Genomic DNA, 44,724 nt, shown 5'->3' with positions numbered 1-44,724 from the left:
GAATGGGTGTCCAGTTTGCCGTGAAATCGGTGTCCAGTTTGGTGTGGAATACGCACCAATGGCCTGTTTGTCGACCTCACGCAACATTGGGAGGCCAAATAATGGGCATTCACATGATCCATCCGCGGTTGCTGCAGCAGAAAGTTCGTGTTGCAGTGATTGGCGCCGGCGGGACTGGTTCGCAAGTATTGAACGGTCTGGTACGTCTACACCTGGCATTGCTCGCCTTTGGTCACCCTGGAGGTTTGGACGTCACACTTTGGGATGATGATCAAGTCAGTGAGGCCAATGTCGGGCGGCAGTCGTTTTTTCCCGGCGATGTGGGTGCCTATAAAGCGCCCACTCTCATCAACCGCATCAATCTCGGTTTCAACCTTGATTGGAGCAGTCAAGTCGAGAGGTTAACGACCGATGAGCAGTTGCATTGCGAAATTGTGGTTGGTTGCGTGGACAATCGCAAGGCACGAAGTGCGATCCTGAGTTCTGCGCAGCGCGGCCGGGTAATTTACTGGCTCGATTGCGGCAACCGGCTCGATGATTCGCAGGTTATCCTTGGTGAAGTAGATCCAAACAGGGCAAGACAGAGCAATCTGACTCGCCTGCCGCATGCCGCGGATCTGTTTCCCAATCTGATCAATGCTTCACTTGATGCAGAGGACGGCGTGCCTAGCTGTAGCTTGGCTGACGCATTAGAGAAACAGTCGCTGTTCATTAACAGCACCACTGCCCTTCATGCGTGCAACATCCTTTCGCAGTTGTTCCGTCATGGGCAAATCGCTAACCATGGTAGTTTTGTCAACTTGAAGACTGGGCGCACTGCCCCTCTGATGGTCGATGAGGAAGCCTGGAAGCGCTTTGGTTATGGCGTCAGCAAGAGCCGAAAGAAAAAGAAGGAGAAGTAAGAAGCACAAGAAGGGCCGCGGATTGCGTGGCCCTTTTTCGTTCCTGCATACGCTGTGCCATATTGCCATCACCCGGGATTTCACCTATCATTTAGTCGTTCTATCCCCTTTCAATCATTGAAAGGCGGCTTCTAGCTGGAGTTAGCCAGCATTATCTTTTGCAGCTCTGCCTGCTCAACCTTCGGGAAACCAATCCCGAAGGGGTCATGGTTTCTCGAATTTCAAAATGGAGAACCCATGAAGAAAATCAACGAAACCAGACGTTGCGCGATCCAGCTTCCCGCAGGAATTTCTTATGAACCTGTATTTGTCGCCATCGTGCAGGACGACGACGCCGAAGTGACAGTGCTCGGTGTTGAAATGCAATGGCGGCTTTTCGGAACAATCTGTGATCGGGCGGCATTCTGCGAAGGTGGCGACCTCACCGTTCTGCACAAGGTCACATCACCCGAAGCCTACATTAAGGGATGGCGCGCGGCTTTCATGGAAGCGATTCCTGTGGTTCGCCTTCCTGATGGGCTGACACTCGATGCGACGATCGTCACCGATTATCAATGCCTTCCGTCCTATTATGAGAAGGAATTCGGCCGGCTGTTGGAGGAGCATGTCTCAACGCTCAAAGACGGTCATATTCGCTTCAGTTTCGACCTGTCAGATCCGGTAGAGGCTAAGCGATATTGGGACAACCTGAAGTTCCACAACGTCAAAGACACGCCGTCTGTCACGGCGGCGTGGACTACTCTGGCAGTTCAGCAGCTCGACATGGCCTTCGGCAATCTGTTTGCAGAGGAGGCCGGAGCATGAGTCACTTTATCGAGTTTGCGTTCGCTGCGTTTCGAATTCCTGCCGCAGATGCCGGGACAAGCGAGGATCAGTTCCTTGCCCTGTCATTGGGAGGGGATAACAACGTGATCACCAAGAGTGGCGGGGTTGCCCGGAATTGGAATGCCGTCGCTCTCGGCTCCCACCAGGACGTGATACGGCGTGTGTGCCATCTATCCTCGAATCTTGAATCAGGCGGTCAACGGGTGTCCGGGTCCAAGCTTTCCGCGGAAGGCTATATCGGTAAGTTCCGGCGCTTGCTTGAAACTGCCCCTCCGATCCAGGATCGCATCTGGAATACGAATGGGGGACCGTTCTCGATTGCTTTCAAATTCGCAGCAACAGCGGAGCGAATGAAGGAAATCGAGGCAGCGAGTCCGACACTGGTTGCACGGCTTCGCGCCGGTGGTCATTCGAAAACGGTGAAGCGCTGGTACATGAATGAGCCGCAGGAACAATGGGATTTTCCTCTCGATGATGACTCGATGAAGAAATTCTTTGCGGTACTGCCGGCCTTTCGGCCGTTCTTTGAAGCTTGGAGTCTCGTTGAAGTATCAGGACCAGGCTGCAAATAGTCTGGCCCAAATATAAATGCCCCCTACGTCTGACGTAGGGGGCATTTTTTTTGGGCGGTATGACTTGCGGTTACCCACGCCAGACGCGTAGCCGGCCCGAATCGAGATGCACGAAGCCTTTTTGTGCATAGTACCCTACCCCGCCGCCTGATAAGTACACACCGAGCCTGGCCATATACTCGGTAGATATGCCGGCCATCCAGAGATCGGTCGCTTTACCATACGTGTGCATGGAATTGCGCGCGGCTCCCTCCGTGACTGCATTGGTGTGGACGTTGCGGTACCCGCTGTTGATGATGAGTGGTTTGGTGACCCCATAGGCCTCAAACCAGCCGTAGACGCCGCGCATGATGTCCAGCAGGATGATATCCATCTGAACGGCCTGTCCCGCCTGGACATCGCGCAGCAGTTTGCAAAGGCGAATATAGCCTTCGGGGATAATGCGCCCATCGTCCCAATAAGTCTCCCGAACCTGTTCGCCTGTGCTTTTCCGGTACAGCCACAGTTCACGGGGGCGATTCCAGAAGTCGTTGGCGATACCAGCTTGGGGCAGTAAGGCCATGGCCGGCAGGCAAGCCGCGGCGCGTAGTAATGCGCGTCGGCGTGGCAGCTGTAGGCCAAGCGGCGATAGTAGGGTTGGATGATCCATGCGGTATTGTTACCGACACACCCTCCCCTTCCGATGACGAAAAACCCCTGATTCCGAGTTAATTACGGTGGTTTCTGCCAATCGGATCAGTCCAAGGCGTCCGGCGCCTGGAACACAGCGTATTTTGGAATTTCGTCGAGCCGATTGTAAGTGTTCTGGTATCCCGGCCAGACGCCTGTTTCCCGGCATTTTTTGAGCGTGCGCAGGGCATATCGGAATTTGCGCATGCCATTCTCAAAAAATTGAGATCCAGGGCCGGTCTCTTGCAGCTGTACGCCATGTGGCTCATCCGTTTCCACTGGAATGAAGCAGAAGGGTAAATCGTGGCCAGTGAAGGCTTTGACACCGCAAAAATACATGGCTGCTTGGAAATCGTAATCCAGTTTCAGTGCCTGGGTCTTGAGGAAACCGTCGAGCCTCGCATCACCTACTGTCTTCAGGTCGAATGATATGAGTGGATTGACCAGGCAGTCGACACGAATTTTGCACATGATCCCGGTTTCTTGATCACGCCAGTAAATTGTCTTCTCGGACTCTCCCTTAGCGATCAGCTCGCCCAACAAAACGCCCGGATGATTCGGTATCACGTAATTGTTGACCGCATCGCACATACCACGAACAGTTTTCATTTCCGCCGGCGTGAAAATGATCTTGCCATGATGTTGACTCGCAAATTCCTTCCATTTCGCGCCGCTCCGAGTACCCCCATCCCAGACCGCAGTACTTGAATCGAACAGGTGTGGCTCCAGAACGGCCGTATGCAAAGCGGTCCCGATATTTTGAGATCCTGTCGAGGCCTTGCGTAGCGCGTTCATCGCCGCATGAAAGTGAGCAGGCGACTGCAGCAGATTTTTCAGCTGTGAACACGACACGCCGGTTCTATCTGAGTGATAGACGGCGTTTGGCACTTCAATGCTGTAGCTCTCGCTGTCGACTCCATTAACCTTCAGGGCCGGGAAGTCCGTGATTGACGGCTGGTACAGCGCGGCAAGCTGTTCACCGAGGCTGGGAGCTGGCATTTCAATGGCTGCGGTCATATTGGTTTCGTGTGTTTAGTTGAAATCACGATACCGAACAAAGCCATATATTCAAGTCCCCTGCCGCATTGTTCTGGTCAAATTTAGTCAGAAATGAGCAAAAATTGCCCGTTTCTCCGACTTGAATCGAGAAAATTGGCCTGTACGATGGCATTCATTGTGCAGAGGGCCTAGCCATGCATGCAAGAAGTCATCTTATCAATTCAGCATTGCGCTGCCGGTGACGACTCTTTTGTGTGGAGAAACCATGTTCGACTTAGATACGCGTATTCGTACGAATCATGAAAATATTGCAGGTGTCCTGCAAGGAACTGTCACGCCTGGGCAATGCCACGAAATTGCTTCGCTTTCCCCAACTGAGCGGGATAGGGTTATCAATAAATTGATGGGCGAGGCTACGACCGGAAGGTTCGTCGTGCGGGGGTTGGATCAACAGGCCAAATTGTTTTTCATACCGGTGGTGTTCACCCCAAACGACCGTGAAACGAGCCTGATCGCAAATTTTCATGGAGCCAAACAAGTTGCAGACGCGTTAGCAAGATCTGGCCTCGGTCAGCATCAACAGAGTGTACGGCTAATACCGAAGATCTTTGAACATGAGGAAGTGGCTCACTGGTCGACTGGTGATCTGCAAACCATGGTTCACATGATCATGACACTAGATGAAGACAAGATTCGTCGCTTCCCAAAGCGCGGCAGCGCAGCAGATGCCCATGAGTCGACGCCGATTCTGTCGTATCTGGTCGGCGCTGTTTTCTGTCGATCGCCAACTCGCCCCGTCTTGGATGTGACGGATTGGTCGTACGTCAGTGCTGTCGCTGCCAACCTTCTTGCGTTGCAAGATGGCGGAAGCGAATTACAACGATTGCCTACAGTTTTGCGGCCGATGGAGTACAAGGAAGCGCTCATCGAAGGCACTATTTCCTCCGTCCAGTCCACCCGCGGGTTTCTGCAGAGCGAAAGCGTCGATGAGGAAGGAGAACGCGGTGAATGCGATGGTGGCATGCAGATCGGACCGACGAATTTCATATTTGCCCCTTCCGGTTCGCCTTGTATCTATCTTGACGGAGTAAAAACGACTGCCGTGTTCCAAATGGACACACACCGGCTTGGAACGGAAGGGGTGCAGCGGGTCATGGAACGCTTACACGATGTCGCTTCGTGTAGGACTAACAAAAATGCTTGCCACTGATTTTAGGGACTTGTTTTTCAAATGTTGCATGGTCCAATGAATCGTCAACATTTTTAAACAGGAGTCGTCCATGCTGCACAACATCGCTTATGTCACACCGGTCCTCGGCGCAATTCGTCTTGGTCATATGGAAGAACGTAATGGCAAGCGTCTGCCGCAAAAGGACGATTTCTTTTCTATCACTGGATTGCACAAGGAGGTCGGCCAGTGGGTTCCCGATCCGCTGCAGAAGGCAACGCTGGAACAGCAGTCTGAAACTGCCGATCAGAAATTGCGTGCCATCCCAGTACGTGTCCTTTACGCCGATCCTGAACTGAATAGCTCCGAACGTTATGAGGCATACGATATTGAAAAGAAGCGCCTTGTTTGTGCAGGGGATGGGAAGAATGCCAAGCGTATCGAAGACAACGGAACGATTTCGGAAATACCCTGCCCAGGTGATGCATATTGCGAGTTTGGTCGTCACAACCGTTGCGGTATTTTCGGGCGTGCCTTATTCCAGATCGCAGGCCAGACCGATCAGATGGGCGCTTACATATTGCGAACAGCGAGCTACAACGCTGTCAATACATTGAGATCCAAACTTGTCGGATTGAATGCGCTGTTTGGGGATCGTCTGCCGTTTGTACCGTTGAAATTGGTGATGCGAACAAAGTCTAGTCCTCTGTCGATGAATACGCCGTTCTACTATCCCGATCTGGAACTGGATGGCGATATCGTTGAGTTGGCGAAGCAAGCGGAGGTGCAACGCCAAAAAATGGTCGATGCGGGCCTCGATCGCAGTGCATTTGAATCGAAAATGAAAACTCTTCGAAATAATGGCCCATTTGAAGATCCTTCTGAAATCTTCGAGGATCGCGAAGAGTTTTTGGGCGCCACCGAAATCGTCATAAAGGGTGAAGGATCTGAGCTGAGTACAACAAGTCAGGATGGTTCAACTAGCAACGGTGCAAAGACAGTTAGAACAACACCATTCCCCCGTAAAACTAAGCTACAACAAGCATTAGCTTTGCATGATATCTCCGCGATCTATGCGGTACCCGGCCAGCCTGGCGCTGCTGAAATTTCCTCTTTGAGCCATGGAACACACCCGAACTGAAGTTGAGTCTCATGCCATCGATGCCATCATTGGCTCTACGATGGAACTCGACCTTGGCGTCAGGAGTTGGAGCAATGTCGCCACAACGATTTCCGCGTCGGCCCTTCTCTACGATGATTCGTGGAGAAGGGCCTATGTGATGAAGACCCATTTCGTGGCAGAAGCAATCAAGGTACGCCGCATCGGAAAACGTGGGTTAGCCACGATGATTGCCGGCTTTGCTTTCATGATTATTTGTCTCGGCATGAGCTATTCGGGCGTACTGAATAGGTTTGAAGGTTTTGCCCCTACCCTCGCCAAGCAACAAGGGTTAGCGACTGCAGCGCCGATAGTGACGCCACGCAAATCATCAGACAACATCGTTGAACCAAAAGCGGCGGCTCCAATGCCCTCGCCTGCATCGATGAGTATCGTAAATACGGTGCCTGTTCAGAGCAAGCAACTGTCGGCGGGATCAGCGCCCACGGCGGTGGCTGTAATGGCTCAGCAGGCCAAGGCGCCCTCCCCTGTCCCAGTACGGGAGGAATCCAAAGCGCCGGCTTCAGCGCCCTCCCCAGCGAAGCCATTTATAGGCAAAAGGCCGGAGGATTTCTTGCCACCTGCACCATTGCCTTTGTGGGCCGGAAAATCGCCTTTGCCGAATCAGGAGGCGCAACCGGAAAAGGAAGAGAAGGCAATGCTTGCAGTGGATGAAACGAAGGCGCAGGAGATTGGAGAAGCGCGACAACCTCGGCAAATTGAACCTAAGACGGATGCAAAATCAACTGCGCATGAGTCTCAAAAGACAAAGTCGACTTTAGTAACTGATCCAACAAGGGAGATGTCCGTGAATCAGGCGGATTCGAAAGCCAAGCTAACACTCCCAGCCTACACGGTATTGGCAGTAACTGCCGATGGAGTGGTTATTACTGATCCGGCCACACGTTTACCCAGAGAGATCAAGGTCGGCAAATCGCTGCCAAACGGTGAAGTCGTCAAAAAGGTGAGTTCCAAGACATCACAGGTGACGACTGATAGACGAATTTTGAAGGTTTCCGAATAGGTTTTCCACAAGTTTTGCCAACTTGAAAAAAATGGCATCCCGTTATTACACTAAGGATAAAAAAATGCAAACTTCTCCAAGCAATAGCAATGTCGCGCAGCTCCCAACTCCGGATAGTGCTGCAAAGCAGCCGATGGTCAGTGAGTCGATCAGCAAGACTCAGGCCTTCGCATTGCAACAAAGCGCAGCTGCTATGCGTCCTGCGGCGCAGCCGACCGCTCAGTTGTTTGTGACGAAAGAAGTCGAGATCGGTACAACAGAAAAGCTCATTGTCAATCTGGAACGTGAACAAATCACATCGGTCATTTCGAAGTCGTCCGAACTTACGGGCGACATCAAAACAGCGGAAGGCTACCGGATTGACGGTGTGTTGAACGGTAGCCTGTTCAGTGAAGCGACGGTCATTGTTAGCGAGGGCGCGATGATTGTCGGCTCTGTCACAGCCAAGCGGGTCATCGTGCTTGGCCGAATTCAAGGTGGTATTTTGTGTCACGGGCAGCTGATCCTGGCTAAATCGGCTGAAGTCGATGGCGAGATTCAATATGCCGAAGTCATCACCTATCAAGGTTGCATTATCGAAGGCCGGATGCAGAAGATTCGCTGAACATTGTGCTGTGGCTTAGAGTGCCACAGCACAACTCTATGGGAGTTATTTGAATAAGATGAGTAATTATATAGATAGCATCATAACGGTTGTCCTGGTCGCCATTTGTATTCAAGTCTTATTTGGCGATCTGATCAAGGCGGCTACGACTTATCTTCAAGAGCGTGCGAAGCAACTGCAAAAAGCAAAATGAATCCAACACTGGCCGGCATAGCGCCCAATCCATCTCTTGTTGTAGATTTCGACGCCGAACGTATCACTACGATACTCGGCGCTAAGTCCTTTCAGCAGGGTGACATAAAGACCGGTGAAGGAGTGCTTGTTCTGGGAGAGGTGGACGGGGATGTCCAAACAGATGTTGGCTCTTCTATGGTGGGTGCCGGTGGAATCGTCCGTGGAGTTGTCTCTGGAAATCGGGTAATCATCGCCGGCACTGTCATGGGAGACGTGTTCGCCATGGACACCCTCATCTTGACGGAAACTGCCGTGATTAATGGGAATGTCCACTACAAGAATATCGCGATGAAATCAGAGGCGACGATAAACGGCCGACTTATCAAAATAAGAGACTGACTTTCACCGGTGAAAGTTGACCACTTCCACTCTCACTCTCTTTTGACACGGCTTCTCAATAAGTATCTTCATAAAGACAAATAGCAACTTCGTATCACACCTTTCACCGGTGAAAGTTCTGCTCTGGCAATTCTAATTTCGTAATACTTGATTTCGTACATTCAGCCCTGATTACGGCGAGGGCCTCTCTGTTGGAATGGAAGGGCGACCATGAATCTCAACTTTCACCGGGGAAAGTTCCTCCGTCCGAATATTGGTTTGAATAATTAATACCATTTTTTGACGCGGCTTCTCAATAAGTGTCTTCATAAAGACAAATAGCAACTTCGTATCACACCTTTCACCGGTGAAAATTCTGCTCAGCCAATTCTAATTTCGCATACTTGATTTCGTACATTCGGCCCTGATTGCAGCGGCCTCTCTGTTGGCATGGAAGGGTGACAATGAATCTCAACTTTCGCCGGGGAAAGTTTCTCTCTCCGAATATTGGTTTGAATAACTAATACCTATCTTGGGTTATACCAAGCTCGATAGAGGCATTCTGTTTAATTGATTGTTGCGTAAATCTTTCGTGAGGGAAAGATTGTGATCCTAAAGCGGTCCTGCATTCCTGTCGTGACTATCAATTCCTGCTTGCGGCGGCATTACTGTGCGGGCTGTTTTGAGTGGTGAAATTCTCGGCTAGGCGTTCCGTTAATCCTGAATGTTCCTAGCTTGTTTGTATGCAACGTTGAATGCCGACATTACTCTCCGAGATCGTGCGACTTTCCCCGGTGAAAGTATCGAACCAGAATTATCTTCAATTGTTGTGGTATTTAAGTCAATTGCTGATGATTAAACGTGTTGTTGTTGCTTCTGGGATGTTAATGTAGTAAAACATTTATATATTATTGTCCAAAGGAAAAATATAATGCGAGCAAAGATAATTGCCGTAACAAATCAAAAAGGCGGCTGTGGAAAGACAAACATTGCCGTCAATCTTGCTGGCACGATGGTGCGTCGCGGTCACAAGGTGAAACTGATTGATGCGGACCCACAAGGTACTGCGACAATTTGGGTAAATAATGCGGACCCTGATTCGCCAATCCAAATTGAAGTGAACGGGCTGGGAAGGGTCGCTGGGAGTGTCACTAAGGAGATTAAAAAGTATGTGGATGATTACGATGTGATCATCGTCGATTGCCCTCCTGCAGCTGATTCGCCGGTTCCACAGTCGATGATGCTCGTTTCGGATCTGGCCCTTATTCCGATCATCCCAAATCCAGGAGACTTGTGGGCGGCTCAGGATATTCTTGAACTGGCTAGTCGTTGTTCGGAATCGAACGATGCACTCAACGTGCGCCTAGTCGCATCTATCGTTCGCGCCAATCTGGCACTAACAAAAGCGGCTCTTGAACAGATGGCATCTATGCGAGAGGGCATGCCATTAATGAAAGCCAGAATCAATCAAAGAGCTGCGTACGCAGAAGCAATGATCAGCGGGGATTCAGTGCACATCCTGGGGTCAAGCGCCAAAGCGGCAATAGAAGAGTTCGAAAATCTGACCAATGATGTGTCGCTAGTCCTTGGTTTGAAGAAAGGTAGAAAATGACCAAAAGCAAGAATGATCGCTTCGCCAAACTCGGAGCGTCCATCGTGAAGCAGGCATCTGCTTCCCAAGATCGTTTTGCCCGAGCGGATATAACCATGGCGATCGCTGCTTCCAAAGGCGATCCAGACCACATAGCCACGCCTCTCGTTCCTAGGACAGAAAGTTCACATGTTGAAACGCCACGCCTGCCTGCAGCAGATGGTGAGAGCCGACTGCGTACGCTTGAAATAGCCAAAGTCAAGGATCATCCTCGTAATGCACGGAAGCTGTACGATCCCTCCAGGATCGATAGCATGGCCAAGACGATTGCAAGGGATGGTCAGAAGGTTCCTGTCATCGTCATGGCCGACGCCAGCGAACCTGGAACATATCTGTTACTGGAAGGACGTTATCGCAAACGCTCCTTGTTAAGCCTCGGACGAACAACGATCCTAACGCTCGAAGTAGATGAACTGGATGATTTGGAGGCCTATCGGCTTTCCTTGCTTCTGAATGAAGAACGCAATGACCAGACCGACCTGGACAATGCGTTGTCTTGGAAGGAAATGTTGGACGACAAGGTATTCACATCACAACGACATATTTGCGAACAACTCGGCCTCTCGGAGGCTAACGTGTCGAAAACCTTGGCGTTACTTGAGTTGCAGGATTCGGTGATGGCTGTGATGAAAACAAATCCTTCAGCCTTCGGCCTCCGTATTGGGTATGAGCTGCGTATGCTCTCAAAGCAGCTCTCTGAAGCAGAGCTGGAAACGGTCGTGATGAAGGTTAGCGATGGCATCATGACTGTCGTTGAGCTGGAAGCATTGCGTGTAAAACGCGAGCGCAAACCAACTCATCGGGAACGGTCACGAGGCTATGCTTTGCATTTCGGCGATGCAAAACTCGGAACGATGCGTGAATTCGATGATGGGCGACTTAAAATTGAGCTAGGCGGCGCACCAGAGCTCCTGCGTGAAGCCATCAAGCAGGCAGTGCAAAAGGCGATAACCGACCATAGCAAGTTCACTGAAAATCAGGACTAGAAATATAAATCTTCAGCGATATGCTTGAGCGACTAGTAAAGGAGTGCTCACTGTGAACTATGCTGAAATTGAATCACGCTTGACCGCACTGGCCCTGCCAGTGCCTAACCCTTCTGGCCTCGCTGCGATTCGCTCGGTCGAGGGAGAGAAATTCGACCGGAATCTACGTGAGGCCGAGCGGCAGGACCAGGTCGCAACCGGTTATTTGGCGTCTGTAATTAAGGCTACCGCGCCATTTTGTGCTGAAGTCCTAACGCAACATGGGTTCGACGCAGAATTAGCCAATCTGATTCGTGTGTCGGCTGAAGAGGGCACTACACTGTTTCGCGCCTTGAATGCCTTGAAGAAGGGCGGCGATGTGGCCAGCGTTGCAGAAACCTACCTGGTCAACCATTTCGAAAAGAGGAAGTCTCACATCGGCGTAGAAGATCCGGATCAACTCCCTGAATTCGGCGAATCAACAAGGCCGCGGGCCGGAACGCTCCCCAAGAAGAGTACAGAGCAAGGTGCGCGACAAAAAAGAGACCCGAGTCAATTTTTTTCGTCCAAACCATTAAATCGTCAAACGCCTGCGACTCCTGCCGAGACCGATGCTAAAACTTTAGCCGCAGATCTAGAAAATCCTGCGGCTACGGAACCGGCCAAAAAGTACAACACACATCGCGTCTACGGTCAAAAGTATGCCATGTGTTTTGGCGATGATATGACGATTGACGGCAATACGCATACGGTACGGATTGAGGGGGCCAAAGCCTCCGGCATCCGAACGTATAGCTGGGACAAGAAAATCGGCATCCAGCTGACCCAGGCGGAAATATTTACAGTGTTGTCGGTGTTGTTTTTACGCCTGCAAAAGGTATCGTTGGAAGGGCATGGCCCGAGACATGATAAGACCTTCTCAATTGAAAATCAGGGTGGTCACTTTTTCTTCAAGATTTCGCAGCTAGGTGTTGGAACCTTTGCATTACCAATCAGCGGCGCTGATGCCATACCGATCAGCACGATGCTTCTCAAGCAAATCAGACTTAATGCACCGCATCTGTCTGACACAATGATCCTGGCGATGATCAGCAATGCGGTAGCCATCGACACTGGAAATGCGAGTGAAAAGCATCCTGCATAGCGTTATCCGCCCCCAATTTACGTGCCTGATACTTGGTGGGATCGTCGGGTTTATATCATGGGGCGAACATCGCAATCCTGCACTGGCGCTGATAGTTCCATTTGTGTGGATATTGTTGGAAAACCCGACAAAGGCCTCGGCATGGATCCTCGGGTATTTCTTCGTCGCGCTTCGAGGCGCCCAATCGGCATCCGCCGTTTTTTTTGGTGAGTCGAGCGAATCCTTTGCTTTAGGAATTGGCTTGTGGGCAGCTATGAGCATTTCGGTAGCTGCACCATGGATTCTAGGTGCGTATTTTTGCCGGCGACGTTCGGAGTTATCAGGACTAGTGGCGGTTGGGGCGATTGCGATCGCGATTCTCCCGCCATTAGGGATAGTAGGCGGGGCTAGCCCGGTCTTGTCGCTCGGTTGGATCACGCCGGGTGGCGGCTGGACCGCGCTATGGGCCTATCTCGGTCTTATCCTGCTGTTTCCCCTTATCCCATTGAAAAAGTGGCTCCTGCCAGCGCTAATCGGGCTTTGTGTGCCATTCTTACGGCATACCCCAGAAGACCATTCCATATATGCCGACATCAAGGCCATTTCCACGCGATGGGGAAGGGTATCTACGGTCGATAACGTGGTCGATCGGATAGGCCTCATTTCGGAACGCTCAAAGCAAGAAGCACGTTCGGGAATTAAAGCCGTCATATATCCTGAAAGCATATTGGGAGACTGGACCGACAGCTACAACAAGCCGTGGAAGTGGGAGATAGCTTCCGTTGCCAAATCTCAGGGAATTCAGATCGCCATCGGGGCGAACCGTCAGATTGGCAAGGATCTGTGGGACAACACCCTAACGTTGCAAAACGCCGCGTCAACAACTGTTATTGGCGCGCGTCAGACTATTCCGGTTTCAATGTACCAACCATGGCATAACGCCGGCTATACATCGGATTGGAGCCGTTCAACGAACATTCGGATTGCCGGACATGATGCGATGGTGCTGTTCTGCTATGAGGAACATCTTCCAGGCATCATCCTGTCCGGGATATGGCGCAAGAGACCTGAAGTGATCGTTGCAGTCAGTAATTCCTGGTGGGGGAAGGGCGGTGTGGCGCCGGTCGTGCAGGAACGACATTCGGAAAGTCTGGCCAAACTGTTTGGCATCCCACTTCTGAGAGCGGAAAATACCTAAAAACCGCTCACTGGCATCAGCGAATGAGCGGCAAAGCGACATTAACCCTTGAATTTTGCTGCGGACTCTTTCAGTGCGGGCGCAGCCTTGAAACGTGCAACCTTCGATGCCTTGATTTTTAGGGCTGCACCGGTTGACGGATTGCGACCTGTACGGGCTGCGCGCTTGGCCACAGTGAAAGTTCCCAGGCCGGTTAGGACGACACGGCCGTTTGCCTTCAGACCATGTTGGACGAAGCCAACGATAGAGTCTAGTACAGCACCTGATACAGCTTTTGTGAGGCCATGTTCAGCGGATAGCGCCTCGATCATTTCAGATTTTTTCATTCGGTCTTCCAATACGGGTTGTTGTTAAAGATAATTACTTCAAATTTATGCCTGTCTCATGGATAAACCTGGAACAGGCTCCTGTCTTGTATGAAATGAACAGGTTGTTCTTGGCTCTGGTCAAGGCAACATACAACAGTCGGCGATCGTTGATGTCGTCAGGGCGTTCGTGATTGGGAATCGTCCCGTCGCTGACATGCAATATTCCCACCGAATCAAATTCTAGCCCTTTGCAGCTGTGCATGGTGTGAAGAGCGATCCCATCCGTGGTTTTTTTGTTTGGTTCAGTAACGATCGCAACTCGTTCTGCGATAGAGGGGGGGCGCGACCGGCCATCGGTCATTTTGATCTGCCATGTTCCATACTTTCTCAGAATTTCGGCCGCGGAATCGAGTGCCTCACATTTGTCCTTATCGCTTTCTCGGTAAAGACCCTCCACCTGCAGGAAGGCCGACACTCCATTGATGACCATGTCATAGTCACCGGCACCGAGCGCCAGGCGCCATTCGGCGCTGCTGGCGCTGAAGCGATGAAAAAGCTGCTGATCTTCTTTCGGGATGTCGTCGAACGGCTTCATTTTATTGTTCAGAAACCTACCCAGTTTTCCGCCCGTCGCATTGTGAAGACGCTCGATGCCTTCATTGCTGGCGCCGGCGAAATGAAGGCCTGAGTCGACACCGGTCGAGGTGCCAAGCTGAATCGATTTAAGCAAGTCGAGATACACCACTAGAAAATATTGTTTCCAGAATCCGCCCGATGCACGCTGGTATTGGATGTGTTTCGCGTTAAGTGCAGATTCGACGGCATGCAACGTGCCGTGGTTGCGTGCGATGATCGCCCAGGAGCCGGGCGGCACGGTAAACAGAAAGCGACCTGGATCTTTGACCGCAACAAGGAATGGCTCAATACGTTCGACCAGGGCCTGAGCCTGATCCTTGATGCTACCCTTGACGACAATTTCGACGTGACCGCCGGGACCCTTGGCAGCGCTCAGGTTTTTTTCAATCCGATTCCCTTTATTGTGGCGAATCAGATTGTCGGCATACGACAAAATCTCTTTGTGACAGCGATAGTTTTCGCCCAGCACGATCTCAGCCGCCTGCGCTTCCTCTTTGAATGCGACGATCCCTTTGTACCCGAGCGCTCGTCGCCATTCAAAGATCGTCTGATCATCGTCGCCCACTACCGTTGTGACGACTCCACGGAGGACGTGTTCCATGATCCATGCATATTGAACTTCATCGGAATCCTGGAATTCATCTACGAGTAGGTGTGTGCAGGGCAAACTGCCGGCGTGCATGGGCTGTATAGTGCCATCGCGCATCCCCATGACCGCCTCACGGATTACATCGTAAAGATCGGATACGCGATTACGGCTGAGGAGTTTTTGATAGGCCATCACTACCGGGTCTTGCATGGCTTCAGGCCGCTGGACTAGCGAGCATTTTGCTGACTCAATCCTCTCGACAGCCATTTCATAAGTAATGGCATCGTCCGGTGTGCTGGCAATTTTTGCAGCCTGATTTATAAATACCGACTGCTGCTGCGGAGTCGCCAGCTGCCCGAGCATGTTAACGTCCCGAAGTTGTTGGATGGCGAGACTGTGAAATGTTCCGAAACGACATTTGGAGGCGAGTTTTTCGCCGAATTCGGCCTTGACTCGACGGACGAGTTCATCCGCTGCATCCCGAGTAAAGGTAACGGCACATACGCGGTTATATTCATGGTCCGCGTATGTCTTACCGATTTTTGCAATGATGACCCTGGTTTTTCCCGAACCAGGGCCAGCGACAACGACGGTATTGTCGGTAGAATCGAGCGCCGCTTGTTGATTTACATTCAGCAAGATATCAAGCTGCTTCGGCAGCTGCTGGTTCTTGCGTCAATAAATCCGACTGAGCCTCAACGGCAGGAGATGTCGCCGCTTTCTTTACTTTTGCAGGCTTGTCGCTTGTCGCAATTGTCGCGTCAGGCGTCGCCGATACCTTGCCTTCTTCTGCGGAGCCGGTAACGTCGTGCAATTTGTCGAGCTTATCTTGCTGCACTCGCTTTTGCAGGCCGATCCAGGTATTGCGAACTGAAGCAACTACTCCGCGCAGGTCCTTCTTTACTTCGTAGCGCATCGTGTTGTAGTCGGAAGTCTTGACCAGGCCGTTCATCCACAAGGTATCGTAATAGGTCAGAAGAGCGTCTGCCTTGATCATCAGAAGGATGAACTTTCGATATGCCGGTGATGTGATCGTCACGTTGAATTCGACCGGCAGGTTATTTTGGCATTTGTCTTCATCGCTCAAATCGTTCTCGCGCATGAGAGTCTGAGCTTGAATAATCTTGTATTCGAACTTCTTGGAAGTGCCAGCAATCTTTGCGTTGAGCGCGTCTTCAAGTGGGTCGACGGTTGTGTCACCAAAGATCAGTCGCGCGAAAAACGTTACAAACAGCGCATTCCGCGAAAAAATCGGTGTTTCGCGTTTGTAAATCTGCTTGATCACAGGACTGCCAAAAGTGGTGTTCAGCTGGGAAATTGGACCGTCGTAGTTGTCCAAATAGTCCTTGGCTGTTGCCCGGGCTTGCGGATTTGTGGCCATGATTTGCCTCTCTAGTTTTGGTTAAAAAATCGATTCCCTCGATCCCAGACTAGAAAGTAGCCGATGAATTTTTTAAATCCTGTCGAATAAACAGGCAAAATTAGCGCAATTCCTCGTTGATTGAAGTAAAGCCCAACTCACGGATTGCAACGTAGAAAATAGTTTGACAGTTGGAAATTCTTGTTCAATAATGGAATCGTCACTGGCTGGGCTGGTGGCACCTGTAGCTGGAACAGACATCATTTCGAGCATAGTCACATGTAGGCGGAGCGACGGCACCCCTCACCAGCAGGTATCTACTATTCTCACGGCATAACTGCCTGGGCCGCCTAAAGCGGCCCCTTTTCCTCCAACACACTGATTTTCTGAGCGCTGCATTATGTAGAGGGGTTTCCCTTATGCGTAGACGTATAAGGAACACTCTTTTTCTGTGTGTGAGCTTGCTCACCACACGCTCCCTCCGTGGAGCAGGTTGTGCCCAGTGACTTCCATGTCATGCCGGTACAATCAGCTGTCTTCGTGACAGCATCATCCCTGCGCGTTCCATCGCGCTCGTGTATCGCTTAATGCGATGTCTTGTTCCTCGTGCTTTTGCACATTCATTGTCAATTTCAAATTTGAGAACGTACTTGCTGCGGCAAATACGCCTTCGCCAAGCCCAGTGCTTGCCGATTGAAGTGATCTCCATCAGAAAAAGACAATTCGTGCACACCCTATAAGACGCTCTGCGCCTGTGTGCCGTGATCCTGCGATAAAGGTCATATCCTGATGATTGAATAATTTCCATCAAGCTCAATTGCATTTCGAGCCGTGAAATCGTTCTCATCCCGTACCTACGCTAGGCGTAGGTCTGATTCAAGCCTGTGGGCATACAAATGTCCACAGGACATTCGTGCGCTCTCTGGCTGGATCCTTCGATCATTCGATCGGAGGCATCTGGGGAAGTTATCTTTCCCGCCATCTGTGGAGATAGTCATGAAAAAGATCCTCGCTCTGATGTTGGCCGGTACTTTGGCTCTTGGTGCACATTCTGCATTCTCAAGTGTAAAAAGCGTTAAAGCGTCGGTCGACAAGGTAAATGTTCAATTGCGTGCAATTGACAATATCTAACGGAACCGCGTCATTCAATTGACCCCTCAATAGGAGTAATCATGAAAGCAACGCTGCTCATGTTGGCCGTGTCTTGGATCTTCCACATCGCTTTCAAGTCGTGGCTGAAACGTAAAGTTTCTGCTGCCAAAGAAGGTTTTTCGGCAAGCCGACATCGGTAACATTTCAGGGTGCATTACTCCTGAATACAAGCGAGATACGTGACTGGCCATCTGGCTGGTTGCGTATCGAGTTTGAATGCAGTACCACTACTGGATGGACGTCGGTCCCTTTTCATTTCTAACAACCTTAGAAGATTGACCAAATACCATACTATTCGGCCAGTCTTTTAGGCGATCCGTCAGCTAGAGCGTGCCTAAAGCAGTTTATCTAGCATCTTCATCCGACCATGTCCTAAGCATGGTTTTTTTTTGTCAACCCAACCGGGGATTCTTTCCCGGCAGGGGCGAATCTTCACTTACGAGGAGATTCAAATGGCAAAACTATTTAATCGCCTGGTTCAACTCCAAGGTAAAGCACACGTCTGCGACATCAGCAGAATCAACGGTACTCCCACTCAATGTACGCAAGTGTGGGCGCTCGATGATGGATCTTCGATTGTCATGCAAATGACACCCCGGATTGTTCGGGGCGAAAGCTCGCCCGTTTGCGAAACCATAGAGAAGACCAATCGGCCGTTTAAGGTTGTGGTTGCCACTGTCAAGCGTAAGTACACCCTTCTTCGCAAGAAGCAGGAGGTGCAAAAATGCATTTGACGCCATGGCACCCCGGTCAATCGGCTTTCCCTTTTTTCACCGAGCTAGAAGTAGCCGCTCGGCGCGAGATGTGGGAAATTCAAAGCGACCGAAAAAAGCCGGTTCCTGTCAAGCGACGTGGTCCCCATCATGTCGTCTTCGACTTTGATCTGTTGTCGTTACCGCTGTTCGGTCTATCTGATGTCGACTTTCTCATTGCGCGCGATGCGCAACCGGAGGTTGTCGAATATGTAGTCGAAGCAGAGCCCTTGCAACCTGAGGCAGAGGAGCGCATCGAGTGGACCGATTCAGCAGCGGCAGAGATGCATTCTGTCGTGCTGAGAGGTTCTTTAAAGCGTCTCGGAGCTGCAAACAATGCCGAGGAAAAGAGAGACATCCTCGACTGGATATTTCATTCAGATGTTCCGGATGAAGTTGACAGAATCATTGACGGAAAAAGGGAGCGGATCTTAATTCCCTTTACCTTTGGAGCATGTTGCCGCATCGAAGGATGTGACCCCGAAGAATTACGTCAAAATTTGCTGTATCAATGCAAAAAAATGGGCGTAGTCATTCATTAAACCCTAGTGGGATGCCCCGCTGGGGCGTCTCCATTTCCATACTGGAGATCTCAATGAGTCAAATTACTCAAACGTCACAAAAAATCGATATCCGTCCGCTGTTTGGCTTGGGGCATGTTCCGTCACCGGTGTACCTTGACGGTTACGCAGAACCAGGCCCGGATACACCTGAAGGTAGCGCTGATTATGTCTGGCAGCGCGGACATATTCAGGACATGGTGACTTTTTTCAGAAGCGGTGAAATTGCACTGCAGGCGATCGGACATGCCGGTACCGGGAAAAGCTCATTCATCGAGGAGTTTCATAATCGACTGAATTTGCCCCTGTACACCTACAACGCTCATCCGAGAACCGAAGCTGGTGATCTGATCGGCAAGTACGCTCCAACTCCATCTGGCGGACTGGTCTTTGTATTCGGTCCGGTGGCGCGGGCGGCAATGGAAGGTCGATCGGTTCTAATCGATGAATACAACGTCATCGATCCGGGTGAAGCGACAGGGCTTAATGCCTTGCTGGAAGGGCGATCTGTTTTTATCCCTGAAATCGGGGATTGGATTCGTCCCAAGCCAGGCTTCCGTATCTTTACGACAATCAACCCTAGAACGGTCGGGTATGTCGGTCGCAACACGCAAGATGCGGCCAATGACGATCGCTTCCGGTTTATGTATTTCGATTACATGCCGGAAGACCAGGAAATATCGTTGATCAAATCGGTGCTGCTTAGCGCCGGCATGAAAGACGAGGCCACGGCTATAAGCACTGCAACTTGCTATCGAGAGGTAGCGGCAGCAGTCAGAAAAGCCTATATGGGTGTAAGTGACGACGCCGCCGCTCTCGATGTCACGTTGTCGACACGATCGTTGGTGCGTTGGGCCAAATACGCCATGGCCTGTGCTGGGGTGTCGAATAGTGGATTTGGTCCTGTCCACTATGCACTTGAACGTAGCAAGACGCTCAAAGCATCGCCTGAAACACGAATGGCGATTCACGAGATGGTTCATCAGGTCTTCGGAGAGGAATACCGAACACCTTTGACCCAGTCATTGACAGCCTAACAAGCTGTTTATATCAATCCCAAAGGGATCCATCCCTTTGGGATGGTTCTCACTCTTTTGGAAGGAAAATGGATGAGGAACTATTCAATTTTGGACTATTTCGCGTACAGCGTTGGCCGGTTGTTAGGCTATTTTGTGCGAGAGTTGAACAATGCAAACCGTCACGCCGTTCAAAAAAATGATGCCCCTGGGATTTCAACATCCGATCGGCTAATTACAGGCGGTACCGACCAGGTTGCCAGCAAAGGTCCTGAATCCAATCTGGCCAACCGACTCGATCGGTATCGGCCGGCAATGATTCGGATCATTCCCCTGCAAGATAACTTGGGCTCAATCAACGTTTCAATGTATGAACAGGAACGTCGTGTCGAGCGCAGGCTATATATCAACGACGCAAAGCTAAAGGCAAAGGTCGGGTTCAATCGTCACGATTTTCCCTCCTGGAGTTTGCTCAATGAGGGCACTGCATGGTCGACGGAATATATCGTGTCAAAAACGATGCAGGACGTTGAGGAGATGTTGAACGAGCGCCTGGAGCAATCGGGGTGTCCGTCAGCGTCAAAACCTGTTGCTGCCAAAGGTGGTGTTGAGTCATGCACCTCTTCGCCTTCCTCGATATCGGAAAAATCGCGAGTTGGAAATGTCGAGCCCATTGAACGAGTCACTGTGCGCGAGGTGCCATCCAACTCGAATCAGAAAAAGGTTACGTACTTTGGACGCTACCTTCGCTCTGGTGTGGCAATGCGGTCGAAGAAAAACCATCTAACCAAGAAACTTGAGAAATTTGATCAGTTCTCCTTGGTGTTTGAAGACGCTGCACTGGAATTTTCTCCCAATACTATCTGGGGTGCAGATCTGGAGCGTGCGCTTGAAGAAGCGCATGTCAAGCCGGGCGACAGCATTCAAATCATCAATCACGGCCGCACACCTATTCAGTTGGCTTCAGGTGAAAAGGGTGAACCGGCCTACAAGATCAGTTACGAAGTGAAAAAGTTGTGACTTGTGTAGTGCTACTTAAGCAGTAGACGGCATTGCATAAACCGGGATTTTTTCAAATCATTAGGGAGTAGTTATGAACAAAATCGTGTTGGGCGGTGCTTTGGGGCGCGATCCTGAAGTCCGTTACATGCCAGGCGGCGACGCCGCAGTCAAGTTTTCAGTCGCAACGACAGAGCGCTGGAGGGATAGAAACTCTGGCGAAATGAAATCTGCGACTGAATGGCATACCTGTATTGCCTATGGAAAGCTCGGTGAGAACATCGCCAAGTTCTTTACAAAGGGAAGCGGGATCCTGCTCGAAGGGAAACTCAGAACAAGAAAATACGCAGACAAGGATGGCGTAACCAAATATGCCACCGAGATCCTCGTTGATACGTTCGAGTTTCCACCTGGGGCGCGGTCTGGCGGCGCTGCGGGCTCTTCAAATTCGAACGCTGAAGAGTCCAACGAGCCGACGAAGCCAGCCGTGGGTGGTGGAACTGCACCTAACTCCGACTATTCGCACCAACAAGACGTAGACCCATTTTAGGTGATGACGTCGCAAAAAATATGTTCAACCCATCGGGGTTCTCCCCGATCGGGGGAGACCTCCGTACACACTTTGGAGTCTCACATGAACGCGAAAATTATCGAGATGTTGGAGCAAGAGATCAAGGCCCATCAATTGACAACTGGCAAATCAGAGCGGTCCGTAATGTTCATTCAAAACGGGGTGCGGATTCAAAAGCCTGTTGCATTCGACGGCTACATGTTCAATATCGGCGGTACGTATGTCGCACCGAAGGAACTTGAAACAATGCGTTTCGAACTCGTTTGACGGATACACTTCAAATCGGCGTCTGTGGCCCTGAAGTGCGATTCGTAGACTGGTCGTGACCATTGGTTATCTTAAAAAGCGGCTTGTGGGTATTGGGGGTGACCCCAATACCTGTGAGTCGCTTTTCTCATTTTCGGCAAGAAAGCGTGAAAGTGCGTATTCGCATCAACCTTGCCACGGATTCGCACGACGATCTCGCCACCCTTCCGCATTTCAAAGTAGCCATCGCTTCGCATTCCAACCCTGCCAGCACAGGCAAGTTCCACCGTCAACGCATGAAGCATTTGCACTCGCGATGCGGCAATTCATTGCTTAAAGTTGCAGTTTGTTTTTCTGGTTTCCATATTTTGTGATTGATTTCTTGTTGTGCAGTGCAGCGACGGGCGCTACGCTCCTGGAGGGAAAGTAATGACCGTCAGCAGCCGGCCATGACCAGCCACTGGCTTTTCTTCTCCATTGCGGTCATTGATTCCGTGCGCTGCTCCGAAGCGGCCATTGCGCCGAAGGTACCCCGAATCTCTTACTTGAACGGCAGCTGTGTATTGTCAACGGCCATTCGGGCTTAGAATGCCAATGGGAACTTTCGGCCATTTCCAGTCAGTCGCATGGACAAGGCGAACGTCGTCTATGTCGTGCATTGCTGACGGTCGAATGGCGAGTACCACCGGCAGTACCCAGACTGTTACCGAACGTTCGGCGTCGGATCGTGACGGGCAACACCTGACCCTATATAGCGGTCATAAGGCTTTCTCCAAAGCGGTCATTAGCCGTGGCAAGTACAACTACATCTGTCACCTCTTGCTTTGCCCATCAGGTTTTTACCGAACCCACGTCAGCGCCAGCAGGCAAGCCAACTTACGAATTTGACTGTCCGGTTCGTGCGGTGGGCAATCTAGCGTTGAGGGCTAACCGCCGAGGATTGACGGCAAGACCGTGCCGCGGCATTCGCCAAACCCGATGCGCGCGCTCCCAGGCTGTTCGCACCAGCCGCGTAAAATAACCGTGTCGCCGTCCTTCAGAAATGCGCGGCTGTCGCCATCCGGCAAAGTGACCGGCTGCTGACCGCCAGCGGTCAGCTCGATTAGCGCCCCGGCCTGGTCCAGCGTTGGCCCCGATAACGTGCCGCTGCCGAACAAGTCACCGGGTTGCAGGTTGCAGCCGTTGACCGTGTGATGGGCGAGCAACTGCGCCACCGTCCAGTAAGCATGCCGATAGCTGGTCGCGCTGAGCCTTGCGGCAGCGGCGCCGGAAGTGCGCATGCGCTCGGTCTCCAGGCGTACTTCAAGCCGTACATCGATCGCGCCCTGCTTCCGGTTGGCAGCCGAGTCCAGGTAAGGCAAGGGTTGCGGATCGCCTTCGGGACGCGTAAACGGCAGACGATACGGCGCCAGCGCCTCCATCGTCACGATCCACGGTGAAATCGTGGTCGCGAAGTTCTTCGACAAGAACGGGCCGAGCGGCTGGTATTCCCAGGCCTGGATGTCGCGCGCCGACCAATCGTTAAGCAAGCATAGGCCAAACACATGTGACTCGGCGTCGTCCATTAGGACCGGCGAACCGCTCGCATTGCCGGTGCCAACGTAAATCCCCAGCTCCAGCTCATAATCGAGGCGCTTGCATGGACCAAAGTCCGGCTCTGAAGCATCCGGCGCCATGGTCTGACCGCTGGGCCTGGGAAATGCCTGGCCGGACACGGCGATCGACGACGAGCGGCCATGGTAGCCGATCGGCATCCATCTGTAGTTGGGCATTAACGGATTATCTGGCCGGAACAGCTTGCCAATATTGGTCGCATGGTAGATCGAGGTGTAGAAATCGGTATAGTCACCGATCCGCGCCGGCACCGTGTACTCGGCTTCGGCCTGCGGCAGCATGCAGCTGGCCAGCCGTTGTGTATCAGCTGCATCGGCGCGCAGTGCGCGACTCAAGCCCAGCCGCAGCGCTGCCCAGGCATCAGGACCCATGGCCATGAAGCGGTTGAGGCTGGCGTCGCCGCAGGCGGCCGCAATGGCTTGTACGCCGGGCACCAGCGCGCCGCACTGCGCAGCCGCGCCTAGGTCGATGATCTGGTCGCCAATGGCGACGCCGCCGCGAAAGGCCTCGCCACAGCCGGTGCGGCGAAAAACCGCGAACGGCAGGTTCTGGATGGGGAAATCCGTGCCCGGCTGGTTGGCCGAGTCAACCCAGCTGCGCAGCGCGGGATCATGCGTTTCATTAAGCTGTGACATGCGTTATCTCCTCGTATGGTTTTAGCGGCGGGCTGGATCGAAACGCTTTTTCAGGCCTTGCCAGCAATCGGCGTAACTGTTCTGCAACTGCACGGATTCGACCGCATGCTTGGTCGGCCGGATGACGCTCGGTGTTTCAAACATGAAGGCCATGGTATTAGTGATGTGGTCGGGACGGCTGGTGTCGGCCGCGCTCGCCTTGTTAAACGTCTCTGCATCCGGGCCATGCCCGCTCATGCAGTTGTGCAGCGATGCGCCGCCCGGCAGGAAGCCATCCGCCTTGGCATCGTAAGCGCCGTGAATCAGGCCCATGAATTCGCTTGCGAAGTTGCGGTGGAACCAGGGCGGGCGGAAGGTATTCTCGGCTACCATCCAACGCGGAGGAAAAATCACGAAGTCGATCGTATCGACTCCAGGCGTATCGCTGGGTGCCTGCAGCACAAGAAAAATGGACGGGTCCGGGTGATCGTAGCTGATCGATCCGATGGTATTGAAGCAGCGCAGGTCATACTTGTAGGGAGTGTAATTGCCATGCCAGGCAACCACGTCCAGGGGCGAGTGGCCAATCGCGGCGCGCCATAGCCGGCCCTGGAACTTGGCGACCAGCTCGAACTCGCCTTCGAGATCTTCATAACAGAGGCGACAGGAGCCTGGAAGTCACGCGGGTTGGCCAAGCCATTGGAGCCTATGACGCCGAGATCGGGCAGGCGGAACAGCGCGCCATAGTTTTCGCAGACATAGCCGCGGGCGACGTCGTCATCCAGCAGGACCTGGAAGCGGATGCCGCGCGGTATCACGGCAATTTCCTGCGGCTCGACGCGCAGTCGTCCCGGTGGCATACAGCAGGCCGGCCGTGAAGCTGTGTGTCGCATCCTTCAGCCAGCCGACGATGACCGGGTTCAACGCCGAGCTGATGTTGCCGGTTGCGTTGATCACCGCGATGCCTATCGCTTGCGCTTTGAAGCTGAGTGCCTGGTCGGGGGTGGTCCAGAAGATGGACATGGCGGTGTAGGAGCCAGCCGAGGCCATACAGATACCAAGCAATTGGATCGCCGGGTTGCTCGACGTTGCCGTGCACAACCAGCCAGCCGCCGACAGCAGCATTGGCAGCATCAAGTGCCAGCGGCGCTCTTGCTTACGGTCCGAGTGACGGCCCCACCAGATCATGGCGATAATAGTGACCACCTGAGGTATCGCAGCCAGCAAGCCGACGGTACGGTTGCTCGCATCGGCATTAAAGCTCTTGACGATGAGCGGCGTCCAGACAGCGACCATGGCCAGCGTATTGACGAGACAAAAGTAGGCAGCTGCGAACTTGATCACCGTCGGCGAGGTCAACTCGGCAAAGAGGCTGCGTTCGGTAGATGCGGCAGAGATAGAAGCTTCCGCCGTCCCCGGCGTACGGTCGCCTTGCAGACTGCGGGCCAGTGCCGCCTTTTCTTCAGCGGACAACCACTTTGCTTCTTGCGGCCTGTCGTCCAGGTACGCAAATACGACTAGGCCAAGGATGGCCGACGGCAGGCCTTCCAGCATGAACAGCCACTGCCAGCCCTTGAACCCCAGAGCGCCGTCCAGAGCCAGTATGTAGCCCGACAATGCGGAGCCGACTGCGGCAGTAACTGGCATAGCGATCATAAACAGCGCGTTGGCACGAGCGCGGTAGGCCGGGGGAAACCACAGCGTCAGGTACAGGAGCATGCCTGGCAGGAAACCCGCCTCGGTGATGCCGACCAGCACGCGCAGCACGTATAGCGTGTTCGGGCTGGTCGCGAACATGGTCGCGGTGGACGCCAAACCCCAGGCGATCATGATCGTGCCTATCCAGCGCCGGGCACCGACCCGCGCGAGCACGATATTGCTCGGAATGCCGCAGGCAATGTACGCAATGTAGAACAGAGTCGTTGCCAGACCGAACTGCGTCGATGTCAGACCCAGGTCCTTCATCATGGTCAAGCCGGCAAAGCCGATATTGATGCGATCGAGAAAGGAAAAAAAGAACAGAAGGAAGATGAACCACAACAGACGTTTGGACACTTTACCAATAGCACGCTGTTCGACCTGCGCTGCGCCGACTGCATCGGTATAGCTTGAGGGAGGGTGGGATATCGATGGGATGGGATGCATGTTGGCTGTCTCCTGAACGTGCGATTGAACTGCAGGCGCGCACCGCGGTGCGCGTCACTCGCAGCCGCTTTTTTCTTTTTATCGGCGCGATGCGATGGTGCTGAGTATAGGAGGCAGCTAAAATGCCGCTGTCCCCATTTTGGGTACAAGCGGGCTGGCTTTTTTTAGACTTTTTCGGAGGAAAGGCAGAGCGCGAATAATTGGCGCTGGCTCGATATACCAAGCCGCTGGTAAGCACGCCTCTGATAGGTAATGACGCTGGCCGGCTTGATGCCCAGTATCTCAGCGATCTCGACGGCGGTACGGCCTTCCAGCACGCCGCGGACGACATCCAGCTCGCGCTTGGCCAAAGTGGTACAGAGGCTACGCACTTTTGCCAGCATCAGCTGCGGTATCCCAAGCTGGCTCTGGCCGTGCAACGCATAGTGATGCCTTGCCGAATGCCCAATTAATGGCGCCAGCGCTTCGACTAACGCAATTTCTCGCGGTTGGAAATTTCCCTGGTCGCGGTCGCGGTAAAGATTAACGGAAAGCCAGATGTCCTCTGCTGGTTGCACGAGAAGCGACAGCCGGTCGCACACGTTGGGATCGCTGTAGCAGGCTGCACGATAGCCATCGTGTACGATGTCGTCGCTGTTCTGCTGGTGCATCACCATTGCCGCCCCGGGTTTGGAGGCAGATGTGTTTGAGATAATGCCCTGATTGCCGTCCAAGACATAAAACAGTTTCGAATAGACGTCGGCGACATCCCGCAGGAAGCGCCCACCCCTGTGATCCGCAACCGAGACCGTGCGTGGACGGTTGCCAAACTCATATGCAAAGATGGTGCACTGGGAAATCCTTGCTGCCTCACCTAATGTATTTAGTACCTCAGCGGCAAACGAAGTCGCATCGGCATGACCGATCGCGGCCACAAGGCTTGTGACATGGGAAAGGTCGAGTTGCCCGCCTGATGTAGGGCGGTCGAGGCGCCAGTAGCGCATGATATAAGATAGGATGGGGTGAAGGTTTTCTTGTAGGCTAGCACCCCAGATTGGTAGCGTCAATGACCGCGCCGGGCACTGATTTTTGCTGTAGGGCGCGTTAGTCTTACAGACGCAACGACCGGCATTGGCCGAGGCTGGAAGGTGGCGAAGATCGTGTCACCGTCTGCTTACGCTGCATTTCGGACGTTCATGAGGGATCAGTGAATGTCTCTTCAGGGTCGGCTAGAGCCAGCCACCCTTAAAACCTGAGCGGCAGGTATCAGACTTCACCTGCCGCTGAGAGCAAAAAATGACCGGTGCCCCAGCCACGGTCGGGTGTCAGCGACTTTGCTGCCATTCAGTTTTCGAGACCATCCGGCAAGACCCGACCCAGTATAGATAGTCCGTTCAGTATCTACCATGGTAAGACCAGTGCGGAGATCGGAACGAAATGTCATCTTGGGTTTTATGGTCGGGTAAGCAATGCGCAGGGTTACCCACGGTGCCGCCGCCCGCCCCTCTATGGCGTGAGCGCCAAAGAAATTGAACCGGTTCTCAAGCCGTTGTTGGCTGCTGATGCCCCTGCACCTTCCGGCCATTGATGTGAGTCATGCGTTCAGTTCTGGCAAGTCTGCACGCACTTTAAGACCAATATTTCTACGATAGCAGCTGATGTGTTTGGTTCTAGCGAACAGATTCCTTGCAATGTGTTTTTGGGATACCAACGCATCGCAAGGACACATTTCAAGGCGCATCAAGAAAAAACCCGACTGCGATCCAAATACCATTTATTTTTCAAAGACTTACAAATCACCCCTCGGTTCTTGCTCGGGCTTGGCACGCTCTATGCTGTATGTCTATCGAGCACAACGAAATGCTCACCATCCAACCCAAACTTTAACTGTTAAGGAGAAACATCATGAGCAACATTCTTATCCATGATATGCACGACGCCAAGGAGCTTGACGCTAGCTCAATGGCCAAGGTTCACGGGGGGATATGGAAAAGGAACGGCGTGATCCCCGGATACACAGCACCGACCGTTCTTTACGACGACGGCATCAATGTGCAGACCACCGACCCAAAGACCAGCAACGTCGGCTACGATTCCCCCTTCACTCCCATCCCCGCCTAACCGTGAGTGGGTTCGGGAGTTCGGGAGGTATCCAGGTGGTGTAAGAAAGGCTGGAGCAATCGAAGGTCGCTCCAGCCTTTCTTAGGAAGAGCTGTGGCCCAAGTTGGCCGCACAGGGTACGACATTCCCCTGAGTATGTCCGGCGGGAGTTCGATTATTGGCTGCTCCGTGAAGCTTCGGTTCGGTAACGACGCCCAGTGAACCTCGGCCGGTATGCGGCCGTTGAGGGACGGTGATTGCCGATCACCACTTGGCGCTGATTGACCGCTCTTTGGCATCAACCAGCCGTTCACTGGGACCTGAGGACTGGCTCTTCCTGGCCGACAGTTCCCATTGGCATTCTAAGCCCGAATGGCCGTTGACAATACACAGCTGCCGTTCAGCTCGGAATATTTACTTCGCATCACGAACGGCCGCTTCCATTTTTTTACCCTTGCGGGTGAATGGCCGCTTTCGTTTTTCGTCGATGACGGCTCAGGGTCGTGAGCGGCCGGTCAGCGTTTTCTTCCGAAGCACTGCTCGGCCCGCATGTTTTGTGCGCCGCGCCACACTATTCACAGATCAATCACGAAATCCAGATCGATGATACTTCGCTAACTGGTGACTACTATAGGATGCGAACACCCGGTTATTTTGAAATGCAAGACGTCGGCAACTTTGGTACGCGAAAGTATGGCTGTTTTGAAATGCGGAACAGTGGCAACTTTGATGCGAATACGCAAAAGTCCTGAAATTTTCCACCAGCGTGCTATATTTATACTCAGTTGCAGAAATAGTACCTGTCTGTACGGTCGAGCTGGCGGCCCCTAATCTAGCTTAATCTTCCGTTGTAGCCAACACGAGTCTCTTGTTCCATGAAGTCCTATGGGGATTTTCATCGTACAACAGATTTGTCGCACCTTCGGGTGCAACAAAGGCGCTTGTAATCCTTGGTGATGCCGCTTATGCGTCATCGCCGCAGACAAGCATATTCATCGACAGCACGCTGTCATTTAATCACATCCCAAGAGGAGCAATGGATTGTTCCTTTTTGATCTCGGATGTGGGCCCACCAAATAGGCTTCCACACGGGGAGGCTTCTTTCGCCAGAAGTGGATTGATCGGGCCCAGTCACTTAATCTGTATATAGCTGGCGTCTCGGGCAAAAAGCTCGATGAGTTGTACAGGCTGGCTTGGGTAAAGGGCCTGAAAACGACCTATTACCTTCGCACGATGGGGGCTACTCATGCTGAAAAGGCAACCAGTCAGTCCGGTTCGCTCAATGCAGTGGTGGTCAATGAGTCGGTGGCTCCCAAATTGGTAGTCACAGTCAGCGAAGTCGACACGGAAGAGGTCGGTGCAACATGCTTTCTTCGTCCAGGCGATCAAGGCTTCGAGGAATGTGAAGCTTGCCAGTAGGATTGAAGTATTCAGAAGCAGTTACTGCATCCTTCGTTCATCAATCGTTATATCCAGTAACTTGGATATAAGGGTTTTTTTCTGATGGCAGTGAAGGTATTGACAGAAGGTATTGACAAATCTTTTCTTGCTCGGTATAACGATCGATTATCGAGCTGACGATTTAATCAGCATCATCTTGGCCAGGTTCTCTGGCGTCTGCAGTACCAATTTCTGATTCATTCAATTTCGCAACGGTTCGGCCAGAATTCTGACCAATGTCTTTAAGGGCATTCGTCAGATTTTTTCCGTGCATTATGCGGACAAAAGCAGCTGAGCATTCAGCATATTCTCAACCCAATGGGGGCATCGTCTCCCTTTGGGTAGCCGTGCCGTCCGATTACAGGAGTCATGGCCATGACAACTACTACTGTCAAAGTACTGGATCAGGTATTGCTTGTTCAACTCGAGCCGCATATCTGGAGCGCGCGAAAGAAACTGCAGAATGAAGATTTGACGCGGGTTCAATCGTCTGATCTTCCTCCCAGCGATCTCGCATCGCTAGGATCCAAAAAAATCATCGATACCGAAAAACTGAAGGTGTTCGATCGCCTCAAAAAGCGCGCACATCGCGCCTGCGAAGCCAGCGGTGTCCGCTTTCTCGGGGGCTATGCAATTTCGCTCACGAAAGTCGGCGAAGTGGCGAAGGAGCTCGATAAAATCGAGGCGGAATGGGCCAAAGAGAAGGCAGATTTCCTGGCGAACTACCAGGGATATGTCAACGATTGGCTTGCCGCACATCCGAACTGGGCGCATTGCATAAAGGGGTCGGTAACCACGAAGGGGCGCGTAGAAGAAGCCATTGGATTCACCTGGCAAGCGATTCAGGTCAGGGAACACAAAGGTAAAAACGCCAACGTACTCAATCGGGGGATGGCGCGCCAGGTCAGCGGTTTATCGGAGCAGCTATTCAAGGAAATCGCGGCTTCGGCTGGCGATATGCTTGATAAAACGCTCCTGGGCAAAGATAAAGTCTCGCAGCACTCCCTGCAAAGGGTGCGGCAACTGCGGGACAAGTTACATGATCTTTGCTTCCTAAATCCTGCGGCGAAACCGTTGGTGGATTCGATCGACTACACCCTTTCGCTTCTGCCTACGACCGGATCCATTGAAGGGATCGCTTTTGATGCTCTGTTCCAGTTGGTGAGCCTCATGTCCAACCCGGAACACGCAAGAGAGCATGGACAATTGATCCTTGATGGCATGCCGGTATCGGATGCGGTGAATGCTTACGTGATGAAACACACGAAAGTTTCACGGCAACCGGTATCAATCGTGGTACCGCTACCGAATCCGGTAGCGCCGACGCCGCAGGAGAATTTGTTCAATTCTCCTCTCACCGAATCTCCTGTTGCTGTCCAGGCTCCCGCTCCGGTCACAAAGGTTGAAACGCCAGCGGTCATAGCACCTCCAGTAACACCGGCACAGCCGGTCGCACAAGAGGGCGCTGATCTCTGCTTGTTCTAATCGTTCCCTGCAAAGGGATGGTGCAATCTGACCATCCCTTTCGGGGGATGGTCGTTCTTATTCTGGAAGGAATAACAATGACGAAAACATTGAACGCCGCGTTACCGATCGTTGCCAAGATGCTGTCTGACCGATTGAATGTCGAAGTCAAGATCGGCGGCAAAACCGCCTGTACTGATGGACAGGTCATTATTTTGCCAACACTACCCTTGCAGTCCAAGAAGGCGGAAGTGCTTGCAATAGGGTATCTGGTACACGAAGTTGGTCATGTCCGATTTACGAATTGTGAACGGTACACAGACGACCTTGTCTTGCACGATTTGGTCAACATCTTGGAAGACATCAGGATTGAGGGCTGCATGCGCAGGCAATTTTTAGGGGCCACCAAATCCCTTAAGGAGTTGATGGATGCCCTTCACGAGGATGGAGTTTTTCAGGGACCTCAAGCTGATGCGCAACCAATCGACCTGTTCTTCGGGTACATCTTCTCAAGGCTCAACTGCGACGTTTTGGGGCAAACTGTGCTGGCAACCATCGCGAACGAATTTGAAACAAAACTACGCGATGCGATTCCCGGTAAGACGTTTGCGGCGCTGCAATCCTTAATGTTCGAAGTTACTTCCTGCAAGTCAACAACAGACATTATCGCGCTTGCCAAACACATCCTCGCGTTGCTTAAGGATGACAGTCAGGACCAGCCCAATCCGAAACCTCAATCGCAGCATGAGTCAGCGGCGGGGGAATCGGGTGAGCAAGATGAAAAGTCTGATGAGTCTAGTACCGGCGACGAGAACGATAACTCTAACCAGAACGACGGGGAGGAGAAAAAGTCTTCAAACGGTTCTGGCAATTCACCTGATCAGGAGCAGAGCGATGGCGCCGGCAGTAATGGTTGCCAGAATTCTGCCGACGACAAGGGTGAGTCGGATGTTAAATCTGATCCTGAAGCCGGAGCGCAATCCGATGCAACTGGTGGCGCTCAGTCTCGCAACCCCGGAAGTAACGAGGGGGGCGAATCACCGAATCCGGCGAGTTCGACTTCACATGACGATGGAAGCGGGGAAGCTGAAAAGGAAAACCTGCGATCCATTCTGAACGCATCATCCATTTCGACCAAGACTGATGTCGGTGCGATGGCAGCACAGGCATTGAATGAGGTCGGCACTAGCAATGACGACGGCTCGAATTGCGCCGTTGACATGTCTGAATCGGACGTAGGGGAGGCCGGGTTTCTCGATCCTTCGGAGATGTTACTGGAGACGCGATGCTCGACTAATGCACTTCGATTCCGGATGGAGCATTTGCTGGAGACGATTCGCCGCTGCAGGCGTCAATATGCGGACAGCGGTAGGCGCATCGTTCCAAATCGTATGTGGCAACTCAGGGTCGGCAATACCAAAGTGTTCGAGCGTCAGCATGATGGCATCGAAATTAACACTGCGGTGATGGTCCTGCTGGACCGATCGGGGTCGATGAAGGACCAACTTTCATTGGCCTGCCAGTCAACTCTGTCACTGATGCTCAGCCTTGCGCATGTCGAAGGGCTGAAATCGGCAGCAGCGGCATTCCCGGCGCCAGATAGTGCCAGTTCGGCGTTCAACGAAAGCGGAAAAGGCGTAACTGTCCTAACCGATTTTGACGAACGGGTGAGCGGTACAGCGTCACGTTATGCGTCGCTCGGGGCATATGGAGGCACGCCAATGGCAGAGTCGTTGCTATGGTGTGTCTACAAAATGTTGTCGGAGAAGGTAGACCGGCGAATCCTGTTCGTCGCAACGGACGGCAAACCGAGTAAGCTCGATGCGACTCTCAAAGTGTTGCGAATGGCGGAAGACGCGGGTATTGAAGTGATCGGTCTTGGGATAGGTTTGGACATCTCAACAGTGATCCAGGAATCACGCAAGATAACAACTATCGACGAAATGCCCAAAGCGGTGTTTCAAATGCTCGAGTCGAAGTTGGTGCTTCCTATAGCGGCTTAATTGCCCTACTGCCTGCGTAAGCAGGCGGTATTTTTATAGCCTCATGGCGGAGTCTATAAAAATGCCGACGCAGTAAGTCGAAGCAGATTTTTGTGTCTTCGGGCACAGAACAGCTGGGTATCTAGCATATTCACGCGGTCACCACCGCATTTCAACCCTGACGGGAGCTTTCCCGTTTGGGAAAGGTGTTCTCGTCATTTTCAAGAGGAGGCATCATGTTTGAAAATCGTCACTCTCGTGATTCGACAATGGAAAAGAAAAGCAAGTTAGACAAGTCCGTAACAATCGGCTGAAAAGCCGTAATCCAATAGGAGTAAGTCATGCATTCAACAGTACCGATGAAAGCGCGGGATATAGCGCCCGGTCGTTGGCCGCTAATCCTTGCGGATGTCGGGATAGACCCAGCCTTCCTCGACAAGAAGGAAGGGCCATGTCCGATGTGCGGAGGTTCAACGCGGTTTTTCTTTGACAACAAGGATCAGAAAGGAACTTTTTGTTGCCGCTATTGCGGCGCCGGCGACGGCTTCAAGCTGATGCAATTATTCGGCAATATGGACTTTGCTCAGGCTGCACGCTGGATTGAAGATTGGTACGGTGGTCAATCGGTCGAGGTTAGAACACGCGTTGTGCCACGGCCGGTCGAAAGTGATGGGCTAACGCCAGAAAAAATCATTCTGAATAAAGCCAAACACAAGACCTTATGGGAGGCATCGCATCCGGTGGTCGAAGGTGATCCTGTGTGGAAGTATTTGCACAACCGGATTCCCGGATTCAACCGTGGAATGTTGTCGAACATGATCCGTATCCATCCGAATCTTCCGTATTACCAAACCACGGCTGGCGTGACAAAAAAACTCGGCCACCATCCAGCGATGATCTCGATGATCCTCGCTCCGGATGGTTCTTGTCAGGACATTCATCGGACCTATCTCACAGAGAACGGTGAGAAGGCACCGTACGATGACGTCAAGAAAACCTTGGCCACTATCGGAGTAAAAGGCGGAGCGATTCGGCTTGTTAAACCGATCGGTAATGTGTTGGCAGTTGCGGAAGGGATCGAGACAGCATATGCAGTAATGCTGTTCAAAAACCTCCCTTGCTGGGCAACCGTCAATACCTCAGGAATGAAGAATTTCATCGTTCCTGAAGGGATCAAATACCTCTACATTTTTGCCGACAATGATCTGCCAAACCGTTACGGTGTTCGTGCTGGTTTTGATGCTGCGCAGAAGTTGAAAAAATCGTCAATTGAAAAGGGGATCATCGTGAAGGAACATGCCCCAACCAGGGCTGGTAACGACATGCTTGATTTGCTCGTTGGTTTGAAACGAAATTAATGATTCGAACCGGTTCCGGGTCTTGCGAAAGCGAGATCCGGATTATTTCACCTTTGTTCTAGCAACCACAGTCCCGAGTACGGCACATTCTTTGCGCATGCCGCTTTCAGACGCGGCGCCGTGCGATGGAACGATCGTAAAGATGTCATGCTGTTCAAACCATAACATCGCGGATTCACTATCGATGATTGTCGCTGTCCGCAGTTGGACGATGTCGTCTATAACGACTAGATATGTCGCACGATTAACCAGTTGAGTGGCTGCCACATCATAAATGACCAGCTCTCGATCGTAAGACCCAAAAATATCTCTGCAGTAGGCCCACATGCCTTTCAATGTGCGCTGGCATGGGTCCTCAACAGATACTGGGAGATCAAAATGGGGTTCAGTGCGGTCAATCGGGTGCCAATGCCGAACGATTAATTCGGTTTCACGCTGCTCTCCTATCACTCGATCCATGACATCAGTCAGGCCCAATAGAAAATCGGTTGTCGTGTTGAGCGTTTTAGCGATTTTTGGCAGAAGTAGTGTGGAACCCATCTGTCCATGGAAGAGTTTATAGACATATGCCGGCGTGACTTCCAGCTGTTTCGCCAGAATTTTATTTCGACCGAAATTGGTCTTCGGATAGCCGCGTGCCTCCACCAGCATTTCCAACCGGCGAGAAAATTCTTTCCGGAATTCCTCGATAGCGAGATCAGATTCAACCATTTGATGCTTTCAAAAGATGCAAGGTTTGCTCGTTTTGATTGAGAAAGCGCAATTCTAGCGAGTTTCTTGGCTTGAGCATCGGATATTGCATACATCACCGTGAAGACTAAAAAGTTGCGATTTGACATCGCATTCTAAAAAATCAATTGATACTTTTAATAGGGGCAAGCATAATAATTCCTACGAGGAACATATTACAATAGCGCACTTATTAGATAAACAATCAGGAATTCAAATGGCAATTTTAAATGTGGTCAATGAGGCAACGCCTCCAGTTAATTTGCAAGAGATCACCAACGAAAACCGTGCGGGGTTAATCAAACGCTGGAACGCAGCCCAGAAATCCATTGAAGATGCAATGCACCGTTATGAAATGGCGCGATCAACGGCTGAAAGGTTGGCAAAAATGCCATTCGAAAACGTGGAAATTTTAGCTGGGATGGGGTTCTCCTTGTTCCAACTGAACTGCGACGATCGCTTATTGGACCTGGCGATGCGCGCCGATTCTTCCCAGGAACTTGCCAGGATGAGTGTGCTCCGTGTTAACTAAGGCCGGAAGCGAGATTGGCGTCCCAAAACGCAAACTTTCCAAAAATACACTGGCGACGACTGAAGGCGTCAACCTCATCTACCAGTTGTGCGAAGTTAAGGCTAGGGCGAAGACTATCGCATACTTGATGCGCTCAACCGATTCGAGCTTCACTCCTGCCGACATCGGGCGTATCTATAAGGACATTCACGGCGAATCTCCAAGCAAAGGCATGATGCCGGTCTCTCCAGAACGCGCAATCGGTTCGTCAGAAAAACGATTTCATGCCAGCTACTACGGCAAAAAGTATAAACGTCTCTCCGAGCTGGGTCTGATCGGTGCAAGACTCCATCTCGCCACTTACCAACACTACTTGCTCGACTTTGAATGTACGGTCGATGATGCTCTACTGTCGTTTGACCTCGGATTCAAAATTATTCAGTCGATCCAGATTGGTGAATTAGTCTATGCCACATGCAGAGACTGTCGAAGTCATTTCCTGAATGTCATGGGCAGCCCTCTGTCCAATCACGCGTGCCCGCTATGTGCGATATTTAAGAAACGTCAACGCAAAGTTGAAAAGGAAGTGGCGGAGTCCGATTCGGCGCTGAAAAAATTCAAATAGCACCAACGCGAAAAGTCCTATCCGAATTGTATCAATATATGCCGCTTTTCCATGCCACTTGTGACTGACAAGAATGGGAAACTAGCAGCATGTTTAATTGGCTGCGAAAAAAATCTCCCCCCGACTTGAGCTCAAAGGCGCATGGACCTCTACCCGCGGTTCCTCCTAAGCCACATCCGGTCGCGCCATCTATCCCGGTTTACCCGCCTGTCGACGTCGGCATAGCTGTAACCGACGCAGATCAAATCCTCGCGTCACAACAGGCCATGATGGACCGGCTTCGAATCCTTGCGGGCGGCACTGTAGAGCACTACCAGCGCTATTACGAGGTAATTGTCAAAAATCTAGCCACCTATATTCAGCTATTGCCGGCTTCGCAGACTGAAACTCATCAAGGCGCCGGTGGCTTGTTTCGGTTGTGTCTGGAAGTCGGATTTTTCTCCCTGCAGTCGGCAGAACGTGTCGTCTTCGCCGGTCAAGTTCAAGTGGAGCTGCGGCGAGAACTGGAACCAAGATGGCGATATGCCACCTTTCTGGCCGCTCTGTGTAGCGAACTTTATCGCCCTTTGTCAGACATGGTGGTTACCAGCCAGGAAGGAAAGGCTTGGCCAAAATACCTGAAGTCGCTGACTGATTGGACATCGGAAACTGGCATCGATCGGTACTTTGTCCAATGGCATAAGGCCAGGCAATTGCACACGATGGTGTCGGGCCGCGCTGACGTAGCGGTCATAATGCGGGCTATTCTGCCGGATTATGCCCTGCAGTACCTGGAAGACGCTTCCGCGGAAATTGTTCCTGTTGTGTTCGCCGTCGCCAGTGGATCTTCTCACCCCGCAGATAATTCTGTGGCACGCATCGTGTATGAGACGCGGGATAAAATCTCAAAGCGCGATGCAGCTGTTCGCAAGGAAAACTACGGCAAACTGACCGTTGGCAATCATCTTGAGCCATATCTCCTTGATGCGATGCGCCAGCTCTACCGCACCGGCTTCTGGAAAATTAATGAGACAAAGTCTCGCCTCTGGTACTCGCCAGAAGGATTGTTCCTTATCTGGAAAAGCGCGGCCAAGGAAATTCAGAAAATCGCAGGCGAGGCAGGTATCTCTGGCGTGCCACAGGATATCGCGACTCTTGCTGAGATTCTGTGCGATGGCAAGATCGCTGAAAGGAATGGCCTATCGAGCTACTGGATGATTACCCCCCCAGAATCTAAAGACGAATGGCAGGCGCTGAAAATAGCCAATCCTCTGGTTCTGATCGAGGATGAGACCCTCCAACCGGTTCATGTGGCGATCAGGCGCGAAGGTGTTGAGACGTTAGCAAAAGTTGGCAAGGAGGCGGTACCCAAAGAAACGCCGATCAAGGCCAACAAACCTAAGGCGAAATCCTCATCCGACGATGCGGACCCAGATTCCGACAGACCACGATCAGCAGATGTGATCGATCGTAATACCGATCTCTCTTCCCTGTCAGATCATGATGGTGAACAAGATCTCGATACAATTCAGAGAACAGGGAAGCGTGAAGTCGTGCCCGACCTAGACTCCGCAAAGCCTTCGAAGCAGGCGAAACAAATGCCGATCGCCAAGGCGGCGAAAAAAATTGAAGAGATTGATCCGGATGCTGAAATCCGGCCGGCTCTTGTTCAATCGAGCTACAGCGGAAACGTTGCAGAAGCCGCCCGTCCCATGCTCAAACCAGACGTCATGGAAGTGATTGGCAAGATGATCGACGATTACCGTAAGGGCAGGCATAAACAATCGATTCTGGATGTTCCGCAGGGCATCGCATTCGAAAATCAGCAAGTACTACGTTATGGTCTGCCACAAGAGCGGATAGTCGGTTTGCTTCACGCAAACGACTGGCTTGAGACTCCCGCGGCCAATCCTAATGCAAAGAACATCAAAGTTCAGACTGAAGGGAAAACGATTACTTGCATCGTAATCAAGCATAAAGCAGCTCAATTCCTCGGGTTTCATCAGGACGACGAATGCTAATCTCATACAAAAACTTGATGCGTCCCGCCTATGAAGGGTATGCAGCCTTGGCATGGGGAACTTCGACATTTGTGATGGCCGGGATTGGTCTATTCTCCGCTGTACCTTCTAATGCATTCGTCACCATGGCTGGAATGTCTCTCGCAATGACGGGCTATAGAGGTTGGCAGACAAAAAAGCTGTGGGAATACAAGATCAGTCTCTCAGGTAAAAGCTTTTCTTACCTTGACGGCAGGGAAGTAGTTGCTTTTTCCAAGGCTAATCCGAAGCACATGTGGTTAGGGTACGGATTTGAATGGCAACCTTCCCATACTCAACTGGCCTACGACACTCTTAAGCGTGACGTTCACGAGATCTACCCCCCTGAAATGTACCTAAAGCTGGCTGGGATCAAGCACGACCCGAGAGATCAGAAAGGACTAGCGTGGATACACGGTCTGGAACCAAAGGAGCAGATTCTAAAAACACCATGGGTTTCGAACGAGGGACACACGGCTTTGTTCGGTACGACCGGATCGGGGAAAACCCGTATGTACGAAGTGATGCTGTTGCAGATGGCCACACGCGGCGATGCCATTTTCGTATTCGATCCCAAGGGCGACCAGGAACTTGAGCAGCTTTGCAGGGATGTAGCTGCCTTTACCGGAAATCCTCAACTATTCATCAAATTCCATCCAGCGTTTCCGATGCAGTCAGTACGGTTGGATCCGATGAAGAATTTCAATCGGGGGACCGAGACCGCGAGTCGAATCTCATCATTAACCTCGTCCGAATCTGGTAAGGACACATTCGCCGCGGTCACTTGGGATGCGATCAACTCTATAGGAGCGGCAGAGCGGTATCTGGGATTTCGCCCGCAGCTGTCCAGCGCTCTCAAACGGTTATCGAGCGGTACGGAGCGGTTGCTTGAGGATGTGCTCCGTAAATACATGAACGAGTACGAACCAGGTTGGCAATCTATGGTCGGTGAGCTGGTAAAGAAGGCCGCGATGGGAAAAATCAAGACCAACATGCAGACCGCATCGTCGGAGCTCATCGCAGCGGCAACATACTACAAGCTTGAGGTTCAGGGGTTGAAGAAAAATCGGGATGCCGACATTGTTGACAACCTGCTCCGTATCGCAGAGTACCCTCGTGACTGGCATTCGAAAATGGTTGCAACGGTTATTCCGCTACTGACGATGCTCAATTCGGAAGAGTTGGGAAAAATGCTGTCCCCTGACTACGACGATATGGACGACGAGCGTCCAATATTCGACACGCAAAAAATTATTGAGGGTCGCTACATCTGCTACATCGGCCTTGATTCCCTGTCGGACGTCGAGGTTGGTTCGGCAATTGCATCTATCTTGTTGTCGGATCTCGCGTCCGTTGCCGGGGCCTTGTACAACTATGGCGATAAGGATCAGAGAATCAAGGTTCAACTGGTAATTGACGAAGCTGCAGAAGTGGTGAATGCGCCTCTCATTCAACTATTGAATAAAGGTAGAGGCGCTGGTTTTAGCGTGACGATGGCTGCACAGAACTACGCTGACTATGTTAACCGAATGGGCACGGAGCCAAAAGCAAGGATGTTGCTTGGGAACTGCAACAACTTGATTGCCCTAAGGGTAATCGATGGACAAACGCAAGATTTCATAGTTGAAAAAATAGGTGAGACCTTTTACAAACAGGCGTCTCGGAGTCATGGATCAGGAAATAAAACCGAGGATCACGGACTGGAATTCTCGGGCAATATCAGCGAAAGCATTTCAGAGCAACGAGTCGAGAAATTCCCGAAGGATTTGCTCGGCAAATTGCCTGACCTTCAATACATTGCGCTGCTGGCCGGTGGCAAGTTAATGAAGGGAAGAATTCCGAAAGTCACAATGACAAGTCACTAGAGAACATGGAAAAAGTCACAGACATCAAACAGTACGCAATCGATAAAGCGAAAGCAGGTTACTCAATGGTTGGTCAGGAATGTGTAAGGGTAGCTGAACTTGATCGTCATGGAGACCAAGCGCTTAAGGCGATATTAAAAGCGATCAATCTCAATGAAGAGCGGAGAATCGTATTTCATGCGTGGCCAAACCTGCAGGTTGCTTGCGTAAAGTATTGCGAACTGGTCTCCAGAAAATACCCTGGGGTGAGAGGACCATTGGCAGATGAAACGATCGAAAAGGCATTCGCTGCCTTCGATCTTTCGACAAGATGCCGTGAGCCGGAAATTTACAGCATGGTTCGATTCTTGAACGTGCTAGCGGATTCGTCCTCAGCTATTCAAATGATCAATGTATATGTGCTCGATCGTAGGGGCGCTGCAATTCCATGGCCATATTTTACTCAGCCAATCTCCGCCTGGGCGAGAAAGTTGGATGTGGAAGAAGTGTGTTTCAGTCCGGCGCCGATTCCTTCGGGTGATGAGATCAGCGGCGGGAGGGATTTTTTGTGCGCCCACGTGATGACGATCAATGATATTGGCAAGATGAAAGCCATCAGTAGCATGTTGCAGCCTTTGTGGGTGAAAGCGGTATGAGGGGGACGACGCACCTGATTTTCTGGGTGGCTATGTGGGGCATCCTCCTGCTGGCCTCTCCGTTCATCTTGTCTCGTGAGGGACAGGTTCTACGAATCAAGAATGAATTAGCTGCTGTTAGCACTGCTTTCGGACAAGAAAAAGCTGACGAGATCTCTCATTCAGCCGGACTGGCGTATAAATCTCTGTTCATTGATACCGGCTATCTGTCCGAAAAAAGCAAGTTTTACTCCCGTCCAATGACGCCTGCCGAGAGTAAATTGGACGGTGTGATGGCTCGCCCAACGACCGCATTTTCGAACGCGACAAACGGCTATCTAACTGCGCTGAGCGTGAATGTGTACGGGTTATTGCTCCGATGGGGAATAATCACACATTGGATGTTGTTCATCCTTCCCTTTGTGGTTGCCGCCTTCCTGGACGGATTTGTTACTCGCAAAGTAAAATTTGCTGAATTCGGATTCATCAGTCCGATGGCCTACTCGTTATCGATGCACTTCATCGTGTTTTTGTTGTTCTTCCCTCTTTTGTACCTTGTTGTTCCATTGCCAGTAACTCCGTACTTCATGCCGGGATGGGCAATCTGTCTCGGGTTCCCCCTCATATTCATGATCTCGAACACTCAACGCCTGTTCAACGGCTAAAGAGCGTCAGAATTAGTGCCGATTCGGTGGTTTATTACGACCTGTTTGCAGGTTGAAACGGCTTATCGTTTCAACCATGCAAAACAACCAAAATAGTGCCGCACTTGAGATGGTCCTGAATTCTCTCGGAGTTCTCCGCGAGCATTTCCAGGATTCGAATGTGCAGGAAATTATGATCAATGGCGCCGACGATGTATTTATCGAGCGATTCGGCGCAATAAACAAAATCGATATCAAGCTGTCGGAGGCGCAGATTCGTGCGGCGATAACAGTCTTGGCCAGTCGCGCCGGAAAGGAAATTGGACCCAAGTCCAAGGATTGCATACTGAACGAGCGCTGGAATGGGGTGCGTGTGTGTGCGGTGCTTCCGCCTGCGTCCCCAAATGGGCCTGTCATGTCGATCCGTAAGCACAGCTCGGTGACCTTTACGCTCGATGACTATGTGACCAACGAAGTTATCGAGCCGGCGACGAGAGACATTCTGAAAGGCGCCATTCAGGACAAAAAGAACATCCTGGTAGTCGGCGGAACTAGCTCCGGGAAAACCACATTTCTGAAAGCGCTGATTCAAGAGATCGATCCCTCAGAACGTGTCATCACGATTGAAGATCTCCCTGAACTCGACATCAAATTGCCCAACCGAATTGCGTTCGAAACGCGCGAGGACCAGGGCGTTACCTTCACTGTTCTAGTGAAAACATCGCTACGTATGCGGCCAGACCGAATCATCTTGGGCGAGGTTCGTGACGGTGCGGCGCTTGATTTGCTCAATGCCGCAAATACCGGCCATGAAGGGTGCATCGCAACACTGCATGCCAATAGCTCTTTGGAAGGACTGACCCGCTTCGAAGATTTGATCATGCAAGCCGGCTCGAGCATTCCGCTGCAATCGATGCGGCAACGGATATCGACAACTTTCCACTATGTGATTTTTATGGCGCGAAAGAACGGCAAGCGACGGTTGCTAGAGATCCTGAAATTGGATGGGTTCGACACAACGCGTCAGGAATATTTTTTTACCCACGTCTATAAGGAATAAACACCGTGATATTTCTAAACCTCTTTAAATCTAGCGTCCTCCGCGCAGTGAAACCCCGTTTTATGCGGCTCAATCTGATGGGGCTGGCAATCGCCACGGCCGCTACTCAGGCCCACGCGGATGGATTCAGGCTGCCTATGGCGGACACCTTTTGCTCCATCGCGTCTGCAGTGCAGTCCCAGTGGGGCCCTGGGATCATTCTGATCTGTATCGTCGTGGAGGGCGTTCTGTTTCTGGTCGTAAAGAAAGGGATCCTCCAGCAACTTATGGTGGTGATCATAGCAGCAACACTTATCTTGAGCGCCGGCTCGGTCCTGCATCTGATCGGCGGCAATCAAGCTTCTTGCTCTGCTGTTTCTTGACTCTAGGCGGGTGAGAGATGGAATATCAGCCGCGGTACAACGTCATACATCAGTCCTTGCTTCAGGTAAAAATGATTGCTGGGGTAGATGTTCGGTTCGTCGTACCCCTTTGGGCAATCGTTCTGGCCTTTGTTTTCTCGTTCCATTATTTCTTTGTGTTGCCGGTTGGGGTCGTTGCCCACTTGTTCTTGGCATGGCTGTTTAAATCCGACCCCAACATCGTCGACGTGTATCTCGAATACACCCGCCAAGCCGATGTGTATGACCCATGGCCACATATTGACTCACCGACGAAACGACCCGAAGGATTTGGAAGGGACCTTCTGTGCTGAACTTACGTGATCTTATTGCCGATTATCACCAGACAACATCGTCTTTCTCGGAGATCGTACCTTGGATGAGCATGATCGAGTCGGATATGGTGCTCAATATCGACGGATCACTTGTAGCCTTTTTTTCATTTGATGGAGTCGACGCTGAAGGGCTTACCGTTGTCGAAGCGGACCGATATGCAAATTTGCTTGAACACGGCCTGAAGGTATGTGATGAGCACATGACGATGTGGGCCACGGTAGATCGGCGCCGAATTTACGACTATCCAGAGGCACACTTTGGGACTGAAATCGGCTCGGCAATCAACAATGTATGGAAGGAGCAATTTACTGGCGGTGCTCAGTTCGCAAATCATCACTTCATGGCGTTCATGTACTCGGCAGGCAAGGGTGCTGGCGGATTCTTTGAGTCGATTTCTTCTCACATGCAGGTCAAACAGGAGGGGATTGGGTCTGCGATCGTCAGTACGCTAAAGTCCTTTTTTTCGAAAACGGTGGCTGTTCAAAATCAATTTGAACAGATGGCCGCGATGAAGGCCGCATTTTACGCAAAGCTAAATGAATTTGAGGAAACTGTCACCGACCTTGGATTCAAGCGTTTGCAGAATGAAGAACTGTTGACGTATTTGCATACCCGATGCAGCCCTGCAACAGCTGGTCAGCCAATCAAGATGCCCGTGGTTCCGACCTATTTGAATACCTGGCTTCCGGACAATACACTGTCAAGAAAGCACAAGCATCTAGTATTCAGCGACTCTGAAGATTGCTGTGTGGGAGCCTTTACAGTAAAAGCCTGGCCCAATGGTGCTAGTCCGGGGATCATTGATGCATTGTTGTCCGTTCCATGCGAAGTCACCATTTCGCAGATCTTTCGCTTTTCGGATCAGGCTAAAGCTAAAAGTTTTATTGAACAGACCGAAGAGCATCATCGTTCCTCGACAAAAGGCTTGATGGCGATGGCCGTCGAAGCCTGGACAAAGGAACCCACAGACCAAGTAGACACTGGAAAGCTGCTGCTTGCGCAAGATGCGCAGCACGCGATGCAGGAACTGACTGCGTTTAACCGTTTGTACGGTTATTTCAACATGACGGTGCTTGGATATGGGACGACCCCAACACAGCTTGAGGAGAACCTAAAGCTGATCGCAACCGGCCTACGGCGCCGGGGATTTGTGCTACTTCGCGAAAGTTTGCATCTGCGGTCGGTGTTTTCAGCGACGATGCCGGGACAGGCCAATACCCTGTTCCGGTGGGCATTTATGAATATTGCCAATGTCACCGACATGGCGATGATTCGCACCTTATCAGTCGGCGACAAGGTGAATCGGCATTTGACCGAGCAGACAGGCCGGCAGCAGGGCGCATTAACGGTTCTGCCAACCGAATATTCGACGCCATATTATTTCAGCTTTCATGAAACTGATCTGGCGCATACCCTGGTCGTAGGTCCTGCCGGCTCCGGGAAGACCTCGATTGTCAATTTTCTTATTTCCCAATTCGAAAAGCATAGTCCCTGTAATCGAATCATTTTCGACAAAGACTATTCGTGCTGGATTTCTACCCTCCTGCAGGACGGAAGCCACATTGACATGGACTTGCGGTCCGGTGCCAATGTAAAGCTAAATCCCTTTTCCCTCTTGAAGGACGAAGCCAACATAATCTGGTTGG

Annotated in this window: 43 protein-coding genes and 2 pseudogenes; 35 read left to right on the top strand and 10 right to left on the bottom strand. The window is 51.6% G+C overall.

Annotated elements, in window-relative coordinates:
- The first annotated feature begins 2 nt into the window (after positions 1-2).
- The 3 genes from ACFOFO_RS20110 to ACFOFO_RS20100 all read left to right on the top strand — a co-directional run bounded on the left by ACFOFO_RS20110 (position 3) and on the right by ACFOFO_RS20100 (position 2,299).
- A complete protein-coding gene (locus ACFOFO_RS20110) occupies positions 3-902 on the top strand; it encodes a PRTRC system ThiF family protein (protein ID WP_390332585.1) in 900 nt (299 codons plus the stop codon).
- Positions 903-1,139: 237 nt separating this feature from the next.
- Positions 1,140-1,706: a hypothetical protein gene (locus tag ACFOFO_RS20105; RefSeq protein WP_390328690.1), complete on the top strand. Its 567-nt coding sequence runs from the start codon at positions 1,140-1,142 to the stop codon at positions 1,704-1,706.
- The gene (locus ACFOFO_RS20100) at positions 1,703-2,299 is read left to right on the top strand and encodes a hypothetical protein (RefSeq protein ID WP_390328687.1); all 597 of its coding nucleotides are present in this window, start codon (positions 1,703-1,705) and stop codon (positions 2,297-2,299) included. Before ACFOFO_RS20105 ends, ACFOFO_RS20100 begins: the two co-directional genes overlap by 4 nt.
- Before the next feature lie 70 nt (positions 2,300-2,369).
- Here the strand turns inward: ACFOFO_RS20100 and ACFOFO_RS20095 are convergent, their stop codons facing one another.
- Together ACFOFO_RS20095 and ACFOFO_RS20090 are read right to left on the bottom strand one after the other, a co-directional pair.
- Positions 2,370-2,948, bottom strand: a complete 579-nt coding sequence (locus ACFOFO_RS20095; RefSeq protein ID WP_390332583.1) for a YcbK family protein — start codon at positions 2,946-2,948, stop codon at positions 2,370-2,372.
- Positions 2,949-3,034: 86 nt separating this feature from the next.
- Positions 3,035-3,985 (bottom strand): PD-(D/E)XK nuclease-like domain-containing protein, encoded by a 951-nt coding sequence (locus ACFOFO_RS20090; protein ID WP_390332582.1) that lies wholly within the window; start codon positions 3,983-3,985, stop codon positions 3,035-3,037.
- 247 nt (positions 3,986-4,232) lie between these two features.
- Between ACFOFO_RS20090 and ACFOFO_RS20085 the strand changes: the two genes are divergently transcribed.
- The 9 genes from ACFOFO_RS20085 (at position 4,233) to ACFOFO_RS20045 (ending at position 13,411) form a co-directional block, all read left to right on the top strand.
- The gene (locus tag ACFOFO_RS20085; RefSeq protein ID WP_390332580.1) at positions 4,233-5,177 is read left to right on the top strand and encodes a hypothetical protein; all 945 of its coding nucleotides are present in this window, start codon (positions 4,233-4,235) and stop codon (positions 5,175-5,177) included.
- A 70-nt stretch (positions 5,178-5,247) separates the two neighbouring features.
- Positions 5,248-6,276 (top strand): recombination directionality factor, encoded by a 1,029-nt coding sequence (locus tag ACFOFO_RS20080; protein ID WP_390332579.1) that lies wholly within the window; start codon positions 5,248-5,250, stop codon positions 6,274-6,276.
- A complete protein-coding gene (locus ACFOFO_RS20075; protein ID WP_390328679.1) occupies positions 6,257-7,318 on the top strand; it encodes a hypothetical protein in 1,062 nt (353 codons plus the stop codon). Before ACFOFO_RS20080 ends, ACFOFO_RS20075 begins: the two co-directional genes overlap by 20 nt.
- 64 nt (positions 7,319-7,382) lie before the next feature.
- Entirely contained in the window at positions 7,383-7,922 is a 540-nt protein-coding gene (locus ACFOFO_RS20070) for a bactofilin family protein (protein ID WP_390332577.1), read from the top strand.
- 189 nt (positions 7,923-8,111) lie between these two features.
- Positions 8,112-8,495 (top strand): bactofilin family protein, encoded by a 384-nt coding sequence (locus tag ACFOFO_RS20065; RefSeq protein ID WP_390328673.1) that lies wholly within the window; start codon positions 8,112-8,114, stop codon positions 8,493-8,495.
- Positions 8,496-9,405: 910 nt separating this feature from the next.
- A complete protein-coding gene (locus ACFOFO_RS20060) occupies positions 9,406-10,086 on the top strand; it encodes an AAA family ATPase (RefSeq protein WP_390328671.1) in 681 nt (226 codons plus the stop codon).
- The gene (locus ACFOFO_RS20055; RefSeq protein ID WP_390328670.1) at positions 10,083-11,111 is read left to right on the top strand and encodes a ParB/RepB/Spo0J family partition protein; all 1,029 of its coding nucleotides are present in this window, start codon (positions 10,083-10,085) and stop codon (positions 11,109-11,111) included. The genes ACFOFO_RS20060 and ACFOFO_RS20055 overlap by 4 nt, the downstream gene beginning before the upstream one ends.
- 52 nt (positions 11,112-11,163) lie before the next feature.
- Complete coding sequence (locus ACFOFO_RS20050) at positions 11,164-12,234, top strand: hypothetical protein (RefSeq protein ID WP_390328668.1); 1,071 nt, start codon at positions 11,164-11,166, stop codon at positions 12,232-12,234.
- Positions 12,215-13,411 (top strand): carbon-nitrogen hydrolase family protein, encoded by a 1,197-nt coding sequence (locus ACFOFO_RS20045; RefSeq protein ID WP_390332576.1) that lies wholly within the window; start codon positions 12,215-12,217, stop codon positions 13,409-13,411. Before ACFOFO_RS20050 ends, ACFOFO_RS20045 begins: the two co-directional genes overlap by 20 nt.
- A gap of 41 nt (positions 13,412-13,452) precedes the next feature.
- Here ACFOFO_RS20045 and ACFOFO_RS20040 read toward each other — a convergent pair whose 3' ends face one another.
- From ACFOFO_RS20040 to ACFOFO_RS20030, 3 genes are read right to left on the bottom strand one after another with little or no spacing between them, the layout of a single operon-like run.
- Entirely contained in the window at positions 13,453-13,737 is a 285-nt protein-coding gene (locus tag ACFOFO_RS20040; RefSeq protein WP_390332575.1) for an HU family DNA-binding protein, read from the bottom strand.
- A 34-nt stretch (positions 13,738-13,771) separates the two neighbouring features.
- Positions 13,772-15,583, bottom strand: coding sequence for an ATP-dependent helicase (locus ACFOFO_RS20035; protein WP_390332574.1), 1,812 nt, complete (start codon positions 15,581-15,583; stop codon positions 13,772-13,774).
- A gap of 4 nt (positions 15,584-15,587) precedes the next feature.
- Entirely contained in the window at positions 15,588-16,325 is a 738-nt protein-coding gene (locus ACFOFO_RS20030) for a hypothetical protein (RefSeq protein WP_390328649.1), read from the bottom strand.
- 975 nt (positions 16,326-17,300) lie between these two features.
- Between ACFOFO_RS20030 and ACFOFO_RS20025 the strand changes: the two genes are divergently transcribed.
- From ACFOFO_RS20025 to ACFOFO_RS19990, 8 genes are all read left to right on the top strand, one after another.
- Positions 17,301-17,435: a hypothetical protein gene (locus ACFOFO_RS20025; RefSeq protein WP_390328647.1), complete on the top strand. Its 135-nt coding sequence runs from the start codon at positions 17,301-17,303 to the stop codon at positions 17,433-17,435.
- Positions 17,436-17,908: 473 nt separating this feature from the next.
- A complete protein-coding gene (locus ACFOFO_RS20020) occupies positions 17,909-18,190 on the top strand; it encodes a hypothetical protein (RefSeq protein ID WP_390328645.1) in 282 nt (93 codons plus the stop codon).
- Positions 18,181-18,750: a hypothetical protein gene (locus tag ACFOFO_RS20015; RefSeq protein ID WP_390328643.1), complete on the top strand. Its 570-nt coding sequence runs from the start codon at positions 18,181-18,183 to the stop codon at positions 18,748-18,750. Before ACFOFO_RS20020 ends, ACFOFO_RS20015 begins: the two co-directional genes overlap by 10 nt.
- Positions 18,751-18,803: 53 nt before the next feature.
- The gene (locus ACFOFO_RS20010) at positions 18,804-19,805 is read left to right on the top strand and encodes an AAA family ATPase (RefSeq protein WP_390332573.1); all 1,002 of its coding nucleotides are present in this window, start codon (positions 18,804-18,806) and stop codon (positions 19,803-19,805) included.
- 72 nt (positions 19,806-19,877) lie between these two features.
- Positions 19,878-20,804, top strand: coding sequence for a hypothetical protein (locus ACFOFO_RS20005; protein WP_390328634.1), 927 nt, complete (start codon positions 19,878-19,880; stop codon positions 20,802-20,804).
- A 73-nt stretch (positions 20,805-20,877) separates the two neighbouring features.
- Positions 20,878-21,333: a single-stranded DNA-binding protein gene (locus tag ACFOFO_RS20000; protein WP_390328631.1), complete on the top strand. Its 456-nt coding sequence runs from the start codon at positions 20,878-20,880 to the stop codon at positions 21,331-21,333.
- 84 nt (positions 21,334-21,417) lie between these two features.
- Positions 21,418-21,621 (top strand): hypothetical protein, encoded by a 204-nt coding sequence (locus ACFOFO_RS19995; protein ID WP_390328628.1) that lies wholly within the window; start codon positions 21,418-21,420, stop codon positions 21,619-21,621.
- A gap of 146 nt (positions 21,622-21,767) precedes the next feature.
- Positions 21,768-21,974, top strand: a complete 207-nt coding sequence (locus ACFOFO_RS19990; RefSeq protein WP_390332572.1) for a hypothetical protein — start codon at positions 21,768-21,770, stop codon at positions 21,972-21,974.
- Between the two features lie 552 nt (positions 21,975-22,526).
- Here ACFOFO_RS19990 and fahA read toward each other — a convergent pair.
- The 4 genes and pseudogenes from fahA to ACFOFO_RS19970 form a co-directional block, all read right to left on the bottom strand.
- The gene (fahA, locus tag ACFOFO_RS19985) at positions 22,527-23,849 is read right to left on the bottom strand and encodes a fumarylacetoacetase (RefSeq protein WP_390328624.1); all 1,323 of its coding nucleotides are present in this window, start codon (positions 23,847-23,849) and stop codon (positions 22,527-22,529) included.
- 21 nt (positions 23,850-23,870) lie between these two features.
- Positions 23,871-24,679 (bottom strand): annotated as a pseudogene (locus ACFOFO_RS19980) (homogentisate 1,2-dioxygenase domain-containing protein); the annotation flags it as partial.
- Positions 24,606-25,973, bottom strand: a complete 1,368-nt coding sequence (locus tag ACFOFO_RS19975; protein ID WP_390328621.1) for an MFS transporter — start codon at positions 25,971-25,973, stop codon at positions 24,606-24,608. The pseudogene ACFOFO_RS19980 and the gene ACFOFO_RS19975, both read right to left, overlap by 74 nt.
- Positions 25,974-26,137: 164 nt before the next feature.
- Positions 26,138-26,956, bottom strand: a complete 819-nt coding sequence (locus ACFOFO_RS19970; RefSeq protein WP_390328620.1) for a helix-turn-helix transcriptional regulator — start codon at positions 26,954-26,956, stop codon at positions 26,138-26,140.
- Positions 26,957-27,857: 901 nt separating this feature from the next.
- Here ACFOFO_RS19970 and ACFOFO_RS19965 point away from each other — a divergent pair.
- The 5 genes and pseudogenes from ACFOFO_RS19965 (at position 27,858) to ACFOFO_RS19945 (ending at position 34,296) form a co-directional block, all read left to right on the top strand.
- A complete protein-coding gene (locus ACFOFO_RS19965) occupies positions 27,858-28,073 on the top strand; it encodes a hypothetical protein (RefSeq protein WP_390328619.1) in 216 nt (71 codons plus the stop codon).
- 1,083 nt (positions 28,074-29,156) lie between these two features.
- A pseudogene (locus ACFOFO_RS19960) lies at positions 29,157-29,471 on the top strand (ribonucleoside-diphosphate reductase subunit alpha); the annotation flags it as partial.
- Positions 29,472-29,867: 396 nt separating this feature from the next.
- Entirely contained in the window at positions 29,868-30,977 is a 1,110-nt protein-coding gene (locus ACFOFO_RS19955; protein ID WP_390332571.1) for a DUF3150 domain-containing protein, read from the top strand.
- A gap of 77 nt (positions 30,978-31,054) precedes the next feature.
- Positions 31,055-32,959 carry a hypothetical protein gene (locus ACFOFO_RS19950; RefSeq protein ID WP_390328611.1) on the top strand — a complete coding sequence of 635 codons (1,905 nt, stop codon included), beginning with the start codon at positions 31,055-31,057 and terminating at the stop codon, positions 32,957-32,959.
- Positions 32,960-33,279: 320 nt separating this feature from the next.
- Positions 33,280-34,296: a DUF7146 domain-containing protein gene (locus ACFOFO_RS19945; protein WP_390332569.1), complete on the top strand. Its 1,017-nt coding sequence runs from the start codon at positions 33,280-33,282 to the stop codon at positions 34,294-34,296.
- Between the two features lie 42 nt (positions 34,297-34,338).
- On the opposite strand, the gene ACFOFO_RS19940 is transcribed toward ACFOFO_RS19945, so the two are convergent.
- Positions 34,339-35,007 (bottom strand): hypothetical protein, encoded by a 669-nt coding sequence (locus ACFOFO_RS19940; RefSeq protein WP_390328606.1) that lies wholly within the window; start codon positions 35,005-35,007, stop codon positions 34,339-34,341.
- 235 nt (positions 35,008-35,242) lie between these two features.
- Between ACFOFO_RS19940 and ACFOFO_RS19935 the strand changes: the two genes are divergently transcribed.
- From ACFOFO_RS19935 to ACFOFO_RS19890, 10 genes are all read left to right on the top strand, one after another.
- Entirely contained in the window at positions 35,243-35,557 is a 315-nt protein-coding gene (locus tag ACFOFO_RS19935) for a hypothetical protein (RefSeq protein WP_390332567.1), read from the top strand.
- A complete protein-coding gene (locus ACFOFO_RS19930; protein WP_390328601.1) occupies positions 35,547-36,161 on the top strand; it encodes a FlhC family transcriptional regulator in 615 nt (204 codons plus the stop codon). Before ACFOFO_RS19935 ends, ACFOFO_RS19930 begins: the two co-directional genes overlap by 11 nt.
- A gap of 89 nt (positions 36,162-36,250) precedes the next feature.
- Positions 36,251-38,161 carry a MobH family relaxase gene (gene mobH / locus ACFOFO_RS19925; protein ID WP_390332564.1) on the top strand — a complete coding sequence of 637 codons (1,911 nt, stop codon included), beginning with the start codon at positions 36,251-36,253 and terminating at the stop codon, positions 38,159-38,161.
- The gene (gene traD / locus ACFOFO_RS19920) at positions 38,155-40,044 is read left to right on the top strand and encodes a conjugative transfer system coupling protein TraD (protein ID WP_390332561.1); all 1,890 of its coding nucleotides are present in this window, start codon (positions 38,155-38,157) and stop codon (positions 40,042-40,044) included. The genes mobH and traD overlap by 7 nt, the downstream gene beginning before the upstream one ends.
- A gap of 5 nt (positions 40,045-40,049) precedes the next feature.
- On the top strand, positions 40,050-40,679 hold the full coding sequence (locus tag ACFOFO_RS19915; protein ID WP_390332560.1) for a hypothetical protein: 630 nt from the start codon (positions 40,050-40,052) through the stop codon (positions 40,677-40,679).
- A complete protein-coding gene (locus ACFOFO_RS19910) occupies positions 40,661-41,323 on the top strand; it encodes an IncC plasmid conjugative DNA transfer DtrJ family protein (RefSeq protein WP_390332559.1) in 663 nt (220 codons plus the stop codon). The genes ACFOFO_RS19915 and ACFOFO_RS19910 overlap by 19 nt, the downstream gene beginning before the upstream one ends.
- 76 nt (positions 41,324-41,399) lie before the next feature.
- Entirely contained in the window at positions 41,400-42,362 is a 963-nt protein-coding gene (locus ACFOFO_RS19905; protein WP_390332558.1) for a CpaF family protein, read from the top strand.
- A gap of 62 nt (positions 42,363-42,424) precedes the next feature.
- A complete protein-coding gene (locus ACFOFO_RS19900) occupies positions 42,425-42,724 on the top strand; it encodes a TrbC/VirB2 family protein (protein WP_390332555.1) in 300 nt (99 codons plus the stop codon).
- Between the two features lie 17 nt (positions 42,725-42,741).
- Entirely contained in the window at positions 42,742-43,056 is a 315-nt protein-coding gene (locus ACFOFO_RS19895; protein ID WP_390332553.1) for a VirB3 family type IV secretion system protein, read from the top strand.
- A gap of 65 nt (positions 43,057-43,121) precedes the next feature.
- Positions 43,122-44,724 (top strand): VirB4 family type IV secretion/conjugal transfer ATPase (locus ACFOFO_RS19890; protein WP_449369385.1); only part of this gene is annotated, 1,603 nt, incomplete at its 3' end.

The sequence above is a fragment of the Pseudundibacterium arcticum genome, from assembly GCF_042646465.1.
GTDB lineage: Bacteria > Pseudomonadota > Gammaproteobacteria > Burkholderiales > Burkholderiaceae_D > Undibacterium_A > Undibacterium_A arcticum.
Note: the sequence above shows the minus strand (reverse complement) of the source record. Positions and strands in the feature narration are given on the sequence as shown.

Coding starts and splice junctions, on each gene's coding strand:
- ACFOFO_RS19900 (WP_390332555.1), top strand. CDS start 42,425: ATGCGGCTCAATCTGATGGGGCTGGCAATCGCCACGGCCGCTACTCAG.
- ACFOFO_RS20055 (WP_390328670.1), top strand. CDS start 10,083: ATGACCAAAAGCAAGAATGATCGCTTCGCCAAACTCGGAGCGTCCATC.
- ACFOFO_RS20080 (WP_390332579.1), top strand. CDS start 5,248: ATGCTGCACAACATCGCTTATGTCACACCGGTCCTCGGCGCAATTCGT.
- mobH (WP_390332564.1), top strand. CDS start 36,251: ATGTTTAATTGGCTGCGAAAAAAATCTCCCCCCGACTTGAGCTCAAAG.
- fahA (WP_390328624.1), bottom strand. CDS start 23,849: ATGTCACAGCTTAATGAAACGCATGATCCCGCGCTGCGCAGCTGGGTT.
- ACFOFO_RS19950 (WP_390328611.1), top strand. CDS start 31,055: ATGACGAAAACATTGAACGCCGCGTTACCGATCGTTGCCAAGATGCTG.
- ACFOFO_RS20000 (WP_390328631.1), top strand. CDS start 20,878: ATGAACAAAATCGTGTTGGGCGGTGCTTTGGGGCGCGATCCTGAAGTC.
- ACFOFO_RS19895 (WP_390332553.1), top strand. CDS start 42,742: ATGGAATATCAGCCGCGGTACAACGTCATACATCAGTCCTTGCTTCAG.
- ACFOFO_RS19940 (WP_390328606.1), bottom strand. CDS start 35,007: ATGGTTGAATCTGATCTCGCTATCGAGGAATTCCGGAAAGAATTTTCT.
- ACFOFO_RS20075 (WP_390328679.1), top strand. CDS start 6,257: ATGGAACACACCCGAACTGAAGTTGAGTCTCATGCCATCGATGCCATC.
- ACFOFO_RS20025 (WP_390328647.1), top strand. CDS start 17,301: ATGAAAAAGATCCTCGCTCTGATGTTGGCCGGTACTTTGGCTCTTGGT.
- ACFOFO_RS20005 (WP_390328634.1), top strand. CDS start 19,878: ATGAGGAACTATTCAATTTTGGACTATTTCGCGTACAGCGTTGGCCGG.
- ACFOFO_RS20070 (WP_390332577.1), top strand. CDS start 7,383: ATGCAAACTTCTCCAAGCAATAGCAATGTCGCGCAGCTCCCAACTCCG.
- traD (WP_390332561.1), top strand. CDS start 38,155: ATGCTAATCTCATACAAAAACTTGATGCGTCCCGCCTATGAAGGGTAT.
- ACFOFO_RS20020 (WP_390328645.1), top strand. CDS start 17,909: ATGGCAAAACTATTTAATCGCCTGGTTCAACTCCAAGGTAAAGCACAC.
- ACFOFO_RS19975 (WP_390328621.1), bottom strand. CDS start 25,973: ATGCATCCCATCCCATCGATATCCCACCCTCCCTCAAGCTATACCGAT.
- ACFOFO_RS19955 (WP_390332571.1), top strand. CDS start 29,868: ATGACAACTACTACTGTCAAAGTACTGGATCAGGTATTGCTTGTTCAA.
- ACFOFO_RS20015 (WP_390328643.1), top strand. CDS start 18,181: ATGCATTTGACGCCATGGCACCCCGGTCAATCGGCTTTCCCTTTTTTC.
- ACFOFO_RS19965 (WP_390328619.1), top strand. CDS start 27,858: ATGAGCAACATTCTTATCCATGATATGCACGACGCCAAGGAGCTTGAC.
- ACFOFO_RS19905 (WP_390332558.1), top strand. CDS start 41,400: ATGCAAAACAACCAAAATAGTGCCGCACTTGAGATGGTCCTGAATTCT.
- ACFOFO_RS20065 (WP_390328673.1), top strand. CDS start 8,112: ATGAATCCAACACTGGCCGGCATAGCGCCCAATCCATCTCTTGTTGTA.
- ACFOFO_RS19945 (WP_390332569.1), top strand. CDS start 33,280: ATGCATTCAACAGTACCGATGAAAGCGCGGGATATAGCGCCCGGTCGT.
- ACFOFO_RS19995 (WP_390328628.1), top strand. CDS start 21,418: ATGAACGCGAAAATTATCGAGATGTTGGAGCAAGAGATCAAGGCCCAT.
- ACFOFO_RS20095 (WP_390332583.1), bottom strand. CDS start 2,948: ATGGATCATCCAACCCTACTATCGCCGCTTGGCCTACAGCTGCCACGC.
- ACFOFO_RS20085 (WP_390332580.1), top strand. CDS start 4,233: ATGTTCGACTTAGATACGCGTATTCGTACGAATCATGAAAATATTGCA.
- ACFOFO_RS20030 (WP_390328649.1), bottom strand. CDS start 16,325: ATGGCCACAAATCCGCAAGCCCGGGCAACAGCCAAGGACTATTTGGAC.
- ACFOFO_RS19915 (WP_390332560.1), top strand. CDS start 40,050: ATGGAAAAAGTCACAGACATCAAACAGTACGCAATCGATAAAGCGAAA.
- ACFOFO_RS20040 (WP_390332575.1), bottom strand. CDS start 13,737: ATGAAAAAATCTGAAATGATCGAGGCGCTATCCGCTGAACATGGCCTC.
- ACFOFO_RS20060 (WP_390328671.1), top strand. CDS start 9,406: ATGCGAGCAAAGATAATTGCCGTAACAAATCAAAAAGGCGGCTGTGGA.
- ACFOFO_RS19970 (WP_390328620.1), bottom strand. CDS start 26,956: ATGCGCTACTGGCGCCTCGACCGCCCTACATCAGGCGGGCAACTCGAC.
- ACFOFO_RS20105 (WP_390328690.1), top strand. CDS start 1,140: ATGAAGAAAATCAACGAAACCAGACGTTGCGCGATCCAGCTTCCCGCA.
- ACFOFO_RS20010 (WP_390332573.1), top strand. CDS start 18,804: ATGAGTCAAATTACTCAAACGTCACAAAAAATCGATATCCGTCCGCTG.
- ACFOFO_RS20100 (WP_390328687.1), top strand. CDS start 1,703: ATGAGTCACTTTATCGAGTTTGCGTTCGCTGCGTTTCGAATTCCTGCC.
- ACFOFO_RS19935 (WP_390332567.1), top strand. CDS start 35,243: ATGGCAATTTTAAATGTGGTCAATGAGGCAACGCCTCCAGTTAATTTG.
- ACFOFO_RS20110 (WP_390332585.1), top strand. CDS start 3: ATGGGTGTCCAGTTTGCCGTGAAATCGGTGTCCAGTTTGGTGTGGAAT.
- ACFOFO_RS20090 (WP_390332582.1), bottom strand. CDS start 3,985: ATGACCGCAGCCATTGAAATGCCAGCTCCCAGCCTCGGTGAACAGCTT.